Origin of the sequence: Flavobacterium sp. Leaf82, from assembly GCF_001422725.1 — a bacterium.
In the GTDB taxonomy this organism is placed as follows: Bacteria; Bacteroidota; Bacteroidia; order Flavobacteriales; family Flavobacteriaceae; genus Flavobacterium.
Genome location: NZ_LMMA01000034.1, coordinates 1 through 57,671, shown reverse-complemented (window position 1 = coordinate 57,671; position 57,671 = coordinate 1). Strand labels below are relative to the sequence as shown.

The following is a 57,671-nucleotide window of genomic DNA, read 5'->3' as shown; positions in this document are numbered from 1 at the left end:
TTTTCTTTAAAATCAGAATAGTCGATAATTCTACCTGCTTCAATATCCTCTTCACTTTTTTTTATTCGTCAATTAATTTTTCTAAATTCTGATAATCATCATCTAATTCTGTAATATTCATAATGCATATTTCCAACAAAAATAGCTGATTTCAAACTATAATTCTTACAATTAATTAAAAACTTAGCTACTTAGAACCTTAGTACCTCAGAACCTTTTACTTATAAAACACATCATATGCAAATCGAATTAGCGTCCCCACAACCACAATCAAAAAGAATATCCTAATAAAACCATTTCCTTTATTAATTGCCAGTTTTGCACCAAGCCATCCGCCAAGTCCGTTACTAACTGCCATGGGAATTGCAATTGACCAGATGATTTTTCCTTTAATCATAAACAAACAAATCGAACCAAAGTTTGTTGCCAGGTTTACCATTTTAGCATTTGCAGAAGCGTGTAAAAAGTCAAAACCTAAAAGAGCAATAAAAGCAACTACGAAAAAGCTCCCGGTTCCCGGACCAATAAAACCATCATAAAAACCAACTATTATACTAATTACAACAGCATACATTATTTGTGTTCCGGCAGAATGATCTTTGACCACATGCTGACCAAAATTTTTCTTTGCATAAGTATATATAAACAATAAAGATAAAACCACAAGCAAAAGCGGTTTCATAAAATCATTGCTTACCATCGTTAATATTGTAGATCCCAGAAAAGCCGACGGAACCGCCAAACACATCATAATCAAGAGCAATCGCCATTGAATCACTACTTTTTTCATGTATTGAAAAGCCGCAAAAGCAGTTCCGGTAAAAGCCGGAATTTTTAATGTTCCTATAACAGTCGAAACTGGCAAGTTTGGCAATAAAATCAATCCCATTGGCGTCTGGATTAATCCGCCACCACCAACAATTGCATCGATAAATCCTGCAGCAAAAGCAGCTAAACAAAGAAAAAATATAATATATGAATCCATCAAAAGGGGTTTCTGCAAGTTAAAAAAACAAGATGCAAAAGTAAGTCTTCCTTTTTGTTTATTACAATAAATTTAAAGTGGATTTCTCCTTAAAAATTATATTTTTGTTGAAAAATTGAACCAAATGGATTTTAATAGAATTATAGAATTAGCCAGTTATACTTTACCAGCCATTGTTACCGGATTTGTGGCTTACAGTTTTTTTGAATTGCATATAAAAAACAATGATAAAAAACGAAATTTTTTATTGAACAGAGAAGCACACAAAGAATCTTTACCAATACGTTTACAGGCTTACGAGCGTATGACTTTATTTTTAGAGCGTATTAACCTGTCGAAATTATTGATCAGAATCGCGCCAATTTCAAATGAAAAGCATGATTATGAAAATTATCTGATCGATCAAATCGAACAGGAATTTGAACACAACTTAACGCAGCAAATTTATATGTCTGATGAATGTTGGACAATTATTACAACAGCTAAAAATTCGACGATACAAATCATTCGCAAAGGCGCGATGAGCGATCGTGTTGACAGTGCTGATAAATTACGTGAAAAGATTTTGAATGATTTATTAGAGAAACAATCTCCAAGTAACGCTGCTTTGGGATATATCAAAAATGAAGTTTCGGAATTGTGGTAAAATTCTAATTGCAGAGTTCTGATTTTAGATTTTAGATTATCATTTGCTAATATAAAATCTAAAATCAAATACTTCGTTTACCTTTTATTGCCACCATTTCTGTTTTGACTTAACATTCCATCCGTTTTTTAGATATTTTTCGGCAACACTAAGTTCGCCTGATCCAATATCAAAATTGCAATTTACGCTGGGAACTCTGTAATCCCCCCAATTGCATATTTTTTCTTTTCCAGAATTATTCGATTTCCATTTGCCTGTAAACGCGTTATTAAAGTAACTATCCTTGTGACTTTCAATATCATTGTACTTTATAAAATCATTTTTGTCGACATAAAATATGGTTTGCAAGGTACCTCTAAATTCTCCCGTATCTTTTTGATTTTTATCTTCTGTAAACTTATAATTGGCAATCAATAATCCTTGACTTTTGATACCGGCATTTTTGTATTCATCGTCAATGCCAAATTTCATCTTTTTGAGTTCCTGAATTTTTAAGATTGTTATAGTTCCAATGAAATCACAAATGTTTGAATTAACCTGAGATTTACCCCGAATAATATATTCATTTTTACTTTTTTCATTTCTTTTAATTGAAATAAACTTTATTGATATTCTTTGATAATTGTCTCCTATAACGCCATAAACAAGATAATTTTGAGTATGATTCCATAAAACCGAAAAATCATTATTTGCATACTTCTCGATTTCATTTTTTTGAAATAATTCTGCATTATCCCAAATGTCAGTTCTGCATAATTTTTCCTGACTGAAAACGTTTAGACTAAAAAAGAAAACAAGGAATAATATTATATTTTTCATTTAAAAACTACTAAAAACCAACAACTTAAACCCTGTTATCACTCATAACTTCAGACTTATTCTGAGCATATTCATAACCTTGCTCCCACCATTCTTTCATAACTTCTTTATTAAAGATAAGAGCATTATCTGTCAGTTTTGTTGGAGTGTAATATAAGTTAAGCTTTACATTCTTATTGTTTGCCATCAGTTTTCCTATCGCAATATCATGTTTTTCAACCTGATCTAAGGCAATTCTAAACAAATCGATCATTAACGAAAACGGATTTTTACCAATAACCGTTTTAGTCATATTTACTTCGGTTTCCAGAATAATAACATCAATTTCGGTTGCGCCACGGTTAATTGCTTCTCTAATAGGAACTAAACTCGAAAATCCGCCATCGCCATATTCATAATTATTTTTCTCTACCAAACTCATAAACGGAACATAATTACTGGAAATCCAGGACCAGTCACAAAATTCTTCGTAGGTACAATCTTTTATGGATTTATACTCTGATTCGTTTTTAGTGAAGTTGGTGACTGTAATAACAACATCATTTTTCAGTTTTTTCAAGTTATTAAAATCTGATAACGAAAAATTATTTCTGATGTATTTCTTTAGTCCTTTACTTTCTCCAAAAGTTCTTTTTCCTTTAAAAAACTGACGTAATACATTGAAGTGATTTATAGTTACAATATCTACTCCGTCTTTATTTTTAACAACGAACGGACAAATATTAAAAATACTCGCCATAGTAACATTGGTATAAACGGAATGAATTTTTTTTATGTGACCAAGGGCCAAATGCGGAATAAGTAAACTGCCGGTAGAAGTGCCTATAAACAGATCATATTCGTGATTTTTTTCTTCTATTAAATATTGCGCTACGCCGCCGGCAAACGCGCCTTTACTTCCTCCACCAGAAATAACCAATGCTCTCATAAATATTAATGTAGGTTTTGTTTTTGGATATTTTTTTTGAGAAGATAGAATCAAGAGTAAAGAACAAAGACTTTTATAATCGTGAAATCTTTACTCTATTCTCTTTCTTCTCGCATCTTTCTTCTTGTTTCTTGCTTCTATTCTCTTTATTCTATTCTCTTGCATCTTCCCTCTCTACTCTTTCAACAAACGACTCAACTGGAATTGTTCATCGGGGGTCAAATTAGGCAAAATTCTTTCAAACGAAGCACGCATTTCTGAATTTTTTAATAATAATCGAATTGTATCTCTTCCAAATTTCGAAAATTGCCACATATGATGCGTTGTTGAACTAACTAAATTACTCAAAACCTGATCGTTAATAATTTTAAAAGCGATTAATTTTTCAAGTGCATTTTGTCGTGTAGTTGCTTCGTATTTAGTTGAAGAAAAGTCAATTAATTCTGAAACTAATGTCTCAGGATTCGTCGAATAATTTGCAGTTGATAAAGCCAGTGAAAGCCACAAAGTGCGAAGATTATAGTCACTAAAACCAATCCAGCTTTTAGATTTATCCAGATATTCTGTGCGGTGATCCGGAAAGTTCCTCCATAAATAATATAAAGCAAGTTCTTGTGTCTGATACGAATTATCGTCTAATAAAATCTCATATTCAGTTCTGAAATCTTCAGGGATTTTTGACATAGAACCTGCCACAGCCTGACGAATCTGAACATTATTTGTATTTAAAGCTATTTGCAAAAGTTCTTTTTTAACTTCGTATTTTTCAGTTTCTATTTGATTTACAATTGCCTCTTTTACGGTTTCATAAACATTAGATTCTAAAGTGTTTTTTAAGAACGCTTCTTTTTCTGCTAAAGGAGTTTTCTTTAATTTATCGACTTCTAAACGAACCTGAATTGCTTTGTTTTTACTCAATAAAGCATTTGCTGTTGGCGTATCAAAAGCAGTAGATTCTAACCAGGTTTTTTGAAATGTATCCAAGTCAAAATCAGATACTTTTCTAATCTCATCAAAGAAGTTTTGCGTATTTACAGTTTGATAAGCATATTTTTTTAAATAACTTTTTATCGCTTTTTTAAACGCTTTATCGCCAATAGATTCATGCAAAACAAATAATGCCCAAGCACCTTTTTCGTAAAAAGTCAAGGAACTTGCTTTAGCATTCAAAACGGGAATTGTATCTGTTCTTGAGGCAAATTTTATTTGTTGAGCGGTTTCATATAATTTCGAATAAAAGAAATCATCGCCATATATTTCTCTTTCTGCCAATGCAGCATAATAAGTTGCAAAACCTTCCTGAAGCCAGTGATGTGTGCTGCTTTCTGCCGTTATCAAATCACCAAACCAGTGATGTGCTAATTCGTGTGCATCGACATTTGTATAATTTCGATCTGTAAAACCTATTGAATCTACCACATAACGTGTTGCAAATAGTGTTGTTGTGGTATTTTCCATTCCTGCATACAAGAAATCACGAACCGGAATCTCTCTGTAAATTTCCCAGGGATACTTTACTCCTGTTTCTTTTTCGAGAAAATCAAAAATACGTTTCGAATAGCGATAAGTGGGTTCAAAACGATTTGCATCTTTACTTTCAAGATAATATTCTAACGGAATTTTAGATTTTGCCCTGAATTCCTTTTTATCATATTTGCCAATAGCCAGCATTAATAAATAGGAACTCATTGGATTCTCCATTTTATATTGCCAATGAATTTCATTTCCTTCCGGTTTCTTTTCTTTTAAGATTCCATTAGAAATTACCTGATATTCTTTATCGTACGTTATTCCTAAACTAAAAACAACTTTTTCGTTGACATCATCAAAACTCGGAAACCAGTTACTGGTATATCTTCCCTGCCCTTGTGTCCAGATTTGTACTTCATTATTTTGAATAGCAACAAAATACAATGCTTGTTTTGGTTTAACCGAATATTCGAAAGTTAAGTGATTTTCGCCTTTCTGAAAGTTATTCAGAATTTGTAGTTCCTTACCTGTATTAATAAAAATTACATCTTTATTATCAATCTGAACCTTAGAAAATTCCATGTTTTTAGCATCGATTTTAATAGTATCAACAGGTTTTAAAACTTCAAACTGATAATCGACTACTCCGGAAACTGATTTATCTGAAGGATTTAATTTTAATTGCCCATTAACCGATTTAAAATCGACAAATTGGGATTGTTGCGCAAAAACGAAACTGGTAATAAATAGAAAGATGTATTTCATTGATAATTAAAGTTTCATAGAATCCATTTCCCAAGACAATGGGTTGGTTTTTATATAATTATAAATAGTTTCGAAAGTTTTATGATTGCGAACAATATGATCGTGATAATTTGATTGCCATATAGAATCAAGACCATTTATTTGTTTTGTTGTTACCGATTTAAAGATAGCAACAAATGATGAAATAGAATTGGGTTTTCGATATAATACAGTTCCATATTTATTCGCGTGATTATTCTCATGGTTATTCTCATGGTTATTCCGTAGAGACGCACAGCAGTGCGTCTCCGCAACGTTTAACCCAATATTTGACGCGATATTTGTTGTCGATGTGCCGGGCGTAGACGCACTGCTGTGCGTCTCTACAATATGCGAACGTTCAATTTGTTGGTGTTCAATTTGTTGGCGTTCAATTTGTTTGTGTTCAATTTGCGATCGTTCAATCTGGGTGTGTAGATTATTTGTTTGTGTAGAAATCTCGTTGTTTTGAATTTCTATCAATAAATGAATATGATTTGGCATAACGATCCAATTATGAAAAAACCAATTTTTACGAATTTTTATAGATTTCAACAATTCATTTTCTACAACTTGACCATTTTTATTTAAAATCATTTTATCCTGCATAATAGATCCAAAAACACATTCTCTATTTTGAGTAACCAATGTGATAAAATAAATTGCTGAGCTAGAATAATCCCAGTTTTTCAATCTATTTGAATCCATTTTAAATTTATCTTTAAATAATGTCATTTTTTGGCGTGTAAGAAACCCAAAGTTACAAAGGTTTCGCTAACAAATCGAATGAAATTTGTAAGTTTACCATAGAAAATTATAACAACGTGCCAACATCTCAAAAAGCAATATTTAACTGGAGCAGCGGGAAAGATTCTGCTCTGGCTTTATACAAAACACTACAAAATCCTGATTTTAAAATAGAATATTTACTAACGAGTGTCAATCAGCAATTTCAGAGAATCTCGATGCACGGCGTTCGTGTTGAGTTACTTGAGGCGCAGGCAAAAAGCATTGGATTACCTCTTAAAATTATGCAGGTTCCTGAAATGCCTACGATGGAAGTTTATGAAAATGTACTGAACGAAACCTTAATCGATTTTAAAAATCAAGGCATTGTATATTCTGTTTTTGGGGATATTTTTCTGGAAGATTTACGTAAATATCGCGAAGATCAACTGGCTAAAATTGGTTTTAAAGGTGTTTTCCCTCTTTGGAAAATCCCAACCCACGATTTAATTCAGGAATTTATATCGCTTGGTTTTAAAACTATTGTGGTCTGCGTTAACGAGCGTTATCTCGATAAAAGCTTTGTTGGTCGAATCATAGATCAGGAATTCATAAATGACTTACCGGAGAATGTAGACGTTTGCGGAGAAAATGGTGAATTTCATACTTTTACTTTTGACGGACCTATTTTTTCACAACCAATAAATTTTGAAATTGGCGAAATCGTTTACCGCAAATATGAAAAGCCAAAAACACAAGATTCTACAAATACTGCTTGCGATACAACTGCCAGCGATGCATTTGATTTTGGATTTTGGTATTGTGACTTAATTTAATAGAAGATGAAAATACAACGTTATAAAAAATTATATCCTTTATTGCTTTTGCTTATAATTGGTTTTGTTTGCCAAAGCTGTTTGACCAGTAGATGCAAAAGACCTCAAATTGTTGGATATATTTATGATTCTATTTCCAGAAAACCTATTGAAAACTGTAAAGTGGGAGAAAATCTAACAAATGTTAACGGTTATTTTCAATTAAAAGAACTGCGTTATTCCCAGCTTACTTTTGTTGGGTATGAAGCGCCGCCTTTAATTGTAAATGAAGTAATTAGCAAAGAAGGTTATGACAAAAAACACATTGAATTATTCAACCCTTTTGGCGGCGGAATCAGAAAAGGAAGTATTCATAATGCCGATACCATCTTTTTAAAAAGAACACCAATTCTATCCATTGAAAAATAAGTTACTGCCTGATTATCTAAAATATTAATTCACCTGAAAATTTATTAGTATGTCTGTAAAAGCAAGTCTAGAAATACAGAAAATTATATCCTTTATAAACGAAATAGGAATAGATATAATTGAAAAAAAATTAGATGATACTTTTTTACCCGGATTAAGTTTAGGACCAAATTGTCTTTATATCGATTATGATAAATTACTATATCCCGGAGATATCCTGCATGAAGCGGGACATTTAGCAGTAACAAGTTCTGCCGAAAGGAAATTAGCAGGAACTAGTGAAATCTCTCCGGATTGGCCAACTCAAGCCGAAGAAATAGGTGCAATTTTATGGTCATTTGCTGCGTTAACACATCTAAAATTACCGCTGGAATTTGTGTTTCATCCCAATGGTTATAAAAACCAATCAGATTGGTTTATTTCTAATTTTAGTGCTAAAAACTATATTGGTTTACCTTTTCTGGAATGGATGGGACTTTGTTTATCGCAAGATCGTGCTCTTGAACAAGGGAAACCTGCTTTTCCTGAAATGCTAAAATGGCTGAGAGATTAATGAGAAAATTACAAGATTATCATTTCCTAATTAAATTATTCAGCATACATATTCAATAAATTTGTAACGGTATTCCAGTTTCTAATTGTTGCCGTAACATTTAGTTTTTTCTCAATGTATTTTTGATCAAACCTTGTTTTTCCTGCACCAACGGCATATTTAATAAAAATTCTGTTTCCGTCGATACTTGCTTCGTCCGGTTTGAACTGACTGATTTTCAAGTCGTTTATATTCTCACTTTTTAAAGCAACTGACACAAAAGCTACATAAAGTTTTTTGGTATCGACTTCTTTTTCTTTAAGAAATGGATTGTTTTTAAAACACAATTCCAAGTCTTCTTTAGCAATAACAATCGTAGGAACTTCATGTCCAAAAACCTTGAAAATTTCCTGTTTGATCATAAAACCAACTTTCGACGCACTTTCTTCGTCAGAATCTACAAAAACATTTCCGGATTGCAGATACGTTCTCACATTCTGAAAACCAATATTTTCTAACATAGCTTTCAAAGCTTCCATTTTCATCATATTGTGACCAGAAACATTGATGCCGCGTAAAAGTGCTAAGTGAGTTGCCATTTATTAGTATTTTTTTAGCAAACTTACGTTTTTTATTTTGCTTTTTTGTATTTCCCATAACGATCACACATGCCAGCATTATCATTTAAATGTCCGTTTTTATCCAAAGTAAAACTTTCTGTCAAACCTCCGGTACAACTGGATATTAAAAAATTTTCTTCTTTGTAAGTCAATACAAAAACGGTTGAATTTTCATTGGTTTTTATCTCAAAAGTTCCTGACAAAGTTGTAATCTTATTATCGTAATTTCTTGTCTTGGTAAAAGTATTATCTTTATTAAACTGATACGAAAATTGTGTTGACGACGGATCATTCGCATACGGAGCTTCAGCAAATTGATTCCATTTTCCGTAATAATCAGAAACTACAACAACATCGTCAGCATCATTATTTGAACAAGAAGCAAGCGCAAGAGCAAACACCAATAAAAGTACAATTTTCTTCATTTTTTAAGGTTTAAAAGTTATTAGTATAAAGATGCTCATTTATTAGAATAGTTGCGTATCAGATTATTAAATTAACGGTAAGTTAATATTAAAAATTTTAAAACCTTCGCCTAAAGTAATAAAAGCATAATAAAACAATACACTTTCAAATTTCCTAATTAAAATCTATCTTCGCTTTTCTAAAAAAATAAAAGAGTAATAAATTAAAGAAAATAGACTCAAGATGCTCTATTCTCTTTTTTTATAGTCTAAGATTAACTGTCTAAATAAAATGTCTAACTATCTTCTTGAAACCCCAATTGAATACTTAAAAGGCGTTGGTCCCAATCGTGGACAATTGCTTCGTAAGGAGCTGGGCATTCATAAATATATAGATTTAGTTAATTTTTTTCCCAATAGATATATTGACAGAACTCGATATTATAAGATCAATGAGCTTCAAAATACGGGTACAGAAGTTCAGATTATTGGAAAAATCATCAATATAAAAACCGTTGAGTTTGCTAAAAACAAGAAACGTCTCGTTGCTGTTTTTGTAGATGATACAGGACAAATTGATCTGAACTGGTTTCAGGGACATAAATGGATCAGAGAGAGTATAAAACTGAATGTACCTTGTGTTATTTTTGGAAAATGTTCCGTTTACGGAAGTCAGTTTAGTATGGCACATCCGGAAATTGAATTGCTGAGCGATCACGAAAAAAGTCTTCGATCAGCGATGCAGCCCGTTTATCCTTCAACAGAAACCTTAGCAAACAGAGGAATTTCTAACCGCACCATTAATAAAATGATGGAGCAATTGTTTATTGAAACGCAAGCGCTGTTTACAGAAACTTTTCCGCCATATTTGATCGAGGAATTAAAACTAATTTCAAAAAGAGCCGCTTTATTCAACATACATTTTCCTAAAAGTACTGATGCTTTGGCGAAAGCCCAATTTCGATTGAAATTTGAAGAATTATTCTTTATTCAATTGCAATTGATTACTAAAAACCTGATCAGGAAACATAAAATAAAAGGACATCCATTTACAAAAGTGGGTGAATATTTTAATAATTTTTATCAAAATCATTTGCCGTTTGATCTTACGAATGCGCAAAAACGAGTGGTAAAAGAAATTCGTGCAGACATGGGCAGTAATGCTCAAATGAACAGGTTGTTGCAGGGAGATGTGGGTTCCGGAAAAACTATTGTTGCTTTTTTGAGCATGCTTCTGGCTTTAGACAATGGTTTTCAGGCGTGTTTGATGGCGCCAACAGAAATTCTGGCAAATCAGCATTTTATTGGATTATCAGAGTTGGCTGAGACATTAAATATCAACATAAAAATATTAACCGGTTCTACTAAAATTGCAGCCCGAAGAATTATTCACGAAGAACTCGAAAACGGAAGTCTGCATATTCTAATTGGGACTCATGCCTTACTAGAAGACAAGGTAAAATTCCAAAATTTGGGTTTAGCAGTAATTGATGAACAGCATCGTTTTGGTGTAGAACAGCGCTCTAAATTGTGGAAGAAAAACGAAATTCCGCCACACGTTTTAGTGATGACCGCCACTCCTATTCCGCGAACTTTAGCGATGAGTTTGTACGGTGATTTAGATATTTCTGTAATTGACGAATTGCCTCCGGGTCGAAAACCCATCCAAACCGTTCACAGATTTGACAGCAATCGTTTGAAAGTATGGAAGTTCTTAAAGGATGAAATCGCTTTGGGCAGACAAATTTATATTGTTTATCCTTTAATTCAGGAATCCGAAAAAATGGATTTCAAAGATTTAATGGATGGTTACGAAAGTATATCACGCGATTTTCCGTTACCGCAATATTCGATTTCTATCTTACACGGAAAAATGAAACCTGCTGATAAAGACGCCGAAATGAAACGTTTCTCTGAAGGTAAAACCAATATTATGGTGGCAACAACCGTAATCGAAGTTGGTGTAAATGTACCAAATGCGAGTGTTATGATTATCGAAAGTGCAGAACGTTTTGGACTATCGCAGTTGCACCAATTGCGTGGTCGCGTAGGTCGTGGAGCTGAACAGAGTTATTGCATTTTAATGACCAGCCATAAATTAAGTTCTGACAGTAAAACCAGAATGGAAACAATGGTTCAGACTAATGACGGTTTCGAAATTGCCGAAGTCGACCTGAAACTTCGTGGTCCCGGAGACTTAATGGGGACGCAACAAAGTGGTGTTTTAAACCTTCAAATTGCAGATATTGTTCGCGATAGGGATATTTTAAGTCTGGCACGAAATTATGCCATGAAAATCTTAAAAGAAGACGGACCATTACAAAAACCGGAACATGCCGTACTAAAAGCGGTTTTTATAGAATTAACAAAAAAGAAAAATATTTGGAATTATATTAGTTAAGGTACTAAGGTTCTGAGTTACTAAGATTCTGAGTTTATAAAAACTTAGATCCTTAGAACCTTAGTAACTTAGCAACTTAAGAAAAAAAAACTTCACTGCATTAAAAAAAATCAATATCTATGTTCTAAGGTGATTTAGATTTGTTGGGGGACAAATTTTTAAGATTGAAATAGTTTATACAATGAAGCTATTTTATTTGACAGTTTTTACTTTTTAGGTGGCGCTTTCTTATCGAATAAACCGCTAAAAAGTCCTTTGCTTATTTTATTTTTATCATCTTTTCCTGTAGCAATCAAGTGATCGATATATTCCATATAGGTCTTTTTGCGTTCTTCCAGAAAACCAATTAAATAATCTTCTGAGGCTCCAAGACCGCTTACTTCCTCGATATGAAGCAGTTTTTTATACAAAGGTTCTATAAACTTGACGATGATTTCTTCAGGAACAGATTTTCTGGTACCAAAATAACCGGCAATTTCTCCATCGCCATCTGCAATAATTTTAAAATCGGTTACAACCCAATAATACCTTCCGGTTTTCGACATGTTTTTTATAACCACATGAATATTTTCACTGGACTTAATACTGTCCCACAAAAATTTAAAAATCACTTTTGGCATATCAGGATGGCGTACCACATTATGAGGCTGTCCAATTAGTTCATGCTCATCATATCCTGAAACGTCAATAAAAGCTTCATTTGCGTATAAAATTGTTCCTTTAATATCTGTTTTACTTAATAATACTTTAGTTTTATTCCAATCAACCTCTCTGTCTGATGGCGTTGGGCGATTAATTCTGGTATCCATAAATTTTGTATTTTAAATTAATATGCAATTGTAATTGCGTACAATTGTGGCTTATAAAGTATTATTTTAATTAAGCTCTTTTCTCTCTAAGATTAACTCTGACCTCTGGTATTAGTCGATTTAACGTGAATATCATTGACAAGATCATCGATTTTTTTGGCACTTTCTCTCATCATTTCCAGGTAACTCAACAGTTTATCATTATCTGTATGTCCTTTTGAAACATCAATAAGTTTAAGAACTGAGTTTACAGGCAATTTTAAATCCAGAGTTGTTCTGTGTATAAAGTCATTATAATCTTTTGTAGCGCTCATTGAACTGTATTTTGCCGATGCCAGTTTGATGTTTTCCAACTCATATTCATCAGAAATTTTAGAAATATGTTTTTGGCTGTGTTCTTTAAAATAATATGCCCAATAACCATTCATAAAGAAAACAACTGCTGCTAAAACAACATGGATAATCAGGGTTTCCAAATCAAAATTTACCTGAGAAAAATACAACTGTAATCCTTTTGGATCAGTGTAAATAAAGTTTTGCATATAGGCTAAAGCTGCGTGATGCAGGACTACCAAAAGCGTAAGCGGAATTTGAAGTTTCCAGTTTTGATAAATAATTAAAATGGTACTGGCAATAAAAACCGTAAAATGCATCTCAAATAAACCGTGCATCTGGTAGATATATTGTGCCATAAAAATCGCCAGAACGACTGATAAAACGTATTGATAAAAATTAGAATTTTTAATAAAAAATTTTGCAGAATAATACAATAGAACATTCAAAGTCCCTACTCCAACCCCAATTTCAAATGTGTCGTATTTAAAAGATAAGGCAATCCCGAGAAGGAAATAAACTGCAAGAACATAATTAATAATCGTATCTGATTTTTGTGTCATGGTAGACATAAAATTGTGCAGATAATCTTGTTCGTTCAAACTGGCTTTTGTTTTCATAAATTAAATGATTAGGTTAGGAATAGATTTATTTAGTGCATTTTGGCAATGAGCATCCATAAGCTCTAAGAGCTAAAGCATCAAACGAAGGGGACTTGGTTTGTTTTAATAGAGAATCGATTGCTATTTGCGCATAATTACTGTCTGCGTTTGTGCAATATCTTGTTTTATTATAATTTCCGCGGTAGTACAAACTTCTTGAACCATCGATAATAACTGCCTGAGGTGTTGAGAATACCCCACAACTTTTTGCAATCCCGTTATCAAAATATACCGGAATTTTAGCATCAAATTTTTTCTGGATTTCTTCTATCGAAAAATCTTTTTCTTTATTCAGTACAACGATTTTAAAATTAATTCTATCGCCATACTTTTTAATCAGTCCGCTTACATGAGGAATATTGAAACGGGAACAAGGACAATCCGGATTAAAAAAATGAATAAAAATAGGTCTGCTGTCAGTAATACAGCATTTTAAATCAATTTTACTTCCCATGGCTATCTCATGGTAATTTTTGGGGATTGGTGTGGGTAAACTGTATTTAAATTCGTTTTTCCAGAATAAAGCAGAAATAGCAACACACAATAATAACATCCATAAGCCAACAAGTAGTTTTCTTAGCATAAAAAGATAGTTTTTGATTTAGAACAGAAAATGTTTAAACGATTGTTAAATGATTTATTCCAGTATTTAATAACTTTAACTTAAAAACAAATAAAAAACCTACACATTTTATCGCTTAACCACCAAAAACATTACTATTCTCACAAAAAACGGATCATTTTGTTTAAGCTTATCAATGTTACGAATAAAATCGATAAAGTGCAAAAAAAATAAGTCAAAATGCAAACTTTTTTTTAAATACTAAATAACTTACGTAAAATGCAATTTAAAAAACATATTTATAGGTATATATTTACTAAAAATGATTTTAATACAAACTTTTAACATCACACAATAAATAATCGCAGTTAATTTAAAATAATTAAGATTTGATTTAAACCTTTTTTCGGAACTAAAGTCTAATTACAAAAAGCTGGCTTATTTTACTGTTAAAAGACGTTTAAAATTAATATTATCCAAGTGTTAAATAAAACCTAACATCTTTAGTTTTCGTTTCAAAAAGTTAATTTTGTGAGCTTACAAAAAACACATTACCAAAAAAAAAATATTACCTCAATTTTATGAAAGTAAAAAACCTTATTTATGCCTTACTGATTATTTGTGTCGGAGGATTTATAACCTACAGAATAGTTTCTAACAAAAAGAAAAACGAAGATTCTAAAAAATTCGGAGACAAAGACAAACCAACATCAGTAACAGGAATTGTAGTTAAAACTGCTACTTTTGATAATAACTTATCGTTATCAGGATCTATTGAAGCAAATGAACAAGTAGAAATTCACAGTGAGGTTTCAGGAATTGTTGAAGGAATCTATTTCAACGAGGGAAGTTACGTAAATAAAGGTCAGGTACTTTTTAAGGTAAATGATATTGAATTAAGGGCACAACTAAGACAAGCCCAAACAAAAGAAAGCCTGACTGCAGAAAACCAAAGAAGAGCTAAATTGCTACTTCAAAAAGAAGCGATTAGTCAGGAAGAATTTGATGTTGCAAATGCAGACCACGCATCTGCTCAGGCACAAAGCCAGTTAATTAAGGCTCAAATTGCCAAAACATCTGTAAAAGCTCCTTTTTCAGGAAAAATTGGTTTGCGTTCTATTTCTCCCGGAACTTATATTACACCAACAATTTTGGTGGCAAAACTGGTTAACACAGGCAAATTAAAAATTACATTTTCTATTCCTGAAAAATATGCTGCACAAGTAAAAACCGGTTCTGTAATAGATTTCAATGTTTCAGGATCTGATAAAACTTATACTGCAAAAATATACGCCATAGAACCAGAAGTGGCCGTAGCAACACGTACATTACAAATTCGCGCAATTGCAGATAATCACGACGGAAAATTATTTCCGGGAACTTTTGCTGATGTAAAATTACCTCTAAATATTATCAAAGATGCTATCGTAGTTCCTACAGAAGCGATTGTACCGATACAAGATGGTAAAAAAGTATACATTGCCAATATGGGCAAAGCCAAAGAAATAAAAGTAGATGCGACAACAAGAACTGACGCTTCAATTTTGATTTTATCAGGATTAAAAGCTGGTGATACTTTGATAACAAGTGGCGTTATGTCCTTAAAAGATGAGTCTCCGATAAAAGTTACAGTTAAATAGTCCTAAAGTTGAAAGTCTTTAAGCCAAAAGTTATAAGTCTTTAACATAGATATTAGAAATCAACAATCTAAAATCAACAATCTAAAATCTAAAATCTCACATGAGTTTATCAACTACAAGTATAAGAAGACCTGTTTTAACCATTGTACTGAATCTTTTGATTATTTTATTCGGTTTCATTGGTTATACATTTTTGGGTGTTCGAGAATTTCCATCAATTGATCCGGCGCAGGTTTCTATCAGAACCAATTATACGGGAGCCAATTCTGACATTATTGAATCGCAAATTACGGAACCTCTTGAAAAAGCCGTAAATGCCATTGACGGAATTCGAAATATAACTTCATCAAGTAATCAGGGAAGCAGCAATATCACAATCGAATTTAATTTAGATAAAAACTTAGAAGAAGCAGCAAATGATGTTCGTGACAAAGTTTCGCAGGCTGTTAGAAGTTTACCGCAGGATATCGATGCACCGCCGGTAGTTTCTAAGGCAGATGCAGATAGTGAATCTATTATTTCGATGACGGTTCAGAGCGACAGCAGAAGTTCATTGGAATTAAGCGATTATGCCGAAAATGTTATTTCGCAACGTTTAGAAACGATTCCGGGAGTAAGTGGTGTTCAGATCTGGGGACAAAAACGTTACGCGATGCGTTTATGGATTGATCCTGTAAAATTAAATGCCTATAACTGTACGGTTTCTGATGTTAGAGATGCCTTAAATGCACAAAACGTAGAATTACCATCCGGAAAATTAACCGGAAACAATACTGAATTGACTGTAAAGACAATTGGAAATCTTTCTAAACCGGAAGAATTTAATAATATCATTATTCGAACAGACGGAGATAAAATTGTTCGTTTGAGCGATGTTGGCGGTGCTGAATTAGGTCCTGAAAACATCGAAACTTCGTTAACTTCGTCAGGACTTCCAATGATTGGACTGGCAATCGTACCAATGCCCGGTGCTAATTATCTGGATATTTCAAAAGAGTTTTACAAAAAATACGACGCTTTAAAGAAAGATCTTCCCAAGGATATTAAACTGAATATTGCGCTTGATAATACGTTATTCGTAAAGAAATCAGTTCTAGAAGTTGCTGAAACTTTAGGAATTTCGATTATTTTGGTAATCATCATTATTTATTTGTTTTTTAGAGACTGGGCAATTGCGTTCAGACCTTTAATAGATATTCCGGTTTCGTTAATTGCTACGTTTTTTATCATGTGGCTTTTTGGTTTTTCGATCAATGTATTAACCTTATTAGCAATTGTTCTGGCAACTGGTCTGGTTGTAGATGATGGAATTGTAGTTACAGAAAATATCTTTAAAAAAGTCGAAGAAGGAATGTCGCCAATTGAGGCAGCAATTAAAGGTTCTAACGAAATTTTCTATGCTGTAATTTCGATTTCGGTAACATTGGCTGCGGTATTTTTACCTGTAATTTTCTTAGAAGGTTTCGTTGGTCGACTCTTTCGGGAATTTGGAGTCGTTATTGGTGCTGCGGTATTAATTTCTGCCTTTGTTTCCCTGACTTTAACGCCAATGCTTAATGCCTATTTAATGAAAGGCGGAGAACAAAAGAAATCAAAATTCTACATTAAAACCGAACCTTTTTTCGAAAAATTAAATAGTGGATATGCAGCTTCATTAGGTCGTTTTATGGATAAAAAATGGATCTCATTCCCTATTCTTATTGCCTGTTTTGGATTGATATATTTATTTTTTACGATACTTCCCAAAGAAACTGCTCCTTATGATGACCGTAGTTCTGTAACGATGCGTATGACAACTCCTGAAGGTTCATCTTATGAATATACCAATCGTTTTATGCAGGAAATGTCAAAACTGGTTGATGATTCTATTTCAGAGAAAAAAGTAAGTTTAGTAATTACTGCCGGAGGTTCCGGAGGTTCTGCGACCAATTCAGGTTTTATCAGGCTTTCGTTAAAAGAACCGGATGAAAGAATAACGTCTCAAAAAGATATTGCTGATAAATTAACCAAGTGGACTAAAAAATACCCAAATGCTAAAACATCTGTAATTCAGCAGCCTACAATTTCTGTAAACAGACGTGGAGGTTTGCCAATTCAGTATATTATTCAGGCGCCGACTTTTGAAAAACTAAGAGAAAAAATTCCGGTTTTCATGAATGAAGTGGGTAAAAGTGATGTTTTCTCGACTACAGATGTGAATTTAAAATTTAATAAACCTGAAATCAACGTAAGTATTGATCGTGCAAAAGCAGAGAGTTTAGGAATATCGATTATGGATATCGCACAAACTTTGCAGCTTTCCTTAAGCGGACAACGTTTTGGTTATTTTATTAAAAACGGAAAACAATATCAGGTAATTGGTCAGTTTGATCAAAAAGACCGTTCAAAACCATTGGATTTAACTTCTATGTTTGTGAGAAACAAATTAGGTCAGTTGATCCAGATGGATAACGTGGTAAAAGTAGAAGAACAAAGTAATCCGCCGCAATTGTACCACAACAACCGATATATGTCTGCTACTGTTTCTGCAGGTTTAGCTCCGGGCAAAAGTATCAGTGATGGTATTGAAGAAATGGACAGAATTAAAACTAAAGTTCTGGATCAGAGTTTTACAACGGATTTAAGTGGAGAATCGCGAGATTTCGTAGAAAGTAGCTCTAATACTTCTTTCGCCTTTGGATTAGCATTATTGCTTATATTCCTGATTCTTGCCGCTCAGTTTGAGAGTTTTATAGATCCGCTTATTATCATTTTAACAGTGCCAATGGCAGTTGCAGGAGCTTTATTTTCGTTATGGTTATTCAATCAGACCTGGAATATTTTTAGCCAGATTGGTACCGTAATGCTTATTGGTCTGGTAACAAAAAATGGTATTTTGATTGTAGAATTTGCGAATCAGTTACGAGAACAGGGAAAACCAAAATTAGAAGCTATTCTTGAAGCATCAGAGGCACGTTTACGTCCTATTTTGATGACCAGTTTAGCCATTGCATTAGGTGCATTGCCAATTGCGATGTCACTTGGAGCAGCGTCGACAAGTAGAATCGGGATGGGAGTTGTAATCGTGGGAGGAACTATTTTCTCTCTTGCATTAACACTTTTTGTAATTCCTGCTATTTATTTAATGTGGTCTAAAGCCAGGAAACATTATCCGGAATTTGATCATATCGAAGAATATGAAAGAGACAGTAAATAATTGATATTAAATTTGAAATAATATAGAAGCTGCGAATTTCGTTTTAAACCTTAATTCGCAGCTAACAATTCATCACATGAAAACTAAAACAACATTAGTAAGTATCGTTTTATTTTTGTTCTGTATCGCAAAAAGCAGCGCACAAGAAGTTTTAACGATTGAAGATGCTATGAAAATAGCATTAGAAAATAATTTTGAAATTAAGATTGCCAAAAACAATACTAAAATCAGCGAAACCAATGTAACTGTAGGAAATGCAGGAATGCTGCCAGTAGCAACTGCATCAGTTACAGATAATAACAGCGTTACTAATTCATCCCAGACACGTCAGGACGGAACATCAACATCATTAAACAATGCTAAAAACAACAGTTTGACTTATGGTGTAAGTTTAGGCTGGACAGTTTTTGACGGTATGAGAATGTTTGCGAGATTGGATCAGCTGAAAGAATTGCAAAAACTAGGCGATGCAGAACTTAAAAGAACCATTTTAGTCAAAATTGGTCAGGTAAATTCTGCTTATTATGATCTGGTACAACAACAACAGCAATTATCTGCATTAGATACTACAATCGTAATCTCGAAACAACGTTTAACCCTTGCCCAAAATCGTTTTTCTATAGGAAAAGCATCCAAATTAGAGGTTTTAAATGCTCAGGTAGATTTAAACTCTGATCAGGTGGCTTTATTAAGACAGAAAGAATCGTATGCAAATGCTAAAATCTTACTGAACCAGTATTTAGCCCGCGATCCTAAAATTAATTTTACCGTTACAAATCAGGTTACTGTTGATAATAAATTGGTTTTGATTGATTTAATGGATTTGGCAAAAAAGCAAAATCCAGCTTTAGAGTCGCAAATAATAAACAAACGAATTGCCGAATTACAACTCAAACAAGTCAAAGCAAATCGATATCCTGTAGTAAACTTAACTTCCGGATATAATTTTTCAGAAACTCAGTCCAGTTTAGGATTTACAAGCGAAGCATCGTCAAAAGGTTTTAATTATGGTTTTAATGCATCGCTAAACATATTCGATGGTTTTAATCAGCATAGAAATGAAAAGGTAGCAAAACTGCAAATTGAGAATACACAAATTGCAATCGAACAGCAAAATATGATTTTAGATACACAATTGAGTACGGCTTTTCAAACGTATTTAACCAATCTTGAATTAATTGACCTGGAAGAAGATAACGAAGCTATCGCTAAGCAAAACCTGGATATTACGCTCGATAAATTCAGAATTGGAACCATAACTACTATTGATTTCAGAACAGCGCAGTTAAATTATGTCAATGCAAAAGTACGCTACAGCAATGCACAATACGAAGCTAAATTATCTGAAATTGCCTTAAAAGAATTAGCAGGAAATATTAATTTTTAAAGTAAATTTGTTTCAAAACAAACTTAATGATCTCATATAATACCAAAGATTGGTTTACTTTTATTTTCCATTTTCATAAATCAGATACCGTTAGAAAGTTGCTTCCGGTTATGATTGCCATCGGAGTTTACTCTGCTTTAGTTGGTTATCTCGAAGTTGAATATTTCAAGATTGGAAAAAATGATTATATCCACAATATTCCAATCATGCACGGAATGCTTGGTTTTGTAATTTCGTTATTGCTTGTTTTTCGAACCAATACTGCTTATGATCGCTGGTGGGAAGGTCGCAAATTATGGGGAAGTCTGGTTAATAATAGTCGAAATCTGGCTATTAAACTTTCTGCCATGCTTAAGGATGAAAGTGATCGGAAATTCTTTAGAAAATTTATTCCTACTTATGCGTCTATCCTCCAAAAACATCTTCATGATTCTGAAACCAGCAAACAGCTTTTTGAAGATGTAGATTTAGAAATTGACCATCATAAACACAAACCCAATCAGGTAAAAAGAATGATGTTTCATAAAATTAATGATTTGTATGAAGCTAAAAAAATAACCGGAGATCAACTGATTATTTTAAACGAAGAGTTACAATCTTTTACAGATATATGCGGAGCTTGCGAGAGAATAAAAAACACGCCTATTCCCTACTCGTACAGCGCTTTTATCAAAAAATTTATTTTCTTCTATATCATGACATTGCCTTTTGGCTACTCGATTAGCCTGGGATATTTTGTAGCACCGGTTGTTGTTTTTATTTTTTATGTACTGGCGAGTCTTGAGCTTATTGCAGAAGAAATTGAAGATCCGTTTGGTGATGATGAAAATGATTTACCAACAAAAAAAATCTCCGAAAACATTAAAAAACATGTTGAAGAATTGATTTAATAAAACGTTAAATATCAGCTTGCTATTTCTTTTTTGATTAAATTTAAAGACTATACTTAAAATTTAATCGCAATGAATAATCAACGTGCTTTAATCCATCCTCCTCAATTATCGAATGAAAAATCATTAAAAACACTGGTCGAGAACAGGACGGTTTACACGCTTAATCATTGTGAATTAAATCTTTTTGAAACCTATGAATCTACAAAACTTGTTCCGCTAAAATTCAATGATTTTGTGGTAACCAGTATGTTGAGAGGCAAAAAAGTAATGCATCTTTTTGATGAACCCGGATTTGATTATTTGCCCGGAGAAACAGTTGTTATTCCGTCAAATGTAGAAATGAAGATCGATTTTCCGGAAGCATCACGAAAAAATCCAACGCAATGCCTTGCTTTAGCAATCGATAAATCTAAAATAAACGATACCTTAAATTTTCTAAACGAACGTTATCCTAAAGAAGGTATTGATGCGTATTGGCAATTAAATTACCAAAATTATTTCTTCTATAATAATGTAGATCTTGCCACAACGGTCAATAAACTTATTAAGGAATGTATGAGCACATCTATCACAAAAGATGCTCTTGCAGATTTGACTTTACAGGAATTGTTAATCAGAATCATCCAGACACAGACTGTAAAATCTATAGACGATGGAATTGCAATTCAAAGCAATAATCCAATTTTTGAAGTAACAGAATTCATCAAACTCAATTTAAAAGAAAATATAACCATGAAAAGCCTGAGCGAAAAAGCATGCATGAGCTCAGCGTCTTTTTATCGTTTCTTTAAAAGAGAACTAGGCATGAGTCCGATTGAATATGTTTTGAATGAAAAAATAAAACATGCGAAAAAATTACTTAGAAATCCCGGAATTCAGATTAATGAAGTTTGTTATTTATCCGGTTTTGAAGATGCCAATTATTTTACAAGATTATTCAAAAAACACGAAGGAATTACACCTAAGCAATATCAGTTATTGTATATTAACTAAAGGAGGTTCAAAGATTTAGAGGTGCAAAGGGACAAAGGTTTTTTATGATGTTTTTTCAAAACATTTATTTTATAACGTTTATTTGACAACGTTTAATTCAAAACGTTTATTTCACATCATTTAATTCACAACGTTTAATTCACAACGTTTATCGTAGAGACGCACAGCAGTGCGTCTACGTTCCAATTTTCTATATCATATGTTAGACGCACTGCTGTGCGTCTCTACAGAAAACCTTTGTCGCTTTGCACCTCAGAACCTTTGAACCTTTTTCACTCAATATAATTAACCGGTTCTAAATCCTTTTCCTCTTCTTCTGTAAAAATTCTATATTCTATTTGAAACGTTTTTTTTAATGGGGTTTCTAATGAAAAACCGCCAACTCCAAAAGCATCAATTACTTTTAGTGTAAAATGGGCATGTTTCCAGTATTCGAATAAATCCTTGTCAACCCAGAATTCTGTATCTTCAATTGTGCCAATACAAACATCTCCCATTCGTTGGTAATAACCTCCTTTTTCAAAACATTGTGGCTGCGTTCCCTCACAACAACCTCCGGCTTGATAAAACATAAGATCACCGTGTTTTTCTTTTAGAATTTTTATTAATTCAATAGCTTCATCTGTGGCATCAAGTCTCTTTATCATGGTATTGTTTTTAAATTAAATTTACAAAAAAAAGGTAAGTCAAAAACTTACCTTTTCGAACCAACATAATAACTAATTAAAAGAAACCAAGTTTCTTTTTATCGTAAGAAATCAGCATATTTTTTGTCTGACGGTATTGTCCCAGCATCATTTTGTGATTTTCACGACCAATTCCGGATTGTTTATAACCTCCAAAAGGAGCTCCGGCAGGATATGAATGGTATTGATTTATCCAGACACGACCGGATTGGATAGCTCTTGGAACCTGATAAATTTCATGTGCATCACGTGTCCATACGCCCGCACCCAAACCATACATCGTATCATTGGCAATTTCGATAGCTTCTTCGGTAGTTTTAAAAGTTGTAACGGCAAGAACAGGACCGAAAATTTCTTCCTGAAAAATTCTCATTTTGTTATGTCCTTTAAACAAAGTTGGCTTAATATAATATCCTCCTTCAAGATCTCCGCCCAGTTTATTTTCATCTCCTCCGGTCAGCAACTCTGCTCCTTCTTCTTTACCCAGCTTTATATAAGACATGATTTTTTCTTTTTGCACTAATGATGTTTGTGCTCCAATCATTGTCGATTTATCTAATGGGTTTCCTGCAATAATCGCTTCGGTTCTTTCGATTACTTTTGCAATAAACTTCTCGTAAATATCTTCATGAATTAATAATCGTGACGGACAAGTACAGATTTCACCTTGGTTTAAGGCAAATAAAACGGCACCTTCAATCGCTTTATCAAAGAAATCATCATCATGATCTGCTACAGACGGGAAAAAAATATTGGGAGATTTACCACCAAGTTCAAGTGTAACCGGAATAATATTTTCTGTTGCATATTGCATCACAAGACGTCCTGTAGTTGTAGAACCTGTAAATGCCGCTTTTGCTACTTTTTTATTTGTTACTAACGGGCGACCCAATTCTGCACCAAAACCATTTACAATATTCAGAACTCCCGGAGGAAGAATATCGCCTATTAATTCCATTAGAACCAAAATAGAAATTGGCGTACTTTCTGCCGGTTTCAAAACAATTGTATTTCCTGCTGCAAGTGCCGGAGCAATTTTCCAGACTGCCATTAAAATTGGGAAATTCCACGGAATAATCTGAGCAACAACTCCTAAAGGTTCGCTTAAAGCAATAGAAACAGTCTGAGAATCCAGTTCTGCAATCGAACTTTCTTCGGCACGAATTACGCCTGCAAAATACCTGAAATGGTCAATTGCCAACGGAATATCTGCTGCGAGGGTTTCGCGAATTGGTTTTCCGTTATCGATGGTTTCTACTGTCGCAATATATTCAAGGTTGTCTTCTATTTTTTGTGCAATCTTATTGAGCAAAATACTTCTTTCTGTAACTGATGTTTTTCCCCAGGTTTTGAATGCTTCATAAGCTGCGTCTACAGCCAGTTCCAGATCTTCTTTTCCGGAGTGTGCTGCTTTTGTAAACACTTTTCCGTCAATTGGAGAAATAACATCAAAATATTCTCCTTTTACCGGTGCTGTAAATTTTCCGTTGATGTAATTATCATATTTCGCCTTAAATTCAGGTCTTTGCGCTATAGTACTCATAATAATATTTTTTTGATTCATTTCAAATTTACCTTCATAAATTGAAACAGAATAGCACTTTTCATTCATGTAATAGCACAAAAATTACATATTCATTTTTATAACTTAGTTTTAATATTTAATTAATAAAATATTAGCACTAAAAATACAAACTACTCAATAACAGCACGTTTTAAATGAAATAAAATCAGCTCGAAAAAACCAAATAAATTGTTTCTTACTACCACACGCAATCCTTATATTTGTATCCTTATTCAAGAATAAAAAAGTTAACATGAAAATATCTTACAACTGGTTAAAACAATTCATTAAAACGGACTGGACATCTGAACAAACTTCAGAATTACTAACAGATTTGGGTCTGGAAGTTGAAGTTGTCGAAAAATACCAATCAGTTAAAGGCGGTTTAGAAGGAGTTGTTGTAGGACACGTACTTACTTGCGAGAAGCATCCTGATGCTGACAGATTAAACATTACAACAGTAAACATTGGTTTAGAAGCTCCTATACAAATCGTTTGTGGTGCTGCTAATGTTGCAGCGGGACAAAAAGTTCCTGTGGCTACTATAGGAACTATTTTATATGATAAAGATGGTGGTGAATTTACCATTAAAAAAGGAAAAATTCGTGGACAGGAAAGTCACGGAATGATTTGTGCCGAAGATGAATTGGGTTTAGGGACTGGACATGACGGAATCATGATTCTGGACGAAGCTTTAATTCCCGGAACTCCTGCTGCAGAAGTTTTCCAGATTGCCAATGATGAAGTTTTCGAAATTGGGTTAACGCCTAATCGTGCTGATGCAATGAGCCATTACGGAACTGCGCGTGACTTAAGAGCGGGAATGTTGCAACGTGGTGTAAACGTAGAATTAATCACGCCATCTGTGAGTAATTTTAGAGTTGACATGCGTACTTTAAAAATCGATGTTAATGTAGAGGAACCTCTTTTAGCACCAAGATATTGTGGTGTAACGATTTCAGGAATTTCGGTTCAACAATCTCCTGCGTGGTTACAGGATCGTTTAAAAGCTATTGGGTTAACTCCAAAAAATAATATTGTCGACGTTACTAATTATGTTTTACATGAATTAGGACAGCCACTTCATGCTTTTGATGCTGCGAAAATTAACGGAAAAGTAATTGTAAAAACACTTCCAGAAGGTACAAAATTTGTGACTTTAGACGATGTTGAAAGAACACTGCACAAAGAAGATTTAATGATTTGCGACGAAAAAGGTCCGCTTTGTATTGCGGGAGTTTTTGGAGGAAAAAAATCTGGCGTATCAGACGGTACAACTACAATATTCTTAGAAAGTGCTTATTTTGATGCTGTTAGTATTCGTAAAACGGCAAAAAGACATCAATTAAATACGGATGCTTCTTTTAGATTTGAAAGAGGTATTGATCCTACTATTACAGAATATGCGCTGAAACGTGCGGCTTTGTTAATTCAGGAAGTTGCGGGCGGAAAAATTACTTCGGATGTTGTGGAAGTTTATCCTAAAAAAGTAGAAGATTTTTCGGTTTTATTGAATTTCAGCCATGTATCGAAAATCATCGGACAGGAAATTCCAAAAGATACCATCAAAAAAATCCTGGTTTCATTAGATATTAAAGTAAACAGTGTTTCTGATTCTGGTTTAGGATTAACAATTCCGGCGTATCGCGTAGATGTGCAGCGTGAAATTGATGTAATCGAAGAGATTTTGAGAGTTTATGGTTATAACAACATTAATTTCTCTAAAAAATTCAATGCAACTGTTTCTAATTCGCCAAGAACAGAAGATTATAAAGTACAAAACGTTATTGCGTCTCAATTAAATTCTCAGGGATTTCATGAAATGATGGCAAACTCTTTAACAACGGCTTCTTATGCTAAGTTATCGAGCGTTTTAAAAGAAGAACACAATGTTACGATGCTTAATCCGCTTAGTAGTGATTTATCTACCATGCGTCAATCGTTATTATTTTCCGGTTTAGAAGCGATCTCTTATAATATCAATAGAAAAAATGCTGATTTAAAATTATTCGAATTCGGAAAATCTTATCATAAATACCTGAACGGATACGAGGAGCACAAACATCTTACTTTATTAATTTCCGGAAACAGAAATAAGGAAAGCTGGACAAATCCTCAAAAAACTACTGATTTCTTTTTATTAAAAGGATATGTAAAAGGAATTTTAGCACGTTTAGGAATTGAAAAAATTTCGAATGCGCCGGTTCAGACTGATATTTTCTCTGAAGGAACAGCTATTTGCTACAACAATGATACATTGGTAGAAATGGGTGTAATTAAAAAACCAATCCTAAAACATTTTGGAATCAAACAAGATGTTTATTTCGCTGATTTTAACTGGGACCTGATTTTAAAAATCATTACCGGAAAAATCAAATATTCTGAAATTCCTAAATATCCTGAGGTTCGCAGGGATTTAGCGTTGTTGATCGATAAGAACACAACTTATGAAAGTATTTATAACCTGGCAAAACAATCTGAAAAAGCGCTTTTAAAAGACGTTAATTTATTTGATGTTTATGAAGGAGAAAAACTTCCGGAAGGTAAAAAGTCGTATGCGTTGAGTTTCACGATTCAGGACAATACAAAAACGCTTACAGACGCTCAAATTGATAAAATCATGTCTAAATTGCAACAAACATTTGAGACTGAGCTTGGAGCAAGTTTAAGATAAATCTTGTTTCTCATTATATATAAAACCCGACTTTGTAAAGTCGGGTTTTTTGTTTTAAAAATTAACTCGCGTCGACAATCTTCGCGCTCCAACTGAATTAGGATGAATTTCATCTCTCCAGTAATCAGATGAATTTAAAAGTCCGCGGTAATCAATTATTCTGCTTTGAAAGCGATATCCATAATAATTAAAATGGTTTTTAATTTGCACCAAAAGAGCATGAAATTTATCCAGTAAACGAATAATGATATAGGCTTTTAGAATGTCATCTGTAATTCTCAATCGGTCAAAAACAGGTTTAATCCACGGTCCTAACGGCAAATCAACTCCTACAATCGAAGGTCTGACTCCCAGTTTAAATAATGGATAATCATAAGTATGCATATAAAATATCGTATTGGGTGTTGAATGCGCGTTTATTATACTGCCAAAACCAAGATAATTTCGCATAATAACAGTAAAAATTCCGTTGAGATTAACGGTATTAAAAAGAGCAGCATCAAACGCGGTTGTATTTAAATATCTTTTATACAAAATGCATTTTTGATATAAAGAATCTCCTGAAGGCATTGCTTTTAGTTCATTTAATTTTGCTGCATCAGTAAAAAAAGAAGCATCAAATAAAGTAACTCCTGCATTTAGAATTCTGCCAAGTTGAGGAAATACATCATTTCCGCCTCCGCTAAAATAAATTCTATCAATACGATAACTACTTATATATTGCACAAAATTTGTTTTATCAGCATACATCTGTGAGGTTGTTTCTCCAAATTTTGCTAAGTGCAGACAATTCAGGTTAAGCCTTTGATTGTGATCTGTAATAGTATCATACAAATCTAAAATTCTGGGCACAGGATAATCCAGCCACGAATCGCCTTCGAAAATAACATTAAGCGTATTCGCATTTCCTGCATTTCGTCTAAAAATAAACGAATTGGTAAAAAAAGGCTGATGCAATGATTCATCTACATCTTCGGTCAGCAAAACACTTGCATTATTTAGTTGTTTCAAAGCATTATAAGTCTGATCATTAGGATTTATAATTCCTGTAACCTGAACTCCGTTATTTGCCTGAAAGTTCAGGATAGAAATAATGGTATTGTCTGTTTGATCGTTTACAACATTGCCATTTGTCTGGACAGGATATCCTAATGCTTTGAGATAATTTTGAATTTGCAATACATCCGCAGGATTATTGACCGCATTTAAGCCAACACTATTTAATATCCCACGACGATTCACGGGATTTCTATTTTGATTTATAACTGGTATATTCGAAACTAAATTTTCCATTTTATTCCTGATTTATGTTATTTTATTAGGATTAATGTAACCGTGTCCTGCCCTGAAAACTTCGAAATTATTTTCATTGAAAAAAGCGGTATCACAGGCCGCAAAAAGTTTTTTTCTGATGGCAATAATATCCAGTTCAGGTTCTTTTTCGAGAATTTTCATTACTAAAGAAGCTACATAAGGCGCAGCCATACTACTGCCGCTTTTAGAAGTTAGCTTATTTGCTGCTCTGTTTTCCCGACTTGAAGACGAGCACGATGATTTTATTTTAAAACCAGGCGCAACAAGTTCCGGTTTCATTCTTCCGTCAGCTGTAGGTCCGGAACTGCTAAAAGACAAAATAGGTTTTGTTTCGTCACTCTGGTTGTAGGCGCCAACTACTATACTGTATTTCGAATTACAAATAGAATTGGTGGTGTGCGTTTTATTGGCAATTGCAGGCAAAAAAATAGACTGACCACCATCGTCACGCTCAATATAACAATGATATCGTCCGTTTTTGACCGTTTTGCCAACCAGTTCAATTGTCCAGAATTTTGAATTTAATTTGCCATTGATCAAAATATTAATTTGATTTTTATTGGTATTTGGCTCGTTGCATCTGTGAAGGCAAATCCCCACTTCGTCATCATCTTTTACAATTATTTCATCTTTAAAAGGCGTCGACGAAAGCAGGATATTCTGGTTATCATCATAAATATTGACACTTAGAATATCGTCGCCGTGATACCAAATTTCCATTTCGTTTGGCGTACGGTCATTTTTCTTAAACATCCACGGAATTTTTACTTTCTGGTTTGGTTTAATATCTCCGTAAGTATGCACATTTGCCTGATGATAATTTCCTGTACTCTGAACAATTGCCGTTCCTTTTCTGGTGGTCAAAATATGATCTATAATTTGCTCCAGCAAAGTTTCTCCAGTATGCGCATCGCCGTGACCTCCTAAACTCATATTAATTACAAGCGGCATTTTATCTGCTGTAGCGGTACAAAAATGCAATCCGTGAGATGTTTTTACAGAATCTCCCAATGATAAATTTGATCCGTTGATGTTGTTTAATCCCAGATCTACAGCCGTAATAGGAACATTTGGCGCATAACTTTTTGTTGCTACGGCGCCGTTACCACAGGCAATACCAAGAACATGCGTGCCATGAGTTCCGTTTCCGAACAAATCTGTTTTACCGGGATGATAGCCCAGTTTTTTAAACGGAAACTCGTCCAGAAGCGCTTCATTGATTTGTTCTTTGGTAATAATTCTTCCGTATCCGTAAGCGTTACCATCATATCGATCTGATTGTACCCATATTTTTTCGAAACGGGTTTTACCGTTCACAATAAAATCAGGATGTGTAAAGTCAAAACCAAAATCAATAATCCCAAACATGACATTAGATATAGTATCTCCGGAAACATTATTTTTTTTATCGAGAATTTGGTTTTCAGGAAATTGCTCCATGATTTCATTGACAGGAACTACAGTTGGAGCTTTTAGGCTTTTTACTTTTTTGCTGTTATAAATAGAGAGCAGATGACGACGCTTCGTGGTAATACTTACAATTTTTCCAAATTCTGTAATGATTTTGCAATTATCGGGATAATCCTTTTCTTTTTCCAATCGCATAAGCAAGGACAGTTCCTCGTCCGGATTACCATATAATATGATTTTAAGTCTGGGATCCATGAGTTTATTTTTTAAATGAAATTCAGAAGTTTTCCGCTTATTCTGCTGAGCTCCATGTTTAAAAGAGTTAAATAGATATTCTCCTCCACAACAACACTAAAAACAGTTTCTAAATTATTTTCTTTATCGATATATGACTTGATCTCACTAATGTATTTGCTGTTTTTAAACCCTGCTTTTTCCAGTCCCAGAATAAAATCCTGATCTTCTTTTTCAAGTTTAGAAAAATTGACATCTTCTACTATTTTAAGATACGTTTCACTGTTATTTCCCAAAGACAAAATTGTTTTAGAAACCATATTTTTAAATAAGTACAACTTTTCTTCTTTTGCTTTCTTCGAAAATTTTATCTCATTTTTAAATAAACTATCCCGAAGATTATTTAGCTTTTCCAGAATTAGAATAGTATTCTTTTCTGTTATTCCGCCATTTACATCCTGACTAACCGCTACAGTTTTCATTTTGTATTGGTTTTAGATTGCACTTTTACATCAGGCTCAGTTGGTTTTGCAACAATTGACTGATTTGTTTTTGCAATTTCATCCAGCCTTTTTTCGATTTCTTCAATAGAATCGATTATTCCTTTTTTTTCTTTATCAAAAGATTCCAGCTTTTCTCTTAATCCGGCCAGTTCATTTATTTTTTCTTCTAATTCTTCTATTTTTTTATTACTTGTTGTAATATCATTTTTAAAAGTCTCAAAGGTTTTCAGGCTAAGACTTTCTTCGTTTGGCACAGTAGTTTCTTTTTTAGGTTCTTCTTTAACTGGTGTTTGCGAAGTTCCTGATCCTGACTGTTGTAATTCCTTAGTACTGTGTGTAGCTGCAGGAATTACTACTGGTGTTGAAGTATTGGAATTCTCCCCTTCTGATTTTGCTTTGTTATCAATAATTAAATAACTCAGCAAGGTGTTTTCTGAAATCATACCCGTCAAAAGAGCTGTATTTGTTACTTCCTGATTTCCTGAAACATTATAATAACTTGCTCTGCTATTTGCAATTACATAATTAATTAGTAAATTAAATGGATTCATCTTTTCATGTTTTTAAGGTTAATAGAAATAAAAGGGCAATTGGGGATCCACTTGCCCTTTTTTAATATTACTTGTTCATCATCATCACCATTGCTAGTGGTAATATGTTGTTATTGTTTGTAGTGTCTTTATTTTGTTGAGACATAATTAAGACTAATGGTAACATCATATTATTGTCTGATTTTCCGGAACCTGAATCTCCCATTGTGGTCATCATAGGCAACAACAGCGACAGGGTTTGATCTACGTAAATAGCACTTGTATTCGTTTTTTCAACGATTTTTGTAGTTAGTACATTTCCGTCTTTATCTTTGGTATCAGCTACAATTTCCAGATTTTCTGGTTTTAATTTTGGCTGATTCAAAAGCGATCCCATCATGCTCATCATTTGCATATTTTTTAAAACCTTTGTTTGGTTGTCGCCTTTTCTGGCGTCTATTTTTGCAAATTCTGTGTGTTTTTGATCTAATGAAACTAAGGCTTTATTGGTAGCAAGCGAAGTCTTTTTAAGCTCGTTGACCTGATTTGAAATTGAGTCAAGTGATTTTTTCAACTCACTTTTAGTAGCGTAATCATTTGCTCTTCCACTTAAGGCTTTTCCAAAGTTTGATCTTTGCTTAACAGCAGAACTCACATTGGGTCTGATGCTTCGTGTTGATGGTCTTCTGCGTTTTGCCGCTTCATCATAACTTTCATCGTAGCTCTCTAATAAATCTTCGCTTAGCAAATCTTCATTATAATAGTCTTCATTTAGTAAATCTTCGTCTAAATAACTTTCGAAATAACTCATAATTTTAAATTTAAAGGTTAATTTTTATTGAAATAATGTTTGTTATATTTCTGGATGGCAGGCTGGATATATTTATTAAAAAGAATGAAATCCGGAATACTATTGCCTGGTTTTCCTGTTCCAAAACATTCCGGACAATCTATATTTTCGCCAAAACATTCTGTACACGCGCCAATAGCTTTTGCTAAATCATCGTTTTGGTTTATTTCAAATTCCAATTGAAATTTTAATCCTTCGATGATGGTAAAAAGCTTATGATTGATTTTTTTTAGTTTCCTGATTCTTTCTTCAAGTTCCAAATCAATTTTAGGGGTTTCTTTTTCCTCTTCCGGTTCTTTTTTCTCCATCATAGGCTGCATCAACTCAAAGTATTTAGCCATTTCAGGATTGTGTTCTTTCAAATATTCTATATAAGCATCCATTGGTATAACTTTTAAGTTTTTTTATAAACTGGCAATAGAATTTTCAAGTCGGTTAATGCGGTTTGGTGTATTTGTGCCCACAAACTGACCGTATTGATCTACATAATAATCTTCAGTAGGAATTAATCCTCCGTTGTAATATTCGTATAAAATATTCTCAGTGAGGTAATTCACACTTTCGATTAATTCTGCAAAAGAATGGCTTTCGATGGGCGCATTTGGGCTTGCAGTACCTAAGCTTTGTTGTGCTTGTCCGGCTTGAAATTGCGGATTATTGATTACGCCTCCAAGCTGGTTGTACAATCCCTGAACCCTGCCAATATCCTGTGCTGCCTGCGGACGCAATTGTACCGGATTGTTTTGTACATATTGCTGAATAGCCGGAATAGCTGCTCTGCCGGCATCTGCCAGATATCTGGTTGTATTGTTCCATGCCTGACCAATTGGTGACGGATTTTGTCGTGGTCTGTTGTTATAGGCAGGTCTGCGTTGTGGTTGTGCGGGTCTTTGCTGCTGGCGGCTATTGTCTAATGCTGTACTGGCAGATCCGGCAAGATTACTCACCAATCCTCCTACGGCACCACCAATTTGCGGAGCACCAAAATAAGTGCCAATCGCTGTTCCTGCTATGGGAGCAACTGCCGAAACTCCTCGCAGAACTCCGGATCCAATACTGCTGGCAACATTTCCTAAACTGGACCAAAATCCTTCGGCCTCACTTTCAGACATTTGATCTACTCTTGACAACAGAACGTCCTCTAATTCATTTTCATTTAAATTTGAATATTCCGGACCTAAAACATATCGTACAGCTTCAAAATAATTGTCTTCGCTGAATGATTCTCCTTGAAAAACTTCATGATATAAACTCATAACTTTTAGTATTACAATTAGTTCTTACTCTTTTAACAGGCTTTTCAGATTTCGCCTATCCATTTTGTGCACGAAAATGAACGATGTAAAATTGGTTTTTTATAAATTACTACAAAACAGCACTTTAACCCTATTTTTTAAATAAATTTACCCTCTAAAAAAAGGGTATATTTCCCCTTGCCTGCTTTATGCGTTTGAAATAATTTTGCTCTTAAGTTTTGTTTAAAACTTTACAAAACAATTAATTAACCATTTAACCAATCGATGATTTAATTTTTAAGATTATGAAAAAAGAACCAGGAAGACCGTCCCAATTAATTACTAAGAAATTTGGTAAAGAATTACATTCAAATTTTATGAAGTACCGAGCCAGTATTATTGCGAAATACATAAAAAAAGAAGATGCAAATGCCGTTTGGTTTTCGCTTGAAGAACTCGAAAATTATATTCATTATATAAAAACAAAGGGTGAAAAAACGGGTTATACCGTAAACGGAATCCGTTTTTATTTTGGCGTATATCCCGAAGAGAAAAAATATGCTGAAAAAGCAGGTTTGATGACGATATTTCTAACAGCAACAGGCAAAAGAATTAGAATAAATACCATAGATCCAACTGAAATACAAACTTTTGCATTAGTCCGTGAAGAAGAAAACAAAGATATATCGACTATTGAACCTATGAATTATGGCAGTATTGGAAGACCGCCAGCTTTATTATATTAAAAAATTATGTTTGAAATTCTAAGATTTTATATTGTCTATTTAGCTTTATTATCCGGTATTATTGGACTGATATCGCTGCATAAACTCCCCAGTAAAAGAGCAAAATTCTTAGTTGTTTTAATATGGTTTTCTGTTTTGGTAGAAATAGTGGGATATCATTTTACAGAATGGACGGGCGTCTTAAATTATTATGTTTTCAACATTTACATGTTCGTTACTTTTTGTTCATATATCCTGCTTCTCAGGAGTTTATTGATAAAAATTAATCATAAAGGAACCGCTGTTTTATGTTTGGTTTTGTTTGTATTTTCTTTTCTTTTAAATATTTTATATTACAAAGAAGATATAAATCACTCGTTCATATATAGTTTTGCCATTGGCGTTCTGATAGTTATGATATTATCTTGCTTATATTTGATAGAAAATTTTAATTCTGATAAAATTTTAAACTTCAAAAAATCTGTGTTTTTCTGGTATATATTAGGTCTTTTGGTCTTTCATGTGCCAGTTTTGCCGTTTATGCTGGCTATAAAATGGTTTTTGATCAAAGAAGATGAATCAGTTTTTAGTCTGGTATTATTTATTTTAAATTTTCTAACGCACAGTTGTTTTATTATTGGATTTTTATGGAGCGAAAAGAAATACAATTATTAGTAATTTCGTTAGGTATTGTTTTTTTTACTTTACTGGTTATTCTGCTTGTTATATTCTTTTATTTTTTAAAGAAAAAGAATACCTACCTCGTCGAAAAAATGGAATCAGAATTGTACTTTCAATCAGAATTGATAAAAACGAGAATCGAAATCAAGGATCAGACTTTAAGCGAGATCAGTAAAGAACTTCATGACAATATTGGTCAAATTGTATCTGTTGGCATCATGCAGCTCAACATGTACATCGATAGCGGAAAACCTGTTCATGGTAACGAATTATCAGATCTTAAAGAAATCCTTGCAAAATCCCTCGACGAAATACGCATTTTGTCACGCATAATCAACAAAGACAACTTACTGCAAACCAATTTTATAGAAGCAATAAAACAAGATTTGGAGCGTATAAAAAAGTTAAAAAATATTCAATATAATTATAACTTTACAGGCGAAATACCAAGTATAAACGAAGAACATGATTTGTTTATTTACCGCATTTTTCAAGAAGCGATACATAACAGTCTAAAACATTCTCACAGTGATTTATTTGAAGTAAATATTACCACAACAACGGATGTTTTTTATCTGGAAATGAAAGATTTTGGAATTGGTTATGATCCTCTAAAAACAAATCCAGGATCAGGATTAAACAACATGAAGTTAAGAGCCAAATTAATTGGCGCAACATTAATCATGAAATCAAATGCATCAGGAACAACCGTAACTTTAGAATACCCCTTAACTAAACCCGATGAAACCTAAAAATAAAATTATTATTGTAGATGATCATCTGCTTTTTTCTCAATCACTTGAGCTTTTGATCAATAGTTTTAAAGATTTTGAAGTAATCAACCGCTTTGAAAACGGAAAAGTATTCATTTCATATTTACAGGAAAACATTGACGCAGATGTTGATCTAATATTATTAGATGTTAATATGCCAATTCTGGACGGCGTAAGTACAATGAAATGGATTAAGGAAAACAGACCTGATCTTAAAGTTATTGCATTATCTGTAAATGACGATGAAGAAATTATTATAAAAATGCTCACCAACGGTGCCAAAGGTTATTTGCTTAAAGATACATCGCCGGAAATTTTTAAGGAAGGCATTATATCCGTGATCGAAAAAGGTTTTTATTTTACCGAATTAGTCTCTGGTATGCTGGTAAAAAAAGCCAATAATGATACTAGCAAAATAAATCTAAAAGACAAGGAAATCATTTTTATAAAACACGCCTGTACTGAAAAAACATACAAGGAAATCGCCTCAGAAATGTGTCTGAGTCCTAAAACAATTGATGGTTACAGGGAATGTTTGTTTGACAAACTCGAAATTAAAACCAGAATAGGTTTGGTTTTATATGCCATTAAAAATAAAATTGTCTTAGTTTAAATTCCTAAGACAATTTTATTTCGCCAATATAATGCTGTTTTAGTATGTCAAAGCTGAAAAAATGGGATGGTCTTTTATTTTTTCTCTTCCGTTCAAGAATGTTAATTCCATTAGAAAATTACATTGTACAATTTCGCCACCTAATTTCTCTACTAATTCACAAACTGCTTTTGCGGTTCCTCCTGTTGCCAAAACATCGTCATGGATCAAAACCCTGTCACCTTTTTTTATTGCATCTGTGTGCATTTCTAAGCTGTCTGTGCCGTATTCTAATTCATATGAAGCCGAAATTGTTTTATACGGTAGCTTTTTTGGTTTTCTAACCGGAACAAAACCTGCATTTAATTCCTGCGCCAATAATATCCCGAAGAAAAAACCACGGCTTTCTGCTCCTACTACCTTGTCTATTTTTTGCCCGTTAAGAGATTCGACTAGAATATTAAGGCATTCTTTTGTCGCAATTGGGTCATTTAGTAGCGGAGTTATATCTTTAAACAAAATTCCTTCTTTTGGAAAACCCTGAATATCACGTATATAATTTTCTAACTGCATTTTTTTTTAATTTTATGTTATTTTTCTCTTGTATATCTCACATTTCTTCCTATCTTTGCACCCGCAATAAGCAATCAACAAAGCTACGAAAAATTAGCTAATTGATAACAAAAAGGCCTCGTGGCGCAACTGAATAGCGCACTTGATTACGGCTCAAGAGGTTACTGGTTTGAATCCAGTCGAGGTCACTCTTAAAAAAAAGTTAAAACGAAAGTTTTAGCTTTTTTTTTGGCCTTTTTGACAAGATTTAACCATCTTTTACATCGAAAAAGCGAGCGGTTTGTAAATCTGTAGAGTTAACTCCACTGGATACAAACCGTTCTAAAGCATTGTAAACATTAAGATTACTAAAATGTTATTTTTATATTAACAATAATTTTAGTTTTATGGAATTCTAAGTAGAAAAGCATAATGGGAAAATTTAATCACAAAAAGCATAAAAAATGCTTACTGATGAAGGAATGGATGTTACGAAGAAGCTGCAGAAATTTTAAGCTTTCTAAAATTCATGACAAACACATATCTACGATTATTAATTGTTACTCAATAGATCACAAAAGCCTTCTCCATATTGCGTAACTCTCTTGAAGAAAAGGTAAAAAACTTTTTATTTTTACTTTTTGGGAAAAAGAAATTTTTCGTTTAGCTAAAGCTGTCAGCAATATCAGAAAGAGTATTGTATTATCTTCTCTAACCATTTCTTAATAAGTACGCCTAGTTCTTATCGGTTAAATCTATTATTGTAAAAATAAAAAAACTGAACTGCTTTTTTTAAACAAATCTGCATCTGTTTTTATTTGATAATCCGCCATAAATTTGCTGAACAAAATAACAGTAAATATTATGGAAACTATTAAAATGAAAGTAGATCAAAATCAGAGTTCAAAAAATGATAATTTAAAAAAAGTAAAATCGATTCTTCGCAATCAGGCACCTGGATTTTTCCGTTATGCTTTGGGAGAACTAGTAGTAACTGCAATCTACGATGGGTATGTAAGTCTTGATCCTATGTCACTATCAGGAATAACAGATCAGGAGCGCAGTGAAGATCTTGCAAAACAAATGCTTGCACCAAAAGGAGCTCTTGACACATCAGTAAATGCATTTCTTGTTCATGATGGAGAACGTTTAATTCTTATCGACGCTGGTTCAGCACATTTTGCCGGACCAAGTATGGGCCGACTTATAGATAATATCGTTGCATCTGAATATACTCCGGAAGATGTTGATACTATCCTGCTAACGCATATGCATCCTGACCATATTGGCGGAATTACCAATGATAAAGGAGAGGCTCTTTTCCCTAATGCAGCTGGCTTGATTCAGAAACAGCCGCAACGCTTCCTGAAGATCAGCGCATATTTGTCACTATTGCTCAAGATGCAGCTGCTCCTTACCTTGCCAGTGGAAAGTTTAAAACTTTCTTACCTACTGACGAGATTTTCGCTGGATATGTAAGCATTGTCGAGGCTCCTGGGCACACTCCCGGACATACTGCCTTTATGGTAACTTCTGCTAATGAAAAAATGTTGTTCTGGGGAGATATTTCCCATCTGCCATCCATTCAGCTTCCGCATCCTGGTGCAACAATTGAATTGGATGTTTATCCTGATATGGCAATTGCATCACGTCGACGCGTACTTGCGGAAAGTGTAATTGGCGGATACGCTATTGGAGCTGCACACCTTCCTTTTCCTGGTATTGGTCATGTTAAAAAGGATGGCGACGGTTACGGATGGGTTGCTGTTGAATACGGAGCTCAAGGATTAAAATCGTGATTGAAGTAATTCTTCACGCAGGAAAAAGTGCACTTGATGTCGCATTATATAATCTGTTGCCTATTTTAATTGTGCTGATGATTTTTATGCGAATTCTTGAAGCCTACGGAATTCTGGAGAAACTTGTGACCTGGCTTTCGCCGGTCACAAAGCCCTTCGGACTTCCCGGTCTTGGAGCAGTGGCAATTTTGCAAGGAACTCTGATAAGCTTCATTGCCCCTTTGCCTACTATGAAAATCATGGAAATGCGCGGAGTTTCAAATCGCCACCTTGGTGCAACCCTTGCAGGTGTTCTGGCTATTGCGCCCGCTAATGCAACTTTTCCTTTAGCACCACTGGGTCTGCCAATTGGTTTTACCATATTAGCATCTTTAGCTGCGGGATTGTTAGCGGCAGCTTTAACCTACTGGATTTTTGGACGACGACTTTCCATAGAAAAGCATGAATCAATCCCAGTTGAAAAGGTGGAAGGTAAAAAAGCTTCTCTGATCTCTATAATAAACACAGCAGGAAATGAAGCAATACAGTCCGTTCTGGGAATTATTCCGATGCTACTATTGTCGCTTGTAATTGTTATAGGACTGCAGGCAGCAGGTGCAATTGGATGGCTGGTAACAACATTAAGGCCCGCACTTTTAGCCTCGGGAATTGACGAAATGTTTGTTCTGCCGGCAATAACGAAATACCTTGCCGGAAACACGGCTTTTGTGGGTCTTGTTCATGAGATGTCACAAGAATCCGGATTTAATGCAAAGCTGTTATGGCAGGGAGCAGGCTTTTTGATTCACCCTTTGGATCTTCCCGGAATCGCTATTTTAACTTCAGGAGGACCACGGTTAGCAAAAACACTTTGGCCCGCTTTGGCTGGAGCATTTGTAGCAATTATGCTGCGCGGTTTTGTTACAGCTCTAATGTGTTAGAAGTTCAAAACCTGAAATATCTTTAATTATTTAATTAGATAGAAGAACCCGGGTTACTTAGCCCGGGGCTTTCACAAATTTAGTATTATGAAACTAGAAACATCTTATACAACCCCTGAAAAATCTGGATTTAGCCAGATGTTCAAAAAAAACCAGCTGACACTCGGCTTTTTCTTTGCTATCGAATCATATCCGGGTGCTATACCTACTATGAAACATCAGGTAGAATTGGCAAAAAGAGCGGATGAGGCCGGATTTGCAGCCCTATGGACACGCGATGTCCCTTTGTATGATCCGTCATTTGGAGATGCTGGTCAGGTTTATGATCCTTGGGTATGGCTTGGTTACATGGCCGCTCACACCAAAGATATTACCCTTGCAACAGCCGCAATTGTGACTACACTTCACCATCCCATTGATATAGCCAAAGCTGCAGCATCCGTTGACAATCTCTCAGAAGGAAGACTTCTGCTAGGCATTGCTTCAGGCGACAGGCCACTTGAATATCCTGCTTATGGAATTGATTTTGAAAGCAGAGGCCAGCGCTTTACTGAAACACTTGACTATATGAATGCGTTATGGGAAAATGATTTTCCGCAAATAAAATCACCACTTGGAAATATGAATGCAGGCGATTTGCTTCCCAAACCCTTAAATGGAAGAATACCACTAACCGTTATCGGCAATAGCCGTCAATCAGTAGAATGGATAGCCCAAAATGCAGATGCATGGATGATGTATCCGAGGGATTTACAAACCCAATTTCTGGTTATAAAACGATGGCAGGACGAAATAACTGAAATTTTAAATAATTTTCTTATAAATTCACCTGAAAATAAGCCAATTTCTTTAAATCGTTCATAAAATGGTTTGTAAATTGTGCAGTAAGGGTCACTCTTAAAAAAACGTTAAAACATCAGTTTTAGCGTTTTTTTTATGCCTTTTTCACATAATTTAACCCACTTTAACTTATAGACATAAGCGGTTTGTAAATTCAGCAAGGTCAACCTGACTGGATTCAAACCAAGCATAATTAACTACAAACCAACTTTCTATTAAAATTATTATCTTTATCTTAATAAAATTTTAGCTAATGGAATGTGAAGAAAAATATAAAGGCAAAATAACACCTCAAGCAGCACAAAAAATGCTTAAAGATGAAGGAATGAATGTTAGTGTTGATGAGGCAGGTGAAATCTTAAAATTTCTAACCGATATCGCTACTGTAGTTGTGCGAAATTTTTAAGTAAAGAAAAAGAGAGCCAATCAAATAAATATTAATAAACACTATAAATACCTTTAATTTTTTTATTTACTATACTCGGTGTCACTCACTTTTTCCAGCCAAATTGTTTCCCCTTTTTCTCTTCCTGTTATTGCAACCTGAACAAATTTGGTGTCTTTACTTGCTCCGTGCCAATGCTGAATATCAGCGGGACATTTAATAACGTCTCCTTTGTTAACAATAATTTTTGGACTTCCTTTTTCCTGATAATACCCAACTCCTTCAAGAGCCAATATAATCTGTCCGCCAGGATGACTGTGCCATTTAGTTCTTGCACCTGGTTCAAATGTTACACTGCCTACGGCGTTCTGATTAATACTATCAGCTTGAGCCAGATTATTCAGCCAGACGTTTCCTGTAAAATTAGTATTAGTAACTTTTTCTCCCTTTGAAAAAATTTCATTTGGAGTTGGAGTATTATTATCTAGTTGATCTTTCTTATTATTACAAGATATAGCACCCACTGTAATGCAGAATATAATAAGTATTTTTAGACTCTTCTTAAAATTCATTTTCTTCATTAATTTCTGTTTTTTTGATTTCTAATGCTTGATAGTAGTCAACAACAATCCAATTCTTGATCTTAAAGATTACTTTGGTAAAATTCCTTTAATTTGGTTACAATCTGTGATACATATTCTGGTTTCCAATACGTTTGAATATGAGTTGCTCCCTCAATTACAAATAGCTCTTTACTCTTTGCATTTACTGCTTTAGGAAATGCTTCATCGGTCAAATATTTTGTATCAGCCTTACCACCTGCTATCATTAAAAGAGGCTGATTAATCAAATCCATATTGGTGGCAGCATCCCATGTCATTAAATCCAGTAAACTACTCATTGTGTATAGAAAAGTTGAATTTGGATGCGCATAGGTTCTGTAATAATACTCATATCCTTCACGGTATAAATCGGTTGTAGTTTTAGCAATTTCTTCATCTGTAATACTTGCTACACCTGCATAAATCATTTTCCCTCCTGCAGCTTCCTGTGCGCGGGCTTCTGATGCTTTTTTGAGGCGCTCCTGAATAGTTGCCAATTGAGAATTCTGAAAACCATTGCGTCTTACTTCTCCTGAATTAAACATACTCAAAGTTGCAACTGCTTTAAAGCGTTTGTCTGATTGTACTGCTTTCAAAGTATATCCGCCGCCACCGCAAATACCTAAAACACCCAAACGATTTGCATCAACTCCCGCGTATTGTGTAATAAAATCGGCCATTCCATGAATATCTTCTATACGGCTGGCAGGTTTATCCGTATGACGAGGCTCTCCTCCGCTTGCTCCCTGATAGGCTGCATCGGCAGTAATGGTTATGTAACCTGATTCCGCTAAACGCTGCGCATAAAGTCCGGCTGTCTGTTCCTTTATACCTCCATTAGGATGAGCAACAACAACTGCCGGATATTTTTTTGAAGCATCGTAATCGGCCGGTGTATATACATTGGCAGCAATATCAATCCCATTAAGTTTATAAGAAACTGGATGAATGTTTACTTTTCCTTTTTCGTTATTGGTTATTGCGCCGTCGTATACAAGTTTAAAAGCATTTTGCTCATACCTTTTATGAATAGATTGTGCATTTGTCATGTTTATTGTTATTAATGCAATTATCAATATTATTTTTTTCATATTTATTTTTTAAATCTTGTTTTTAGTACTTCTTCTAGTACTTTTTGTGCAGCCTTTGCTTCTTTATTACCAGTTGCTGCTTTAATTTCGCCTACAAAATCTTTTAACTGACTTGGAGTAAGACCAACATTAAGGCAAATATTTAAATGTGACTGCAACATAGGTTCTGCATCTCCAATACTAGCTATTACAGAAATGGTTACTAATTCTCTTTCAGCATAAGTTAATACATCTCTTTCAAAAATATCTGCAAAGAGATGTTCTTTAAGAAACGTATCTATTTCAGGTGCAAATGCTGAATAACCTGTTTTTGGACCGTCTTGCTTTGCTCCGGTTAGCTTTTCCAAGATTGCTTTGCCTCTTTCATATTTACTGCTTTCTTCTTTTATTGGAGATGCTTCAACACCAACAACATCAGTAATACCTTTGGCTTTTCGGTCGTCTAGCACAGTCATAAAAGTTTGTAATCCACGAATACTGCGTGGGAATCCGCAATAAGCATAAAGATGAACAATACTTTCTTTGATTTGATTGATTGTTAAACCAGTATCTAATCCTGTATTTAGTTCTTCTTTAAGTTTTATTAAATCGCCTTTTGCAGTCACAGCAGCAATTCTAACAATCGCTTTTTGTTTATTATCTAAACTTTTAATTGTATCAGTTTGAGCTTCCATTGTTGTTAAAGTAAATATTGCGATTGTAAATAATATTGATTTTAAAAGTGCTTTCATTTTCATTGAATAATTAATTAACCATTTTTATTTTCTTCAGCCAATTTTGGATTTCAACCTGAACTTGTTTTTCTTTTTCGCCTTCCATTACAAATAAAATTCCATCTCTTTCAATGCCTCCTTTGATTGAGAAACCTTCTAAAAAACTGCTTTTTGGACATAACTCTTTGACAGTTTGAAAACTGCTTCCAATTCCATAACCAGCATTGGTATTGAAGGGAATAAGCGTTTTTCCTTCCAAATTATATTCTTTTAAAAAACTTTTCATTGGAGGGGGCAGCTGCATTCCCCAAGTTGGAAAACCTACAAATACAATGTCAAATTTTTCAATATTTGTTATTTTTGTTTTTAGCGGAGGCAGAAAACCTGTTTCATTTTCATTTGCTACCTGACTGACTATTGCTTTATAATCTTCAGGATACGGTTTTTCCAATTCAAGTTCCACTAATGCACCGCCAGCATTTTTATGAATGATTTCAGCAACAGCCTTGGTGTTTTTAGTGCGCGACAAATACACAATCAATATATTTTTATCTTTAGACAATTCTGCTTTATTTTGAGCTGATTCCTGTGCTTTACTACAACTTGAAAATAAGCAGATGACTGCAGTTATTACAAACAAGAATGTTGATGATTTCTTCATTGAATTAAGTTTAGCAAAATTATTTTTCTAATCCTTTTTCTTTCAGCCATTGAGCCATCAGATCAGCAACCTGAATATTATTCAAATCAGAAAATGGAAAATGTGTATTGCCTTTAATTCCGATTTCAGGAAGATGAACTACAGTAACATCTCCACCTTTTTTGTTTACAGCATCACGCCATAATCTTGCCATTTCCAAGCGTGCTCTCCATCCGTCAGCACCTGAATTTTTTGATGGTTTGTCTGGAATGTTATCTCCATAATAAATTACTATCGGAATTTTCGTCAGTTTCATAAAGTCTTCTAGTGGAACAGCTGTTGCTTCCAGAGCACCTGCTGAACTGGCAATTGGAGACGGAACTTCACCTTCAGGGAATAAGAATCCGCTTCCCGGCTCATAAGATACAATGGCTTTTACATTTTCATTTTTAATAGCCGTAATCCAGCCCATTCCGCCAGAGTGTGAATGCGTAACCAGAATGGCAGGGCCAATTTTTGTAAAAAGTGCAGAAGCTGCATCTGTAGTAACCTTTATATCAATTGTTCCCAGATTCGGTGTCATGGAGCGGAAGTATTGATTAAGTGTTTCCGGATCACGGGAAAATTGAACACCATCAAAATAATTGGGCCAAATGCCTACACGGAAAACACCAAACCATTGTTGTTCATCAGGAACAGGTTTTATCAAAGCTTCTGAAGTACTTCGTCCTGCATTTCCTCTTCTGGGCTGATCTATCAAATAAACAGGAAATTTTCTGCGAAGAAAAATATTCTGAAATCCCTCACGTCCGTCTGGTGTAGTTTCCCATGTTTTAGAGAACTGACCTATACCGTGCCACATTACCAAAGGATATTTGCGCGCTTGGGCAGGTATTTGATAAAAAACATAAGCGTGATCACCTCTAAAAGTCTGTCCTTCCGGAGTAATATTATAGGGATCAAATGTACCGGGATTCTCAATCATGGTTCCTCCTACTGCAAAACTTCCCTGCTCTTCAATAACTATTGGCTTTTGTTTGGCTTTCTTCTGCGCTGTTAGCGAGGAACTGCTTACTACAAATAACAAACAGAAAATGCTCCATCTTGCACTGATTATGTTTTTCATAATATTTTCTTTTCTCAATTTCTAAAATTTATTGTCCAGGAGTCATTAGCTTTGTAAAAGACAATGATCCTAATTTCCAACCATTACTGTTTTTTATATACACTTCTGTCACAATAAATGGATTAGTAACTTCATTTCCTCCTACTACTGCTAATAATGTAATTTTACTCAAAAGTATTGCCGTATCACCTATAATATTTACTGAAACCTCGTGAACGTCTGCTTTCTTGTAATGAATTCCTCCACTTTTAATTACATTGATTTCCTGAGTTTTACCCCAACTTCCTCCCATATGAACGAAAACAGATTTATCATCAAACAATGGTGTAAGTTTATCGACGTTTTTATCGGACATCCACTGCCATTTTTGATGTGAAAGTTGAATTACTTCCTTTTCAGCAGTAGTATTTTGTGCGAAAGACTTGTTTGCAATTAGAATAAGTACAAGCAATCCAAAAAGTGATTTTTTCATAATGATGTAAATTTTTAATTCGTATTTTTTTCTATTTATAAATTTGACACACCTTTAAAAGGTACCGGTAAGAATTTAGCTATAATAAATTAAAATTAAATCTTTTTCTGCGGGGCTTCAACATCAGAAAAAGCTAAAACTCCCGCTGGCAATCTTTCTCCCAAAATCTTAATTGCATTTAATGCTGTATTAAATTCCTGTAATTCATTTACAGAAAATTTTATTTGAGAAGCTCCCGTATTCTCTAACATATGAGCCATCTGCGTAGTTCCTGGAATTGGCACAATCCATGGTTTTTGAGCTAGCAGCCATGCAAGGGAAATTTGTGCAGGTGCAGCTTGCTTTTCTTTACTCCATTTCTGAATCAATTCAACTAAAGCTATATTTGCCGTTAGGTTTTCAGGATAAAATCTTGATTCAATACCGCGAATATCTCCCTGCGCAAACTTTGTTCCTTCGTCAATTGCTCCGGTCAGAAAACCAACACCAAGTGGGCTCCATGGAACAAAGCCAATTTCGAGTTCTTCGCAAAGGGGAATAATTGTTTTTTCAGGACCTCTCCATAAAAGAGAATATTCGTTTTGGATGGCGGTAATCGGATGAATAGCATGTGCTCGTCTAACCGTTTGGTGACCTGGTTCACTAAGGCCGTAATGAAGTAGTTTACCTTCTTTAATCAGACTTTGTATAGCGCCAACCACATCCTCTGTTGGAACCTGCGGATCAACACGATGTTGGTACAACAAATCAATTCTATCAGTTTTAAGACGCTTCAACATCCCTTCCACTACAATTTTAATATGTTCGGGACGGCTGTTTAAGCCCGGTAAACGTTTTCCGGTTTCTTGGTCTATATTCCATCCAAACTTTGTAGAAATCACAATTTTATCACGAAAAGATGCAACTCCCTCGCCGAGTATTTTTTCTACCTCAAAAGGACCGTAAGCTTCGGCAGCATCAAATAAAGTAACTCCATTGTCATACGCCGATTGAATAATTCGATGCATTTCTGGTCTCGAAGGAATTGTAGTTTGGTAGTTACGGCTCATATTTTGAACGCCAATACCAATGGTGGAAACTTCCAGTTTCCCCAATTTTCTTTTTCCGGGAGCAAGTGATTTATTATTTACTTCTAAATTTAGCTCATCATTGTGTGAATTTGCGAGAGAACGAAACGGAAGCAAAGCGCTTCCTGCCAATGCTAAACCTGCTGTTTTTAATATTGATCTTCTATCCATTTAAATATTATTTCGTATTTGTTATCTGCTTAATTTTCTTTCACTTAACCACTTCACCATAGTAGGATCTCTGTGATCAAAAAACAGACTTGCATTAGTGTCTAAAGTCTGGATAGCTGTCAAATCTTCATTTGATAATTCAAAATCAAAAATGTTGAAGTTCTCTGCCATTCTTTCTTTTCGAACAGACTTTGGAATCGCTACAACGCCTCTTTGAGTCAGCCATCTCAGAATTACCTGAGCAGTAGATTTATTATATTTTTGAGCAATTGCTGTTAGAATCTCATTTTCGAAAATATCATTTTTTCCTTCAGCAAAAGGTCCCCATGATTCAATTTGGATATTATTGTCCTGAAGGAATTTTTGTGTTTCGTTTTGCTGATGAAAAGGATGTGTTTCTATCTGATTGACTGCAGGAACAAACCCTGTGTTGGTAACCAAATCCATAACTCTGTCAGGATGAAAGTTAGAAACGCCAATAGCTTTTACTTTTCCTTCTGTATATAATTCCTGCATAACGCGCCAAGAGCCGTAGATATCACCATAAGGCTGATGGATCAGATACAAATCCAGATAATCTAATTGAAGTAATTCTAATGATTTCTGAAAAGCTGTTTTTGTATTTTCATAACCTGCATCACTTACCCAAAGTTTTGTAGTTATAAAAAGTTCTTCTCTTGCAATCCCGCTTCTTTTAATACCTTTTCCAACAGCTTCTTCATTCATGTAAGAAGCAGCCGTATCAATTAATCTATAACCCGTTTTAATTGCATCTACTACCGCCTGTTCGCATTCTGCCATATCCTGCATTTGAAAAACACCAAACCCTAAAATGGGCATTTCAACACCATTATTTAATTTTATATTGTACATTGTAATATGATTAATAATTTAATTATTACAAATTTCCGAACTTAAACCGACGGCACTGGTATACGGATTACGGAATCTCCTACCAAGATTACTGATTGAGCGCTAACTGCTGTTTAAGCTATACTTAAATAGCTAAATTTGTGTAATAAATAACGAAAGATATGGGACAAGTATTTAACTTCGAGACAATTAGTGAATATAATGATTTTAATAATCATGAAACACTACATCCTTTAGTTAGTATAATTGATTTTAATAAAGCGAAACCAAGAGCTGGTTCTAAAATGAACTTCGAATTATATTGCATATTCTTAAAACAGGTAAAGTGCGGAGATTTGAAATACGGTCGTAATTATTACGATTATCAGGAAGGAACTTTAGTTTTTATAAAGCCGGGACAAACCATTGACGTAGAGAATAAAGTAGATATTTACCAGCCCGCAGGTCATGGATTGGTTTTTCATCCTGATTTAATCAGAGGAACATCACTCGCTAAAAGTATTGCTGAATATAGTTTTTTCGGTTATGATACTAGTGAAGCGCTACATTTATCAGATAAAGAAAAACAGCTTGTTTTTGACTGCTTTGCTAAAATTGAAGTGGAATTAAAACAATCTATTGACAAACACAGCAAGAAACTGATTGCATCTAATATTGAGTTGTTTTTGAATTATTGTGAAAGATTTTACGACAGACAATTTATTACCAGAGATACTACTAATAAAGGAATTGTTGAAAAATTTGAAGAACTTTTAAACAGCTATTTTTCTTCCGACAAACCGAATATTATAGGATTGCCTTCTGTTGCCTATTATGCCAGTGAACTTAACTTATCTGCGAATTATTTTGGTGATCTTATTAAAAAAGAAACAGGAAAATCAGCTCAGGAATACATTCAGAATAAAATTATTGAAACTGCAAAAGACAAAATATTCGACTCTAAAAAGACAATCAATGAGGTGGCTTATGAATTAGGATTTAAATATCCACAGCATTTTACTCGTTTTTTTAAGCAGCATGTTGGCAGTACTCCTAATGAATATAGGATTATGAATTAATTAAGGAAAACAAGTTGATAAAAACGTTAAGTCATAAAATTTATGTTGCTGTCCTAAACAAATTTTGGTGTTTATTTTCTAAAAACATTTATTTAATTTTAAATATTATTTGAATCAAACTCTTAAAAAATAAATCAAATAATCTTATGGATTTCAATCTGAATATATATATTCAACAATTCAATTACATTTAAAAGTAGTCTTTTTAACATTTAACCCTTACGATACATACAAACCGCCCCTAAATAAAAATACAAAATAATTATCTTACAAATTCACCTGAAAATAAGCCAATTTCTTTAAATCATTCATAAAATGATTTGTGAATTGTGAAGTAAACGTCACAAAAAAAAATCCCATTTCTAACGAAATGGGATTTTTTTTTGAGTCTTTTTTTAATCTTACACTTCTTTAACGAGATTTTTAATAAATAGATTTACAAAGTGGAAATAACTAATGTGTCCGAAGTCCGGAGACTTCGAACAGTTATTTTTTTGTTTTGACTAAACGAAAAGATGATATGGCTAAATAGTTTTTATAAGTGGTGCAGATATTTGCACCAACAAATAATATAAAAATTATGAACAGTAGAATTGAAAAAACAAAAGTTGCCATTATTGGTGCTGGAGTCTCTGGCTTGACATTAGCAACATTTTTGCAAAAGTCAGGCATAGACTGCATTATTTTGGAAAGAAGAAATCGTTCTTATATCGAAATGCCACAACGTGCAGGTGTCGTTGAAGGACGAGGTGTTGAAATGTTCGAACGTTGGGGACTTGCAGATAAACTTCTGGGAGGACCACTTGCACAAACAATCGACTATCGTGTAAATGGATCTAGTCGGCTTTTTACAATTTCTGATGAGGGTGGAGCTCAAAGTAAATTTTGTACCCAGCAAATGCTTGTCAATAATCTGTTGAGAGAACTTATTGATGTGATGGGTGGAGAAGTTCGATTTGATGTAACCGACCTAACAATCATAAATGAAGAAAACGAAACACCACAAATTATTTATTCTGACAAAGATGGTTCACACAAGCTTTCTTGCGACTATATAGTTGGCTGTGATGGCGACAAAGGTGTTAGTCGTGCTTCTATCCCCAAAGGCGTATTAACTAAATATAGTCACGAATACGGCTATGCCTGGTTGGCGGCACTTGTAGAAGCCCCTGTTACGGGAAATGCAATTATGGCTGTTAGCGATAACGGCTTTGTCGGACAGCTGCCAAGGGGACCCCAAAGAAGCCGCTATTATTTGCAATGTGCATTAAAAGACAGCATTGATGACTGGTCTGATGAACGTCTTTGGGATGAAATCAGGTTAAGATTATGCGATGACACTATCGAAAATGCACAGGTTCACGACAAAACATTTGTTCCTTTGCGAAGCGTTGTGTACGCACCAATGCAATACAACAATCTTTTTCTTGCCGGTGACGCTGCACATCTTGTGCCACCTGCAAGCGCAAAGGGTATGAACCTGTCACTTTTTGATGTAGACATTTTAGCTCAGGCATTTCTACATGCTTTAAAGGATAATGATTATTCTGCATTAAAGGAATATTCAGTAACAGTTTTGCCACGAATCTGGAAGTATCAGGATTTTGCTCTTTGGATGACCGATACAATGCACAACGCAGGCGATCCAACACAGCATGGTACTTTTCATCAGATGGTTGCACGTGCCCGTCTTGATACCTTATTCAGTTCGCCACTAGCAGCAAGATTGCACGGTGATTACCAACTCGGTAAAGTGTAATTTTTTTTTCATTAATTTTACTTACATACAAATTGTTTCTAATATGACAAATGAAGTACCGTATAGAATAAAATCCATCGCCGAGTACCACGAATTACGTGGCTATACAAAACCTGAACATCCTCTAATCAGCCTTGTGAGAATAGAAGAAGCTAAATATATGATTGACAAAAGTTTAGTATTGGATTTTTATTCTATTTCCAATAAGCGTGGGCTGAGTGGCAAACTTAAATACGGACAACAAGAATATGGTTTTAATGACGGAGCAATGTTTTTTATTGCTCCCAATCAGGTTTTCAAAGTTGAACACAACAGCACAGATGAAACAGCAGACCAACCGACAGGCTGGATGTTACTCATACATCCAGATTTTTTATGGAACACTTCTCTATCAAAAAACATAAAACAGTATGAGTTTTTTGGTTATACTGTCAAGGAAGCACTATGGCTTTTAGAAAAAGAAGAAAAAACAATTGACAGCATCATTCAGAATATCCTACAAGAGTACTATTCTAATATTGATAAGTTTAGCAAACAAATTATTATTTCGCAAATTGAAAGCCTGCTCACTTATGCCGACAGGTTTTATAATCGTCAATTTATCACAACGGAAAAAGCAAATCATCTGATGCTTGAACGTTTGGAAAAATTACTCAATAATTATTTCAAAGACGACAACTTGATAACCAAAGGTTTGCCAACTGTTCAATACATTGCGCAAGAGTTAAACATTTCACCTAATTATCTCAGTAGTACCTTACGCGTTTTAACAGGACAAAATACACAGCAGCATATACATGACAAACTAATCGAAACTGCTAAACAAAAACTTACCAATACAAATTCGTCAATCAGTGAAATTGCTTATGAATTAGGCTTTGAACATTTACAATCCTTCAGCAAATTATTCAAAGCAAAAACTGCACTTTCTCCTTTAGAATTTAGACACTCTTTTAACTAAGTACATGGCAATGAAATGTTAATATTAGAACGTAAGGGGAAAAATTAAATATTAAAAAATGGGGGACAAAAATATCCCCAACAGGACATCAAAACCAAATTCATAAAGCCAATGAAAGACAGATACTAAATATAGTATGCCAATTTCTTCAAATCTTCCATAAAATATATAGAAATTTGTCCAGTCGAGGTCACAAAAATTAAAATCCCATTTCTAACGAAATGGGATTTTTTTTTGTTTTTTTACAATCTATTTAAACCCAATCACACGGATTTATAATCAGTGTCAGCAAAGTATATTTCTACAAATAAAAAAGTAAGTCTGGTTTTTATTAATATTGGCACGGAAAGAATTTCCGCACTATCGTTGCTCGCGGAACTATCCGTAGAGATTTTTTATCTCTGACATAACAAAGGTACTTTGGGTACTCCCTATACTTTCAACTGATCCCAATTTATTAAACACAAAATCCTGATAATGCTTCATGTCTTTGGCAGAAACTTTCATTAAAAAATCATAATCTCCTGAGATATTATAACATTCTACGACTTCTTCTATTTTCATAATATCACTAACAAATTGATTCCCGATATTACGATCGTGCTGTTTAAGTTTTATATTACAAAAAACAATAAATCCTCTGTTTAGTTTTTCTGCATCAAGCAGGGCAATATATTTTTTAATATAACCATTGTTTTCCAATCTTTTAATTCGCTCAAAAACAGGTGATGCCGAGAGATTAACCATTTTAGCAAGCTCTTTTACAGTGTATTTAGAATTATCGTGAAGTATATTTAATAACTGAAGATCAATATCGTCTATTTGTTCCATAGAATATTACTTAAATAGGTTAATTTATTTTTAAATCAGAATAAAATTCTTCAAATATAACTCAAAACAATATAAAAATCTTATTTTACATACTTTAAAAATATAAAATACTGCAACTTTTATCTTCACAGTATAAAAATCTAAAAATCATTGTTTTACAGCAGGGAGAGTCATCCCTAGTGCCCTTTATCGAAAAAGGATAAAGGGCCATGTCATAAATAAAAATTATACTTCTTTTCGTCGAGCCATACCCTGAGCGATGATACTGGCTGCAATCAATTGCAAGGCATGATAAAGCATAAGCGGCAGCAATACGATGCCGGTGATCGTACTGTGCTGAAAAAGTACTTTTGACATTACGGTGCCGTGTACCAATGACTTTTTAGACCCGCAGAATAAGACAGTAATACGATCTTCATCTGAAAAACCAAGCAGGCGGCTGAGTAGTCCGACGCAAAAGAATACGGCAAAAAACAACGCCATCATCCCTGCAGCAAGTCCGACAAGTTCAAGGGCGGTGAAACCTTCAAAAAGATGTTGTGAAAATGACTTGCAAAACGACGTGTAAATAATCGTTAGAATAACTGCCTGATCGAAATATTTGAGCTGTTTCTTATATTTTTCGGCCATGGCTCCTAAACGGGAATTGAGGCTTATGCCAATAATTACAGGCAGCAATACTTGAAGAATCAGCTTTATGACGATTTGAGTAACATCAAAATCGCCTGTCGCAGAAGCTATAAACAGCCCAACCCAGAGTGGCGTAACCACTACTCCGATTAAACTGGAAATACTTGCATTGAAAATGGCTGCAGGAATGTTTCCTTTAGCGATAGAAACCATGACCACCGAAGAGGAAACTGTGGACGGCAATGCAGCCAGAAAAAATACACCCAGCCAAAGCAGCTCGAAGCCGTTATTGACAAACAACGGGCGAAATGCCAAAACAAGGAGCGGAAAAAATAAAAAGGTTGTCAACTGAACGACAATGTGCATTTTCCAGTTGGAAAGTCCTGTTTTTAGTTTCTCAACACTCAGTCGCATGCCATAAAACAAGAAAATAAAGGAAACACCAGCATTGGCAATCTCCTCAAGCGAAACAGGTTCCTTGACCATGCCTGGCTTTGGCAAAAAATAAGCCATCACGATCATGGTGGCTATCATTAACAGGAAACCGTCGAAACCTGCTTTTTTTAATACTTCTAATAATTTCTTCAATGTGTTTTAAATATTATTCCTCCGTGGAGGCACGGACTTCTTTATTAATGTATTGAAATTAAATCCCAAGTTCTTCGCGTATAATTTCTGCTCCTGCGCTTAAAGCACTTAACTTGCCTCTTGCTACCTCTCTAGATAACGGGGCCATACCGCAGTTTGTAGAAGGGTATAGATTTTCGGCATCTACAAACTCAAGAGCTTTACGCAGGGTAGCAGCTACTTCTTCTGGTGTTTCGATAGTGTTGGTTGCTACATCAATGGCGCCTACCATTACTTTTTTACCGCGAACAAGTTCCATTAAATCTAAAGGCACATTGGAGTTGTGACATTCTAAAGACACCACATCAATTTTAGATTTTTGAATTTTCGGAAAAATTTCTTCGTATTGTCGCCACTCTGAACCTAACGTCTTTTTCCAATCAGTATTTGCCTGTATTCCATAACCATAGCAAATATGAACCGCAGTTTGACAGTGTAAACCTTCAATAGCTCTTTCTAATGCTGCCATTCCCCAATCGTTTACTTCATCAAAGAATACATTAAATGCAGGTTCATCAAACTGGATAATCTCAACCCCTGCGTCCTGAAGTTCTCTTGCTTCTTCATTGAGTGCTTTCGCAAATTCCCACGCCAATTTTTCCCGACTTTTATAATGGTCGTCGTACAAAGTATCTACCATTGTCAGCGGGCCTGGCAATGCCCATTTTATAGGCTTATTAGTCTGTTTACGTAAAAATTTAGCATCTTCAACGAAAACTGCTCTTTGACGTGCAACCTCACCTACAACCACTGGAACACTCGCGTCGTAACGGTTACGGATTTTTACTGTTTTACGATTTTCAAAATCTACACCGCTTAAATGTTCGATAAAAGTCGTTACAAAATGCTGGCGTGTCTGCTCGCCGTCACAAATAATATCCAGATCTGCCAATTGCTGTTCCTGCAGCGAAATGCGTAAAGCATCTTGTTTTCCCTCAAGTAGTTGATCGCCTTCTAATTTCCATGGTGACCAAAGTTTTTCGGGTGGTGCAAGCCAGGCAGGTTTGGGTAAACTTCCAACAATAGAGGTAGGTAATAATAATTTCTTCATAGTAGTATAATTTTAATGCGTTGTAATCAATTAAAGGGTAAAATTAGCAGACCATTGTTCCAGAAGATTTTTATAAGGCTTAATGAAATGCTCTTCTGCATATTTGCCCTGTTCCACAGCTAATCGGCTGCGCTCTTCGCGGTCATAATCCACACGAGTTAGTGAATAATCTTCGTGTTTAAGAGTTGGTTGATAGATTTTCCCAGCCACTGAATTTGCATTGTAAATTTCAGGGCGATAAATCTTCTGGAAAGTCTCCATAGTGCTAATTGAGCTGATTAGTCCAAGATCAGTATAATCAGCAAGCAGATCTCCGGAATGATAAAAAGCCATCGGTGCAACACTATTCGCAGGCATGAAAAAACGAACTTTTAAGCCCATTTTAGAGAAATATTCATCAGTGATAGAATACTGATCCTGCAGATACTCAAAACCCAGAACCGGATGCTGATACTCAGTACGAGTATAAGTTTTGTTGCTTGATACACTTAGACAAATGATCGGTGACATTTTAAAGTGCTCTTTGTAAGTGGCTGAATTGACAAAACACTTATAAAGTTTTCCATGCAAATCGCCGAAATTTTCAGGAATACAAAAATTAGGTTTATTTTTATTGTGCTCGATCAATAAAATACTGAAATCATAATCACGAACGTAAGACGAAAAATTATTTCCGGCAATACCTTCGATACGCTGGCTAGTCTTGCGGTCAAAAATATTCGTTTTTAAAACTTCAATCAACGGCAGATTGTTAATACCATTATTATCATCAATACGCATCGTTACTGTGATGATTTCAAGTTCTACAAGATAACGATCAGCTTTTGGATTATCCATATGAGCCAATGCATTGAATCGATTGTTAATCATATTTAATGCATTACGTAAGTTTTGTTGGCGATTGCCTCCTCTAGCCAAATTTGCAAAATTAGTTGTCAAACGCGTTTCACTTGAGGGGTGATAGTTTTCATCTAAACAAGTGCTCTTTAGTGTGAATGCAAAATCATTCTGGATTGTATTCTGGGTATTTTCGATATTCTGCTTTTCGTTTATTCCCCTATCTTCTTGTATGTTCGCTTTCATCTGATGATAATGTTTAGTTTTTTTACCCTGCAAATTTGAATATAAAAGATTAAATATTTTTATTTATACATAAAATCAGTTAATTATTCTTTATAACAATATTTTTAAAGATTTTTAATCTTTAAACAAATACAATAAGGAATGAAAACAGATAAATATTCTTTAGCGACCTAAGATTATTGGTTTGGAGTTTTCCAGAGCGCTTTAAAAACTCGAAAAAGAAAACAATATCATTTATATTTGCCAAAAATTAAGACAGACATAGCAATGAATTTGATAGAAAATTTAAAATGGCGCTACGCCACAAAAGCTTACAATAACATTAAAGTAACAGAAGAGAAAGTCGATCAGATCTTAGAGGCTATAAATCTTTCAGCATCTTCTTGTGGTCTGCAATCTTACCGTGTTTTTGTTGTAAGCAACCCGGAAATTCAAAAAAAATTAGGTGCTGATTCGTATAATAAACAGATTAGCTCTTGCTCTCATTTATTAGTTTTTGCTGCATTGACTGACATGTCTCCGACTTACATTGACGATTATATGGCAATGACAGAAAAGCAAAGAGGTCTTGACGCTGGTGCCTTATCAGGATTTAGAAATGGATTGCATTCCTATTTTGGCGCTATTAACGCAGAACAAAAAGCCTTTTGGGCGGCCAAACAAGCTTATATTGCATTAGGAACGGCACTTATTGCTGCAGCAGAATTGAAAGTAGATGCCACTCCTATCGAAGGATTTAATGCCGCCACTATTGATGCCGTTTTGGGTTTGAAAGAAAAAGGGTTGCATTCTACAGTTATACTCGCTTTAGGATATCGGGATTCGGAAAAAGATTATATGGCAGCTACGAAAAAAGTTCGTTTGCCAATAGATGAAATGATAACGAAAGTTTACTAATAAAAATTAAAAAAACGAATTCGGACATAACAAACGTGTCCGAAGTCGGGAGACTTCGGACAGCTGGGTTTCTCGGACAGCTGGGTTTCCCTCATTTAATGTGTTTCCGAATTCCTACGGTATTTGCATTAATGTTTTGCTTCAATTTATTTTAGGAACCAAATTTTCAATCATCCATTCTCTAATGGTTGTAGTTCTTGAAGCAGCCTCTGTTCTTGGTTCTAAGTCATATAAACCATTACCAATTGCCGTCAACATTTCGGTTAAAGAGATTGCAAATGCTTCGCTTGTATGATGTTTTTCCAACAGTGTTTTTATATAATTCTCTTTTGAAATCTCCATAAAACAAATAGTTTTTCCTGTTACTATACTCATTTGTCTTGCAATTTCATTATAGCTTATATCTTCCGGACCAAGAACTGTAATTCCTTCAACTCCAGTCCAGGTGTTATCCGTCAAAAATTCTACAGCTTTTGATGCGATATCTTTTACGGCGATTTGCGGCGATTTATAATTTCCGTTCATTGGCAAAGAAAATACCCCCTGTTCTTTTAGAGATGCTATTTGATACAAAAGGGTTTCAAAAAATACCGGACAGCGCAATGCCCTTACTGAGGCTCCGCATTGGCTAATTATATCTTCCCCCTTGTGCAGGGCTGTGACAAGACCTGCCTGCAAATTGCTTTCTTTACCGCCGCTGGATAAATAAACGACTCTTTTTGTACCTGCATTTTTAATTGATTTTGAAGCCACTTTTGCAAAATCTTCATAATAGCCATTTACATCTTCCTGAGTATTGCTTTGAGGCACACAAAAATAAAGAGTATCGCAGCCCTGTAATGCCTCTGTAAATTCATATTCGTTGAGCAAAGAACCTGTGGCAACTTCTACTTTTTCTAAAATATCAGCTGATATTTTTTGAGGATCCCTTAAAAAAATTTTAACCTTTTGCCCCTGCTCTACTAATTGTCGAAGAATTATTGAACCTGTATTTCCTGTTGGTGTTGTTACTAAAATCATAATTGAACTTTTCTGTGTTTGTTGAAGTGCAAAGATGATCAGAGTATATTTTGTAAACGTTGTCCTATGTTCACATTTTTAGATCTTTGATTTTAATCTGCTTAATGTTTGAGGAGTAAGTCCCAGGTAAGATGCAACCATTTTATTTGATAGCCTCGTGAGCAATTTTGTTTGATTTGTTAAAACCCAACGGACTTTTTCTACCGCATCCAGACCTTGAAAACAATATATACGTTCCTGGGATTTTATGTAGGCTAATTCTAAAATTTGTCTGTAAATAAACCCGAACTGCGGAACGTTGTCTACCAAATGAAAGTAATCTTCACGGTTTATCACTAATAGTTCCGAAGGTTCAATAGTCTGCATAAATTCAAATGAAGGTTGTTGATTGATTAAACTGGAAAGTGCAGTTCCTAAGGAATCTTCAAAATGAAAATATCTTGTTGCCTCTTCTCCTTCTTTATTAATGTTAAATAGTCGGATACAGCCTTTATTGACAAAGTAGAAATTATTACAGATTTCGCCCTCTTTCAACAACAATTCATTTCTTTTGGTTTTCCTAAATTTAAAATACGAGTAAATATAAGAAAGTGTCTTATTGGAAAAACCGGTCAATTTGACCACCTAATTCCGGACTAAATTGACCACCCGTTCCGGAGCAAACTGACCACCTAATTCCGGAGCAAATTGACCACCAAG

At 34.4% G+C, this 57,671-nt stretch carries 57 protein-coding genes, 1 tRNA gene and 1 pseudogene; 25 read left to right on the top strand and 34 right to left on the bottom strand.

Annotation, left to right across the window (positions count from 1 at the left end; translation table 11 throughout):
• Positions 1 to 217 precede the first annotated feature (217 nt).
• Positions 218 to 985, bottom strand: a complete 768-nt coding sequence (locus ASF10_RS19930) for a sulfite exporter TauE/SafE family protein (RefSeq protein ID WP_056253190.1) — start codon at positions 983 to 985, stop codon at positions 218 to 220.
• 124 nt (positions 986 to 1,109) lie between these two features.
• On the opposite strand from ASF10_RS19930, the gene ASF10_RS19925 reads away from it, so the two are divergent.
• Complete coding sequence (locus ASF10_RS19925) at positions 1,110 to 1,631, top strand: hypothetical protein (protein ID WP_056253187.1); 522 nt, start codon at positions 1,110 to 1,112, stop codon at positions 1,629 to 1,631.
• A gap of 84 nt (positions 1,632 to 1,715) precedes the next feature.
• On the opposite strand, the gene ASF10_RS19920 is transcribed toward ASF10_RS19925, so the two are convergent.
• From ASF10_RS19920 to ASF10_RS19905, 4 genes are all read right to left on the bottom strand, one after another.
• The gene (locus ASF10_RS19920; RefSeq protein WP_056253184.1) at positions 1,716 to 2,450 is read right to left on the bottom strand and encodes a hypothetical protein; all 735 of its coding nucleotides are present in this window, start codon (positions 2,448 to 2,450) and stop codon (positions 1,716 to 1,718) included.
• Positions 2,451 to 2,475: 25 nt separating this feature from the next.
• Entirely contained in the window at positions 2,476 to 3,378 is a 903-nt protein-coding gene (locus ASF10_RS19915) for a patatin family protein (RefSeq protein ID WP_056253778.1), read from the bottom strand.
• A gap of 174 nt (positions 3,379 to 3,552) precedes the next feature.
• Positions 3,553 to 5,613, bottom strand: coding sequence for a M1 family metallopeptidase (locus tag ASF10_RS19910; protein WP_056253181.1), 2,061 nt, complete (start codon positions 5,611 to 5,613; stop codon positions 3,553 to 3,555).
• Positions 5,614 to 5,619: 6 nt separating this feature from the next.
• Positions 5,620 to 6,366 carry a transposase gene (locus tag ASF10_RS19905; RefSeq protein ID WP_056253179.1) on the bottom strand — a complete coding sequence of 249 codons (747 nt, stop codon included), beginning with the start codon at positions 6,364 to 6,366 and terminating at the stop codon, positions 5,620 to 5,622.
• 89 nt (positions 6,367 to 6,455) lie between these two features.
• Between ASF10_RS19905 and ASF10_RS19900 the strand changes: the two genes are divergently transcribed.
• From ASF10_RS19900 to ASF10_RS19890, 3 genes are read left to right on the top strand one after another with little or no spacing between them, the layout of a single operon-like run.
• A complete protein-coding gene (locus tag ASF10_RS19900; protein ID WP_056253175.1) occupies positions 6,456 to 7,193 on the top strand; it encodes a diphthine--ammonia ligase in 738 nt (245 codons plus the stop codon).
• Between the two features lie 6 nt (positions 7,194 to 7,199).
• A complete protein-coding gene (locus ASF10_RS19895) occupies positions 7,200 to 7,601 on the top strand; it encodes a hypothetical protein (RefSeq protein ID WP_117611396.1) in 402 nt (133 codons plus the stop codon).
• Positions 7,602 to 7,650: 49 nt separating this feature from the next.
• On the top strand, positions 7,651 to 8,154 hold the full coding sequence (locus ASF10_RS19890; RefSeq protein ID WP_056253172.1) for a hypothetical protein: 504 nt from the start codon (positions 7,651 to 7,653) through the stop codon (positions 8,152 to 8,154).
• Between the two features lie 35 nt (positions 8,155 to 8,189).
• Here ASF10_RS19890 and ASF10_RS19885 read toward each other — a convergent pair whose 3' ends face one another.
• Positions 8,190 to 8,732 carry a DUF1697 domain-containing protein gene (locus ASF10_RS19885; protein WP_056253169.1) on the bottom strand — a complete coding sequence of 181 codons (543 nt, stop codon included), beginning with the start codon at positions 8,730 to 8,732 and terminating at the stop codon, positions 8,190 to 8,192.
• Between the two features lie 32 nt (positions 8,733 to 8,764).
• The gene (locus ASF10_RS19880) at positions 8,765 to 9,178 is read right to left on the bottom strand and encodes a lipoprotein (RefSeq protein WP_056253165.1); all 414 of its coding nucleotides are present in this window, start codon (positions 9,176 to 9,178) and stop codon (positions 8,765 to 8,767) included.
• A 271-nt stretch (positions 9,179 to 9,449) separates the two neighbouring features.
• Between ASF10_RS19880 and recG the strand changes: the two genes are divergently transcribed.
• Positions 9,450 to 11,558: an ATP-dependent DNA helicase RecG gene (gene recG / locus ASF10_RS19875; RefSeq protein ID WP_056253163.1), complete on the top strand. Its 2,109-nt coding sequence runs from the start codon at positions 9,450 to 9,452 to the stop codon at positions 11,556 to 11,558.
• A gap of 206 nt (positions 11,559 to 11,764) precedes the next feature.
• Here the strand turns inward: recG and ASF10_RS19870 are convergent, their stop codons facing one another.
• The 3 genes from ASF10_RS19870 to ASF10_RS19860 form a co-directional block, all read right to left on the bottom strand.
• Positions 11,765 to 12,367: a PAS domain-containing protein gene (locus ASF10_RS19870; RefSeq protein ID WP_056253160.1), complete on the bottom strand. Its 603-nt coding sequence runs from the start codon at positions 12,365 to 12,367 to the stop codon at positions 11,765 to 11,767.
• A 92-nt stretch (positions 12,368 to 12,459) separates the two neighbouring features.
• Positions 12,460 to 13,320: a hypothetical protein gene (locus ASF10_RS19865; protein ID WP_056253157.1), complete on the bottom strand. Its 861-nt coding sequence runs from the start codon at positions 13,318 to 13,320 to the stop codon at positions 12,460 to 12,462.
• A 28-nt stretch (positions 13,321 to 13,348) separates the two neighbouring features.
• Positions 13,349 to 13,945 carry an AhpC/TSA family protein gene (locus ASF10_RS19860; RefSeq protein ID WP_056253154.1) on the bottom strand — a complete coding sequence of 199 codons (597 nt, stop codon included), beginning with the start codon at positions 13,943 to 13,945 and terminating at the stop codon, positions 13,349 to 13,351.
• A gap of 560 nt (positions 13,946 to 14,505) precedes the next feature.
• On the opposite strand from ASF10_RS19860, the gene ASF10_RS19855 reads away from it, so the two are divergent.
• From ASF10_RS19855 to ASF10_RS19835, 5 genes are all read left to right on the top strand, one after another.
• Entirely contained in the window at positions 14,506 to 15,564 is a 1,059-nt protein-coding gene (locus ASF10_RS19855) for an efflux RND transporter periplasmic adaptor subunit (protein WP_056253152.1), read from the top strand.
• A 100-nt stretch (positions 15,565 to 15,664) separates the two neighbouring features.
• The gene (locus ASF10_RS19850) at positions 15,665 to 18,760 is read left to right on the top strand and encodes an efflux RND transporter permease subunit (protein WP_056253150.1); all 3,096 of its coding nucleotides are present in this window, start codon (positions 15,665 to 15,667) and stop codon (positions 18,758 to 18,760) included.
• 76 nt (positions 18,761 to 18,836) lie between these two features.
• The gene (locus tag ASF10_RS19845) at positions 18,837 to 20,147 is read left to right on the top strand and encodes a TolC family protein (RefSeq protein ID WP_056253147.1); all 1,311 of its coding nucleotides are present in this window, start codon (positions 18,837 to 18,839) and stop codon (positions 20,145 to 20,147) included.
• A 26-nt stretch (positions 20,148 to 20,173) separates the two neighbouring features.
• Entirely contained in the window at positions 20,174 to 21,037 is an 864-nt protein-coding gene (locus ASF10_RS19840) for a bestrophin family protein (protein ID WP_056253144.1), read from the top strand.
• Positions 21,038 to 21,109: 72 nt separating this feature from the next.
• Complete coding sequence (locus ASF10_RS19835; RefSeq protein ID WP_056253142.1) at positions 21,110 to 22,033, top strand: AraC family transcriptional regulator; 924 nt, start codon at positions 21,110 to 21,112, stop codon at positions 22,031 to 22,033.
• 272 nt (positions 22,034 to 22,305) lie between these two features.
• Here the strand turns inward: ASF10_RS19835 and ASF10_RS19830 are convergent, their stop codons facing one another.
• Entirely contained in the window at positions 22,306 to 22,680 is a 375-nt protein-coding gene (locus ASF10_RS19830) for a DUF779 domain-containing protein (protein ID WP_056253139.1), read from the bottom strand.
• Between the two features lie 76 nt (positions 22,681 to 22,756).
• Positions 22,757 to 24,262, bottom strand: a complete 1,506-nt coding sequence (locus tag ASF10_RS19825) for an aldehyde dehydrogenase family protein (RefSeq protein WP_056253771.1) — start codon at positions 24,260 to 24,262, stop codon at positions 22,757 to 22,759.
• A gap of 274 nt (positions 24,263 to 24,536) precedes the next feature.
• Here ASF10_RS19825 and pheT point away from each other — a divergent pair, with 274 nt between their 5' ends.
• A complete protein-coding gene (pheT, locus tag ASF10_RS19820) occupies positions 24,537 to 26,957 on the top strand; it encodes a phenylalanine--tRNA ligase subunit beta (protein ID WP_056253136.1) in 2,421 nt (806 codons plus the stop codon).
• 54 nt (positions 26,958 to 27,011) lie between these two features.
• Here the strand turns inward: pheT and ASF10_RS19815 are convergent, their stop codons facing one another.
• The 7 genes from ASF10_RS19815 to ASF10_RS19785 all read right to left on the bottom strand — a co-directional run bounded on the left by ASF10_RS19815 (position 27,012) and on the right by ASF10_RS19785 (position 33,054).
• Positions 27,012 to 28,250, bottom strand: a complete 1,239-nt coding sequence (locus tag ASF10_RS19815; protein WP_056253132.1) for a peptidoglycan-binding domain-containing protein — start codon at positions 28,248 to 28,250, stop codon at positions 27,012 to 27,014.
• 12 nt (positions 28,251 to 28,262) lie between these two features.
• On the bottom strand, positions 28,263 to 29,936 hold the full coding sequence (locus ASF10_RS19810; protein WP_056253130.1) for a S8 family serine peptidase: 1,674 nt from the start codon (positions 29,934 to 29,936) through the stop codon (positions 28,263 to 28,265).
• Between the two features lie 11 nt (positions 29,937 to 29,947).
• Complete coding sequence (locus tag ASF10_RS19805) at positions 29,948 to 30,397, bottom strand: hypothetical protein (RefSeq protein WP_056253127.1); 450 nt, start codon at positions 30,395 to 30,397, stop codon at positions 29,948 to 29,950.
• Entirely contained in the window at positions 30,394 to 30,969 is a 576-nt protein-coding gene (locus ASF10_RS19800; protein WP_056253125.1) for a hypothetical protein, read from the bottom strand. Before ASF10_RS19800 ends, ASF10_RS19805 begins: the two co-directional genes overlap by 4 nt.
• A gap of 67 nt (positions 30,970 to 31,036) precedes the next feature.
• A complete protein-coding gene (locus ASF10_RS19795) occupies positions 31,037 to 31,759 on the bottom strand; it encodes a hypothetical protein (RefSeq protein ID WP_056253122.1) in 723 nt (240 codons plus the stop codon).
• Between the two features lie 17 nt (positions 31,760 to 31,776).
• Entirely contained in the window at positions 31,777 to 32,181 is a 405-nt protein-coding gene (locus ASF10_RS19790) for a hypothetical protein (protein WP_056253119.1), read from the bottom strand.
• Between the two features lie 21 nt (positions 32,182 to 32,202).
• Positions 32,203 to 33,054 carry a hypothetical protein gene (locus ASF10_RS19785; RefSeq protein ID WP_056253116.1) on the bottom strand — a complete coding sequence of 284 codons (852 nt, stop codon included), beginning with the start codon at positions 33,052 to 33,054 and terminating at the stop codon, positions 32,203 to 32,205.
• Positions 33,055 to 33,338: 284 nt separating this feature from the next.
• Here ASF10_RS19785 and ASF10_RS19780 point away from each other — a divergent pair, with 284 nt between their 5' ends.
• The 3 genes from ASF10_RS19780 to ASF10_RS19765 all read left to right on the top strand — a co-directional run bounded on the left by ASF10_RS19780 (position 33,339) and on the right by ASF10_RS19765 (position 35,825).
• Positions 33,339 to 33,779 carry a hypothetical protein gene (locus ASF10_RS19780; RefSeq protein ID WP_056253114.1) on the top strand — a complete coding sequence of 147 codons (441 nt, stop codon included), beginning with the start codon at positions 33,339 to 33,341 and terminating at the stop codon, positions 33,777 to 33,779.
• 752 nt (positions 33,780 to 34,531) lie between these two features.
• Positions 34,532 to 35,191, top strand: a complete 660-nt coding sequence (locus ASF10_RS19770; protein ID WP_241774992.1) for a sensor histidine kinase — start codon at positions 34,532 to 34,534, stop codon at positions 35,189 to 35,191.
• A complete protein-coding gene (locus ASF10_RS19765; RefSeq protein ID WP_056253105.1) occupies positions 35,181 to 35,825 on the top strand; it encodes a response regulator transcription factor in 645 nt (214 codons plus the stop codon). The genes ASF10_RS19770 and ASF10_RS19765 overlap by 11 nt, the downstream gene beginning before the upstream one ends.
• A gap of 39 nt (positions 35,826 to 35,864) precedes the next feature.
• Here ASF10_RS19765 and ASF10_RS19760 read toward each other — a convergent pair whose 3' ends face one another.
• Positions 35,865 to 36,377 (bottom strand): adenine phosphoribosyltransferase, encoded by a 513-nt coding sequence (locus tag ASF10_RS19760; protein ID WP_056253102.1) that lies wholly within the window; start codon positions 36,375 to 36,377, stop codon positions 35,865 to 35,867.
• A gap of 114 nt (positions 36,378 to 36,491) precedes the next feature.
• On the opposite strand from ASF10_RS19760, the gene ASF10_RS19755 reads away from it, so the two are divergent.
• The 7 genes and pseudogenes from ASF10_RS19755 (at position 36,492) to ASF10_RS24280 (ending at position 40,321) form a co-directional block, all read left to right on the top strand.
• Positions 36,492 to 36,565: transfer RNA gene (locus tag ASF10_RS19755), tRNA-Arg, on the top strand.
• Between the two features lie 628 nt (positions 36,566 to 37,193).
• Entirely contained in the window at positions 37,194 to 37,835 is a 642-nt protein-coding gene (locus ASF10_RS19750) for an MBL fold metallo-hydrolase (protein WP_131726562.1), read from the top strand.
• Between the two features lie 44 nt (positions 37,836 to 37,879).
• Positions 37,880 to 38,155, top strand: coding sequence for a hypothetical protein (locus ASF10_RS19745; protein WP_056253098.1), 276 nt, complete (start codon positions 37,880 to 37,882; stop codon positions 38,153 to 38,155).
• Between the two features lie 77 nt (positions 38,156 to 38,232).
• Positions 38,233 to 38,328, top strand: a pseudogene (locus ASF10_RS24730) (hypothetical protein); the annotation flags it as partial.
• 72 nt (positions 38,329 to 38,400) lie between these two features.
• On the top strand, positions 38,401 to 39,075 hold the full coding sequence (locus ASF10_RS19740; RefSeq protein ID WP_241774990.1) for a hypothetical protein: 675 nt from the start codon (positions 38,401 to 38,403) through the stop codon (positions 39,073 to 39,075).
• A gap of 87 nt (positions 39,076 to 39,162) precedes the next feature.
• Positions 39,163 to 39,939, top strand: a complete 777-nt coding sequence (locus ASF10_RS19735) for a TIGR03571 family LLM class oxidoreductase (RefSeq protein WP_056253089.1) — start codon at positions 39,163 to 39,165, stop codon at positions 39,937 to 39,939.
• Between the two features lie 229 nt (positions 39,940 to 40,168).
• Positions 40,169 to 40,321, top strand: a complete 153-nt coding sequence (locus ASF10_RS24280; protein ID WP_157849073.1) for a hypothetical protein — start codon at positions 40,169 to 40,171, stop codon at positions 40,319 to 40,321.
• A gap of 62 nt (positions 40,322 to 40,383) precedes the next feature.
• Here ASF10_RS24280 and ASF10_RS19730 read toward each other — a convergent pair whose 3' ends face one another.
• The 8 genes from ASF10_RS19730 to ASF10_RS19695 form a co-directional block, all read right to left on the bottom strand.
• Complete coding sequence (locus ASF10_RS19730) at positions 40,384 to 40,881, bottom strand: cupin domain-containing protein (protein ID WP_082472475.1); 498 nt, start codon at positions 40,879 to 40,881, stop codon at positions 40,384 to 40,386.
• Positions 40,882 to 40,943: 62 nt separating this feature from the next.
• A complete protein-coding gene (locus ASF10_RS19725; protein ID WP_056253086.1) occupies positions 40,944 to 41,993 on the bottom strand; it encodes an alpha/beta hydrolase in 1,050 nt (349 codons plus the stop codon).
• A gap of 2 nt (positions 41,994 to 41,995) precedes the next feature.
• Positions 41,996 to 42,730: a carboxymuconolactone decarboxylase family protein gene (locus tag ASF10_RS19720; protein WP_056253083.1), complete on the bottom strand. Its 735-nt coding sequence runs from the start codon at positions 42,728 to 42,730 to the stop codon at positions 41,996 to 41,998.
• Between the two features lie 7 nt (positions 42,731 to 42,737).
• Complete coding sequence (locus tag ASF10_RS19715; RefSeq protein WP_056253081.1) at positions 42,738 to 43,367, bottom strand: flavodoxin; 630 nt, start codon at positions 43,365 to 43,367, stop codon at positions 42,738 to 42,740.
• 19 nt (positions 43,368 to 43,386) lie between these two features.
• Positions 43,387 to 44,472, bottom strand: a complete 1,086-nt coding sequence (locus ASF10_RS19710) for an alpha/beta hydrolase (RefSeq protein ID WP_056253766.1) — start codon at positions 44,470 to 44,472, stop codon at positions 43,387 to 43,389.
• Between the two features lie 28 nt (positions 44,473 to 44,500).
• Entirely contained in the window at positions 44,501 to 44,944 is a 444-nt protein-coding gene (locus ASF10_RS19705) for a nuclear transport factor 2 family protein (protein ID WP_056253078.1), read from the bottom strand.
• 95 nt (positions 44,945 to 45,039) lie between these two features.
• Positions 45,040 to 46,182 carry an aldo/keto reductase gene (locus ASF10_RS19700; RefSeq protein ID WP_056253075.1) on the bottom strand — a complete coding sequence of 381 codons (1,143 nt, stop codon included), beginning with the start codon at positions 46,180 to 46,182 and terminating at the stop codon, positions 45,040 to 45,042.
• A gap of 21 nt (positions 46,183 to 46,203) precedes the next feature.
• On the bottom strand, positions 46,204 to 47,055 hold the full coding sequence (locus ASF10_RS19695; protein WP_056253072.1) for an aldo/keto reductase: 852 nt from the start codon (positions 47,053 to 47,055) through the stop codon (positions 46,204 to 46,206).
• Positions 47,056 to 47,216: 161 nt separating this feature from the next.
• Here ASF10_RS19695 and ASF10_RS19690 point away from each other — a divergent pair, with 161 nt between their 5' ends.
• The 3 genes from ASF10_RS19690 to ASF10_RS19680 all read left to right on the top strand — a co-directional run bounded on the left by ASF10_RS19690 (position 47,217) and on the right by ASF10_RS19680 (position 50,833).
• Complete coding sequence (locus ASF10_RS19690; RefSeq protein ID WP_056253069.1) at positions 47,217 to 48,113, top strand: helix-turn-helix domain-containing protein; 897 nt, start codon at positions 47,217 to 47,219, stop codon at positions 48,111 to 48,113.
• A 580-nt stretch (positions 48,114 to 48,693) separates the two neighbouring features.
• Entirely contained in the window at positions 48,694 to 49,872 is a 1,179-nt protein-coding gene (locus ASF10_RS19685; RefSeq protein ID WP_056253067.1) for a 4-hydroxybenzoate 3-monooxygenase, read from the top strand.
• Positions 49,873 to 49,915: 43 nt separating this feature from the next.
• A complete protein-coding gene (locus tag ASF10_RS19680; protein ID WP_056253064.1) occupies positions 49,916 to 50,833 on the top strand; it encodes a helix-turn-helix domain-containing protein in 918 nt (305 codons plus the stop codon).
• Positions 50,834 to 51,211: 378 nt separating this feature from the next.
• Here ASF10_RS19680 and ASF10_RS19675 read toward each other — a convergent pair whose 3' ends face one another.
• From ASF10_RS19675 to ASF10_RS19660, 4 genes are all read right to left on the bottom strand, one after another.
• Positions 51,212 to 51,664 carry an Lrp/AsnC family transcriptional regulator gene (locus ASF10_RS19675; RefSeq protein WP_035644147.1) on the bottom strand — a complete coding sequence of 151 codons (453 nt, stop codon included), beginning with the start codon at positions 51,662 to 51,664 and terminating at the stop codon, positions 51,212 to 51,214.
• A 225-nt stretch (positions 51,665 to 51,889) separates the two neighbouring features.
• Complete coding sequence (locus ASF10_RS19670; protein ID WP_056253061.1) at positions 51,890 to 52,882, bottom strand: bile acid:sodium symporter family protein; 993 nt, start codon at positions 52,880 to 52,882, stop codon at positions 51,890 to 51,892.
• Positions 52,883 to 52,940: 58 nt separating this feature from the next.
• On the bottom strand, positions 52,941 to 53,972 hold the full coding sequence (locus tag ASF10_RS19665) for a methionine synthase (RefSeq protein WP_056253059.1): 1,032 nt from the start codon (positions 53,970 to 53,972) through the stop codon (positions 52,941 to 52,943).
• 30 nt (positions 53,973 to 54,002) lie between these two features.
• The gene (locus ASF10_RS19660; RefSeq protein ID WP_198529615.1) at positions 54,003 to 55,055 is read right to left on the bottom strand and encodes a DUF1852 domain-containing protein; all 1,053 of its coding nucleotides are present in this window, start codon (positions 55,053 to 55,055) and stop codon (positions 54,003 to 54,005) included.
• 267 nt (positions 55,056 to 55,322) lie between these two features.
• On the opposite strand from ASF10_RS19660, the gene ASF10_RS19655 reads away from it, so the two are divergent.
• A complete protein-coding gene (locus tag ASF10_RS19655) occupies positions 55,323 to 55,952 on the top strand; it encodes a nitroreductase family protein (RefSeq protein ID WP_056253056.1) in 630 nt (209 codons plus the stop codon).
• A gap of 141 nt (positions 55,953 to 56,093) precedes the next feature.
• Here the strand turns inward: ASF10_RS19655 and ASF10_RS19650 are convergent, their stop codons facing one another.
• Both ASF10_RS19650 and ASF10_RS19645 read right to left on the bottom strand, forming a co-directional pair.
• Positions 56,094 to 56,972, bottom strand: coding sequence for an NAD(P)H-binding protein (locus tag ASF10_RS19650; protein ID WP_056253053.1), 879 nt, complete (start codon positions 56,970 to 56,972; stop codon positions 56,094 to 56,096).
• Between the two features lie 78 nt (positions 56,973 to 57,050).
• Entirely contained in the window at positions 57,051 to 57,596 is a 546-nt protein-coding gene (locus ASF10_RS19645) for a Crp/Fnr family transcriptional regulator (protein WP_056253048.1), read from the bottom strand.
• Between the last annotated feature and the right edge of the window lie 75 nt (positions 57,597 to 57,671).

What these genes read in the sequence shown, in the direction of transcription:
- ASF10_RS19920 (WP_056253184.1), bottom strand. Translation starts at nt 2,450, where the DNA reads ATGAAAAATATAATATTATTCCTTGTTTTCTTTTTTAGTCTAAACGTT.
- ASF10_RS19895 (WP_117611396.1), top strand. Translation starts at nt 7,200, where the DNA reads ATGAAAATACAACGTTATAAAAAATTATATCCTTTATTGCTTTTGCTT.
- ASF10_RS19825 (WP_056253771.1), bottom strand. Translation starts at nt 24,262, where the DNA reads ATGAGTACTATAGCGCAAAGACCTGAATTTAAGGCGAAATATGATAAT.
- ASF10_RS19765 (WP_056253105.1), top strand. Translation starts at nt 35,181, where the DNA reads ATGAAACCTAAAAATAAAATTATTATTGTAGATGATCATCTGCTTTTT.
- ASF10_RS19715 (WP_056253081.1), bottom strand. Translation starts at nt 43,367, where the DNA reads ATGAAGAAATCATCAACATTCTTGTTTGTAATAACTGCAGTCATCTGC.
- ASF10_RS19720 (WP_056253083.1), bottom strand. Translation starts at nt 42,730, where the DNA reads ATGAAAATGAAAGCACTTTTAAAATCAATATTATTTACAATCGCAATA.
- ASF10_RS19710 (WP_056253766.1), bottom strand. Translation starts at nt 44,472, where the DNA reads ATGAAAAACATAATCAGTGCAAGATGGAGCATTTTCTGTTTGTTATTT.
- ASF10_RS19850 (WP_056253150.1), top strand. Translation starts at nt 15,665, where the DNA reads ATGAGTTTATCAACTACAAGTATAAGAAGACCTGTTTTAACCATTGTA.
- ASF10_RS19805 (WP_056253127.1), bottom strand. Translation starts at nt 30,397, where the DNA reads ATGAAAACTGTAGCGGTTAGTCAGGATGTAAATGGCGGAATAACAGAA.
- ASF10_RS19660 (WP_198529615.1), bottom strand. Translation starts at nt 55,055, where the DNA reads ATGAAAGCGAACATACAAGAAGATAGGGGAATAAACGAAAAGCAGAAT.
- ASF10_RS19675 (WP_035644147.1), bottom strand. Translation starts at nt 51,664, where the DNA reads ATGGAACAAATAGACGATATTGATCTTCAGTTATTAAATATACTTCAC.
- ASF10_RS19800 (WP_056253125.1), bottom strand. Translation starts at nt 30,969, where the DNA reads ATGAATCCATTTAATTTACTAATTAATTATGTAATTGCAAATAGCAGA.
- ASF10_RS19735 (WP_056253089.1), top strand. Translation starts at nt 39,163, where the DNA reads ATGAAACTAGAAACATCTTATACAACCCCTGAAAAATCTGGATTTAGC.
- ASF10_RS24280 (WP_157849073.1), top strand. Translation starts at nt 40,169, where the DNA reads ATGGAATGTGAAGAAAAATATAAAGGCAAAATAACACCTCAAGCAGCA.
- ASF10_RS19845 (WP_056253147.1), top strand. Translation starts at nt 18,837, where the DNA reads ATGAAAACTAAAACAACATTAGTAAGTATCGTTTTATTTTTGTTCTGT.
- ASF10_RS19915 (WP_056253778.1), bottom strand. Translation starts at nt 3,378, where the DNA reads ATGAGAGCATTGGTTATTTCTGGTGGAGGAAGTAAAGGCGCGTTTGCC.
- ASF10_RS19650 (WP_056253053.1), bottom strand. Translation starts at nt 56,972, where the DNA reads ATGATTTTAGTAACAACACCAACAGGAAATACAGGTTCAATAATTCTT.
- ASF10_RS19690 (WP_056253069.1), top strand. Translation starts at nt 47,217, where the DNA reads ATGGGACAAGTATTTAACTTCGAGACAATTAGTGAATATAATGATTTT.
- ASF10_RS19810 (WP_056253130.1), bottom strand. Translation starts at nt 29,936, where the DNA reads ATGGATCCCAGACTTAAAATCATATTATATGGTAATCCGGACGAGGAA.
- ASF10_RS19815 (WP_056253132.1), bottom strand. Translation starts at nt 28,250, where the DNA reads ATGGAAAATTTAGTTTCGAATATACCAGTTATAAATCAAAATAGAAAT.
- ASF10_RS19695 (WP_056253072.1), bottom strand. Translation starts at nt 47,055, where the DNA reads ATGTACAATATAAAATTAAATAATGGTGTTGAAATGCCCATTTTAGGG.
- ASF10_RS19655 (WP_056253056.1), top strand. Translation starts at nt 55,323, where the DNA reads ATGAATTTGATAGAAAATTTAAAATGGCGCTACGCCACAAAAGCTTAC.
- ASF10_RS19855 (WP_056253152.1), top strand. Translation starts at nt 14,506, where the DNA reads ATGAAAGTAAAAAACCTTATTTATGCCTTACTGATTATTTGTGTCGGA.
- ASF10_RS19705 (WP_056253078.1), bottom strand. Translation starts at nt 44,944, where the DNA reads ATGAAAAAATCACTTTTTGGATTGCTTGTACTTATTCTAATTGCAAAC.
- ASF10_RS19685 (WP_056253067.1), top strand. Translation starts at nt 48,694, where the DNA reads ATGAACAGTAGAATTGAAAAAACAAAAGTTGCCATTATTGGTGCTGGA.
- ASF10_RS19910 (WP_056253181.1), bottom strand. Translation starts at nt 5,613, where the DNA reads ATGAAATACATCTTTCTATTTATTACCAGTTTCGTTTTTGCGCAACAA.
- ASF10_RS19665 (WP_056253059.1), bottom strand. Translation starts at nt 53,972, where the DNA reads ATGAAGAAATTATTATTACCTACCTCTATTGTTGGAAGTTTACCCAAA.
- ASF10_RS19930 (WP_056253190.1), bottom strand. Translation starts at nt 985, where the DNA reads ATGGATTCATATATTATATTTTTTCTTTGTTTAGCTGCTTTTGCTGCA.
- ASF10_RS19700 (WP_056253075.1), bottom strand. Translation starts at nt 46,182, where the DNA reads ATGGATAGAAGATCAATATTAAAAACAGCAGGTTTAGCATTGGCAGGA.
- ASF10_RS19860 (WP_056253154.1), bottom strand. Translation starts at nt 13,945, where the DNA reads ATGCTAAGAAAACTACTTGTTGGCTTATGGATGTTATTATTGTGTGTT.
- ASF10_RS19680 (WP_056253064.1), top strand. Translation starts at nt 49,916, where the DNA reads ATGACAAATGAAGTACCGTATAGAATAAAATCCATCGCCGAGTACCAC.
- ASF10_RS19730 (WP_082472475.1), bottom strand. Translation starts at nt 40,881, where the DNA reads ATGAAGAAAATGAATTTTAAGAAGAGTCTAAAAATACTTATTATATTC.
- ASF10_RS19880 (WP_056253165.1), bottom strand. Translation starts at nt 9,178, where the DNA reads ATGAAGAAAATTGTACTTTTATTGGTGTTTGCTCTTGCGCTTGCTTCT.
- ASF10_RS19885 (WP_056253169.1), bottom strand. Translation starts at nt 8,732, where the DNA reads ATGGCAACTCACTTAGCACTTTTACGCGGCATCAATGTTTCTGGTCAC.
- ASF10_RS19785 (WP_056253116.1), bottom strand. Translation starts at nt 33,054, where the DNA reads ATGAGTTTATATCATGAAGTTTTTCAAGGAGAATCATTCAGCGAAGAC.
- pheT (WP_056253136.1), top strand. Translation starts at nt 24,537, where the DNA reads ATGAAAATATCTTACAACTGGTTAAAACAATTCATTAAAACGGACTGG.
- ASF10_RS19870 (WP_056253160.1), bottom strand. Translation starts at nt 12,367, where the DNA reads ATGGATACCAGAATTAATCGCCCAACGCCATCAGACAGAGAGGTTGAT.
- ASF10_RS19790 (WP_056253119.1), bottom strand. Translation starts at nt 32,181, where the DNA reads ATGGATGCTTATATAGAATATTTGAAAGAACACAATCCTGAAATGGCT.
- ASF10_RS19925 (WP_056253187.1), top strand. Translation starts at nt 1,110, where the DNA reads ATGGATTTTAATAGAATTATAGAATTAGCCAGTTATACTTTACCAGCC.
- ASF10_RS19890 (WP_056253172.1), top strand. Translation starts at nt 7,651, where the DNA reads ATGTCTGTAAAAGCAAGTCTAGAAATACAGAAAATTATATCCTTTATA.
- ASF10_RS19865 (WP_056253157.1), bottom strand. Translation starts at nt 13,320, where the DNA reads ATGAAAACAAAAGCCAGTTTGAACGAACAAGATTATCTGCACAATTTT.
- ASF10_RS19905 (WP_056253179.1), bottom strand. Translation starts at nt 6,366, where the DNA reads ATGACATTATTTAAAGATAAATTTAAAATGGATTCAAATAGATTGAAA.
- ASF10_RS19725 (WP_056253086.1), bottom strand. Translation starts at nt 41,993, where the DNA reads ATGAAAAAAATAATATTGATAATTGCATTAATAACAATAAACATGACA.
- ASF10_RS19795 (WP_056253122.1), bottom strand. Translation starts at nt 31,759, where the DNA reads ATGAGTTATTTCGAAAGTTATTTAGACGAAGATTTACTAAATGAAGAC.
- ASF10_RS19780 (WP_056253114.1), top strand. Translation starts at nt 33,339, where the DNA reads ATGAAAAAAGAACCAGGAAGACCGTCCCAATTAATTACTAAGAAATTT.
- ASF10_RS19835 (WP_056253142.1), top strand. Translation starts at nt 21,110, where the DNA reads ATGAATAATCAACGTGCTTTAATCCATCCTCCTCAATTATCGAATGAA.
- ASF10_RS19770 (WP_241774992.1), top strand. Translation starts at nt 34,532, where the DNA reads ATGGAATCAGAATTGTACTTTCAATCAGAATTGATAAAAACGAGAATC.
- ASF10_RS19840 (WP_056253144.1), top strand. Translation starts at nt 20,174, where the DNA reads ATGATCTCATATAATACCAAAGATTGGTTTACTTTTATTTTCCATTTT.
- recG (WP_056253163.1), top strand. Translation starts at nt 9,450, where the DNA reads ATGTCTAACTATCTTCTTGAAACCCCAATTGAATACTTAAAAGGCGTT.
- ASF10_RS19740 (WP_241774990.1), top strand. Translation starts at nt 38,401, where the DNA reads ATGCGCGGAGTTTCAAATCGCCACCTTGGTGCAACCCTTGCAGGTGTT.
- ASF10_RS19745 (WP_056253098.1), top strand. Translation starts at nt 37,880, where the DNA reads ATGGTAACTTCTGCTAATGAAAAAATGTTGTTCTGGGGAGATATTTCC.
- ASF10_RS19830 (WP_056253139.1), bottom strand. Translation starts at nt 22,680, where the DNA reads ATGATAAAGAGACTTGATGCCACAGATGAAGCTATTGAATTAATAAAA.
- ASF10_RS19760 (WP_056253102.1), bottom strand. Translation starts at nt 36,377, where the DNA reads ATGCAGTTAGAAAATTATATACGTGATATTCAGGGTTTTCCAAAAGAA.